We start from the raw sequence: 41,573 nt of genomic DNA on the forward strand, positions 1-41,573 counted from the left end.
AGGGAGCGTCAAGAAGTTTGTGTAAATAAAGAGGTCCTTCTGTAAAACAAATTCATCTTTTTATTGAAGCTTCAAACATCATTTCCAGTTCTGCTTCAGCTTGTTGGAACCCACGGTGACTTCGAGTTAAAAATTTTTGATTATACATATCAAAATTTGAAACTAAAAAGCGATCCATGGATTCTTCGTTTTGAAATTGTTCTTTACGCCGACTGTACTTTTTGATTTGTTTGTTAAAGGATTCAATCAAATTGGTGGAGTACAAGCTCCTTCGGATCGAAACTGGGAAGTTATAAAACGTAAGCAGACTATCATTTTCTAAAATAGATTTGACTATTTTAGAATAACTAGTGCGCCACTTTTGAGAAAACGCACGGCGCGCTTCAATAGCCTTCTCAAGAGAATCTGCTTGGTAGATTGTCTTAAAATCTTCGCATATTTCTTTACGATCCACTACACGTACCTTACTGGCAAGGTTGCGAGAAACATGTACGCAACAGTGTTGATACGCAGCTTGAGGAAACGCCTGGTGGATCGTATCTTTGATACCTTTCAGACCGTCGGTCGCGAACAGAAGAACATCCTTCACACCGCGTGCTGATAGATCCTCTAGTAATTCCTTCCAAGTGACTGTGGATTCATTAGGGGCAATAGCATAACCGAGTACTTCCTTGGATCCATCTGGGCGTATTCCTACGGCAATATGAACGGCTTCTTTATCAACCGTTTTACGCTTTAAAGGAATATACGTTGCGTCCAAATAAATAACAGCGTAACGCTCGTTTAGTGAACGTTTTTTAAAAGCTAAAACTTCTTCAGAAAACACCTTAGTCATATTAGATAATGTCTGTGGTGTATAGTGATGACCATACATTTTCTCGATCAAATCCGCGATTTCGGACATGGTGATTCCTTTTCGAAAAAGATGAATAATTGTTTCTTCAAGCGTACCGTTGGTTCGCCTATAAGGAGGGATAGTCTGTTGTTTAAATACTCCATTGCGATCGCGAGGTATCTGTATTTGAAGTTCTCCATACTCTGTCTTGACCGTACGGTCATAAGTGCCGTTGCGAGAATTCCCTGAATGGAATCCGATTCGATCATATTTTTCATAATCTAAAAAAGCAGTTAATTCTGTCTTTAAGAGTGTATTTACAGCTAACTCCAAGTGAGAACGAAATAATTCATTCAAATCACCTTTTGTAGCTAGAGTCTGCAAGATATCTGTAGTAAAATTGTTCATAGGGAAGTCCTCTTTTCTGTGAATGTAGTGTGGTAACTCTATTCTACAGAAGGGACTTCCTTTTTTCTATTTACACAAGATATTTTACACTCTCACTAATTAAGATATCAAAAATATGATAGATATGACGAAAAATAAGAAAATAATATAAAGGTCGTTCAATCTAGATTTTGGGTTGAACGACCTTTATATTAATTAAAGATTGTGAGCTCTTTTATTCAATGGTATAGTTTTATTAAAGTTAAACAGTACATATTTAACTATGGATAATCCGTTTAGGCTTCGAATAGAATGTGCATATTATACGAAATTCCATCAATAGTAATAAAGCTAATCACAAAAAAAGAGGAGAAATCGATACAATGAAGTTATTCGGAAAAGAATTGAAAAGCCCAGTAAACATACTATTGGCAGCTATCGGTGCCATCTTATTGACTGGTTTTATTTTAAATTATCCAAAAATTTTTCAAACGATCTATGATACAGGTCGAGATTTCGGAAGAAGCCTTGTTAATCTGTTTATGTCTTAAAACCCAGAACTTCTTATTTACATAATGGAAAGATATATTAAGGAGGTAAAAAAAGATGAAACCAAAAGGTTTGAAAAAAGGAGATAAAGTTGCGATTGTCAGTCTTTCTAGTGGTATTTTAGGAGAATCATTTGCAGCACATCAATTAGCCTTAGGAAAAGAACGTCTTGAAGCATTTGGGCTAGAGCCAGTGGTGATGCCACATGCGTTAGAAGGTATTGAAGCGTTGGAAAACCATCCGGAGTGGCGTGCAGAGGATTTGAAATCTGCTTTTCAGGATACTTCAATCAAAGGAATCATTTGTGCGATTGGTGGAGACGATACATATCGATTACTTCCTTATTTGATGGAAGATCAAACCTTTTTAAAGAACGTAAAAAAGCATCCTAAGGTTTTTACAGGATTTTCAGATACGACAATCAATCACCTGATGTTCTACAAGTTGGGAATGAACTCGTTTTATGGACCCAATTTTCTGAGCGATGTAGCTGAATTAGACAAAGAGCTACTCCCTTATGCAAAGAAAGTGATTTCTGGTTTCTTCGAAGGTAAAGAATTAGAAGGTGTTCTTGAAAGTAGCTGGTGGTATGAAGAAAGAACAGATTTTTCTGTAGAAGCAATTGGCACTAAGCGCATCAGGCATCTGGAGACAAAAGGTATAGAGATCCTTCAAGGAACGAGAAATGTGTCTGGTCCATTATTGGGCGGTTGTTTAGAAAGTTTAGCAGAATGTTTGACCGGCGGACGATATCCAGATCAATTAGATATCATAAACAAGTATAGTATTTTTCCAAACCTAGACGAGTGGAAAGATAAACTACTATTCATTGAAACTAGTGAAGAAAAGCCAACCCCAGAAAGATTTAAAGAGATGATCCTTTCACTAAAAAATTATGGAATTTTCTCAGTAATCAAGGGTGTACTTGTCGGTAAACCTCAAGACGAAGTAGAATATGAAGTGTATAAAGAAATCTTAGTAGAAGTCATAGACAATCAAGATTTACCAATAGCATACAACTTACCTTTCGGACATGCTTATCCAAGATGTATTCTACCTTATGGTGTAGAGGCAGAAATCGTAATCGATGACAGACAAGTTATCTTTAAAGAACCGTATTTCGATAAATGATAGTGAATATTTAAGTAATCGTAACTGAAAAGTTGCATAAAGGTAGAAAACATACTGTGGTATACAGGGTGGTTTCTACCTCTTTTGATTATTTATAAAGACAAGCTAGAAAACGGAGCAATCATACAATAGTAGTATCTAAACAACGATTACGAATCTGTTCACATTTCGGACGAAAAGCGGTTACGTAATTCTTTGCTTTTTTTGCTAAAATAAAGAAAAGATAAAATTGTACTATTTATTTTGATTTTATCATCAAAGGAGTGAGTGGAATGAAACGTTTTAAAAACTGGTTAGATTTAATTTGGCGCTTTTGTCTAGTAATCTATGCTCCTTTCTTTCTTATTTATTATTTACTAGGAATTTTTGATACATATGATTTTTATAGTATTCAAATGTTGAACATGATGGTTTACATCGTGGGCTTTATACTCGCTTTTGTCTCGATTTATCAAACGACTCAACTTAAAGTGGATCTTAAAGATGTAGCTGACTTACATACTAAATTGAAAATGAAGCATTGGAGAGTTGTTAATGAGCAACCTTCTCGAATGATACTTGAACCTAGTTTTGATCGGCCTTTTCGTTGGGTGATTAAAAGCGAAGTAGAGCTGATATTCATTGACGGAAATGCAACGCTCAAAGGTCCTAGAATATATGTACGGACACTAAAAAGACAGCTGAAAAATCAAAAGGTGTTTTGGATAAGAAAACCATTAACGATACTGAGGGACAGTTTATTATTGATAGTGCTAGGGATGACGCTGTTATTCCCCTCTAATTTGGATTGGCAAGCTTTGTGGAGTCAGCGTAAAATCCTTGCGGAACCGTTAGCGCTAACTGAAGTACAAGCAAAACAATTGGGGAATACGAATGAGAATACTCATAATAACGGCTATGCGGTGGAGAACGATGCATTCTTCTTTTACGTAGAATCCAATAACAAAATCGTCAGAACAAATCATGAATTTAAAGAAAAGGAAACAGTGATCAGTGCACCCAATAACTATGGTGGACTGCGTGACTTGAATATTATAGGAGAATGGCTTTACTACACCAAAGATTCTGTCCTTCACCGCGTTCAATTTGACGGTACAAATAAAGAAGTAGTCTATGATTCACCTGATATGTTGGAAATGCATATCGTTGGAAACGAGAGTTACTTTATCATGGAAAACAATAATCGGAATCTATATAAAATCGATCTTAATGAAGGCACATTGACAAAACTGATGGATACTTATGTTACTGATATTTCAATTTATGAGGATTCATTATTTGTTAGTCATCCCGAAGGAAAAGATGGGGAATTTGTCGTAGATCAGCTCAGTTTAGTTGATGGAAAAAAACAGCAAACACTTTTTAAAGAACCTGCTAATCACTTGATTCGTTGGGAAGAGGATTACTATTATTTAGGGAGCGATACGACACTTAAAAAGCTTTCGATTGACAGTTCGTTATCTCAAACATCGCTTACTGAAGAACAACTAGATTATTTCATACCAACAGAAAATGGCATTTACTATACCTATCAACTGAATCCAACAGTAAACGCCAGAGCAGCCTTGCACCATATAAACGTTGATGGATATGAAAATGAATTACTGTTTGAGGCTGATTCGATTCAAGGGTTAGCCCAAATTGGGGATTCACTGCTATTTACTACTGTAGAAGATGAATTGAGCTATACGACTAGAAAAATCGACTTAAAGACCGGTGAAATGGAAGAAATGAATTAAGTAGTGATAGGGAAATCATAAAAAGAAACGTTCTGGGGGAAAGCGTATGTTGAAAAGAAAAGATGAGATTGGCCTCGCTATTAGAGGAATAGTATTGATATTTTTACCAGGATTGGCTTTGGTCTATTTAATTTATGGCATGTTATTTAATGTTGATCTTAACTACTTTACGTTGGGGACAGGATTTGTACTGTATAGTTTTTTGAAATGGTTCAATGATAAGTATATACAGGACGATAGTGTGATCAAGGTAGAGGACAGAAAAGTAGTAGAGACCATACTGCAAGAGGGTAAGTGGGAGGTAATGGATCGCGGACTGGATTGGCTCAAGATTAGACCGAGATTTGATTTTCCCTTCAATTACGTGGTGCGAGACGAAGTGATGATTCATTTTGAAAATCAGTACGCTACGCTAAAAGGCCCTCATTATTACATTGAGACAGTCAAGGATAATCTTGATGGCGATCAATCAATGTGGGAAAAGAAACACCCCTCATTTACGAAAGTCATGCTCTATGGGATTCTTGCTATCCTACCAATTTTGTTGGATGGTGGCTTATATTGGGAAGCGAAAGTGATGTATCACAACGTATTTGCATCGACGAACGAAGTAGTTGAAACCCGAGAAGAAACCACCAAAGGAAACCTAATTGAGAATACGATGAATAGTGGTTATGGTGTTGAAACAAACGAATTCAATTTTTACGTTGAGAATGAAGAAAGAATCATTAGAACGGATAAACAGTTTAAGGAAAAGCAAGAATTGGTAGGCAGAGAGGATCCTTTTGGTATTAGTAACTTGAATCTCGTTGGGGACTGGCTCTATTATGTCGATGGTTCGTCAATAGATAGAATACGATTTGATGGCACAGAAAAAGAAACGATTTATGGGATGGGCTATACGATCGATATGCAAATCATGGGGGACTATATCTACTTTATCAATGAAGAACAAGACTCAAATATCTACCGGATGAATCTAAACGGTGAAAATCTGGAGCGGTTCTTATCTGTTGAAGCAAGTGAGTTTTTAGTACACGACGATCATTTACTGGTTACTTACTTAGAAAACGAAGATGAGTACAACCGAATTACGGAAAGGGTTAGCTTAGATACGCAGAAAAGAACCGAAGTCTTTTCGGAAGATAATGATTCAATCATTGAATGGGAAGGGTATTATTATTATCGAGGCATCAATGCTGAGTTGAAAAGAAGCTTAATAGCAGATCCCACAAAGACAGATATTGTTGTTAATAGTCGGATAAATAACTATACGATCATAGACGATACAGTATACTATAGTCTAGATCAAGACTATCTTAGTCCCATTTACCGATCAAACTTAGACGGAAAAGAAACAGAAAAATTGAATGGACGTTCAAATTATATCAATAACTTTACTAAAGTTGGGGATATCATTCTATTCACATCTAATGATATGAATGACAACTACGAAATGAAGAAAATAGATCCAGAAACAGGATCAGTCAAAAACTTAGAAGAGTAAACAGCGCGTTCAAAAGAAAGAAAGGAGTTAAGGGAATATGAAGATAGTCAAAAATTGGATAGACATTGCCTTGCGGGGAACGCTGCTGATACTAGTACCGGGTTTCTTAATCGTCTACGTGTTGTATCAATTTCTATTTGATGTCTCACTCGATGTTTACTGGTTCGTTTTGTTTATTGTATGGGTCGTCTATACGAAGTGTTTGATCGATACGTATCATGTTGACTCAAAATGTGAGATCATACAAAGCTTCGACGGCATTGAAAAACTGCTCGTCCAAGAAAATTGGGAATTGCTCGATAAAAGTACAACACAATTAATCGTCAGACCAAGGTTCGGTTTTCCTTACAATCTTGTCTTAAATGATAAAGTAACCGTTACGTACCGATCTGGTCAAGTACGTGTAGAAGGACCACTCGAGTATATAAATATTTTTTTAAAAGAAATTCGTGGCGATGAAAAAGTCGAGCAGGAAAAAAAGTGGAAATCATCTAGTGTTGTTTTATCGTTACTTATCTTTTTATTACCTATCTTGCTAGATGGCAGTATTTGGTGGGAAGTGAAGACCTTTTACCATAATGCTTCTGCCGGCACAACTGTTCAAGTTGAGGCAGTAGAACCTATGACCTCTGGAAATCTTGTGGAAAATCTCCATAACGGAGGATTTGTTGTAGAGGATGAAGAAGCTGTCTACTATATTGAACAAGGGAATAGAATCGTTCAAACAACAAAAACCTTTGAAGAAAAAGAAACGTTAATGAAAGAAGAAGGTGCTAGCTACCTCAATCTCAATCTTGTAGGTAACTATTTATACTTAACAGATGCGGGCGTACTCAAAAGATTATCGCTAACGGACGGCAGTCTTGAAGTTGTCTATGATTTCACTTATGTGGATGACATACAGATTCAAGGAAAGTGGATTTATTTCTCGAATTACCAAGATGATTTCAATCTTTACCGTATGGATTTAAACGGAGGAAATCTCAATAGAGTCTTTAAAGGAAATATTCGAGGCTTCAGTACCTACAAAGATCATGTGCTAGTCAATTATATCGAGAGAGATCACTTCAAGGTTAGTCGAATGGATAACGGAGAAGATAGTTGGAGAACAGTTATAGAAGAAGAAGCCAGAGACATGACAGAGAAAAATGGTTATTACTATTACATTAATGAGAACGGACAACTCTACCGCAAAACAGTAGATAATCAAGCAAAACCAGAACGAATCGTGGAAGACTACGTGCACAATTATACGATCACAGACGAAAATATTTACTATTCTGTCTATATTTCAAGTCCTGACGCCACCAATGGTGTCTTCAAAACAGAATTGGATGGGCAGCACTCCACACACATCTATGAAGCAAACACAGCTGTGGAACTTGGTGTGGTAGGAAGTAAAATACTGATGAAGATTGAAAAGGAGCAATCGTCAGATAACATTAGGATATATGATGAAATGAGTAAAGAAGTTAGTGGGTTAGAATAGCATTAAGACAAAAGCGGCTAAGAAAAAACGTGTGATTTTAAGAGTCTATTTAATGGGCATTCTTCAAAGAGCTAGATTGCATGCTGATTAATTAAAATAAAGAAGGTGAATAAACTGTCAAAAAAATTAGGAATATTTGTAGTAATTATTTACCTAATACTCGTATTTTTTTTAAGAAGAAACGAGATCGTTGACAATATCGAAACGGTTATGATGACAACAGTATTTTTAATGATTGTTGTTTTTCTTACTAGTGATAAGAAATCTAAACAAAAGCGATAGATATCAATGTCATTGAAAATATAAAAGAAGCTGTCGCTAATGATTATTAATTAGCGACAGCTTCTTTAGTTAGTTATTAATGATTCTGATAGAAAAAGTTCTTATTTATACTGATACATAAACCGTTCCATATAATAAATCAATGTTTGATTGTAAAAGCCAGGGAAGTAGAAGTCACTGGCGTGTTCACCGTAAGGCATACGCAGAATGGCGATTGATGGGTTGTTATTTTCCACATAGGCATCTTCAAATAACTCTGATACACGCGGGTCCACGATTGTGTCGTGTTGTCCTTGATAGACAAGTGCAGGCGGACTGTCTTCTTCTACAAGCATTGCAGGGTCAACGAGTGCGTCTTCACCCGTGATATTTTGGTATCCTGCTAATCCATTTGCTGGATAAATCGGAATAATACCACTGACGGTCAAGCGTTCATCTAATAGATCTGTATATTGACCACTAGCTAATCCAAGTGCGACAGCGTTAGCTAAATGGCCACCAGCTGAGCCACCTGAAACAAATACAGAATCAAGATTTGCGCCATATTCTTCTTGGTGATCAGCTAAGAAAGTGGTAAAGATTCCTAAATGACGGACCATATCATCGATGGAGAAGTCACCAGCGATTTCATCAGGTACGGTCGCAAATTTCATGAATTGGTCTTGATCATTCAATCCATATTGAACATCGAATACGACGTAACCTTGTGCTGCAAAGTATTTATTTACTTGCGAATAGTTTTCAGCACCTTTATCACCACTGTTCCAACCACCGCCATGAATGCGGATCAAGGTTGCGCCCTCTCCAGGCAATTGTGCTGCATCCGTAGGTGGAGTGTAGGCGTCAAAGCGAAGCGATAGGCCATCGTCGACTCCTTCTGTTCCTTCGTAAAATAAAACATCTTCGGTTACATTGTAAGCGGTAGAAGGTGTACCAAAGAAATAATCAGGAATCGAAATCGGGCTGCTCATAAATAAAGGATCATCTTCACCAATCGTATGCCAGTTTTCACCAAACGCTTCAGTGTAAGTGTCTTCTGATTTATCTAGTACAGAGAAGATTGTCGTCAACGGTAAACTGAAAAAGGCAAATAAAGATAGACCGAATACGGATAAGAGTAGTCCTGGCATTGAAGGTAATTTGATTGTTAACACTTTTATCAACAAGCCCGTAAGACTAAGGAAAATAAAACCATAGAACAAGCTATATTGAGAAATTAAAACTTGTAGTAAACCGACATCTAGGTTTGTTACCATTACGAAGGCAAGAAAAGTACCAAGCAGTAAGCATAAAGAAATAACGGTCGCTAGAATTCCTGTTACTATTTTCTTTGTTTTTTTAGTAGGTGCTTTTCTTAATGAATAGGGTCTATAAGTGGGTCGATCCACTTGTGGTTTTGGTTTCCACGTAATGAACATGCCTAATAGCATCATCACAAAAAGGATACCGATCGACAATAAACTTCTAGAGGTCTCATTGGTAGGCGAAAGGGAAGCAGCGGTGTTCAATAGCATCACTGCAAGTAAGCCTATACTAGAAAGTAGTAAGTAAAGCCAATCTATCTTTCTGAATGGACTCCCAATTGTACTGGCAATGATATTACCAAGCAGTGTGAGGATCAGTAGTATGCCAAAAGCATTTGAAAGTATTGGATTTAACGGTACGAAAAGGTAAACAATACTAAGTAAAAATACAACACTATTCATTGCAAATAAAGATTTAAAGAAAGGTTTCATCATTTCACTCCAAGGTGTGATGATTTAATGAAGTCATCACTGATAGTTTGTGCACAATTCATTGTATGCAATAAATGAAGGAGTTGCAAATGAAGGGGTTTATAAATCTAGTATGATAGCATAGATAAAATTCAAGTTAGTAAATAGCTTTAACCGTGTAATTGCTTAGTAAAATCTTTTTATTGTAGCGGCATAAAGGTACATCTGTTTTAGAAAACAATTTGCATCAATAATAAAATAGGACATTCTAATGAGAGTACAAAAAATAACAGTAGAGTAAAATAAGAGGCAAATCGTTATACTATCTATTTTTGTAAATGGATAAAAAAAAGAGTCTAATGACGAGAGAGAGTTCTTTGGTAAAAGAAGGTTGGACATTTTTTCAACATGCAAAGAAGCTTGGAGATGTTCACTTGTGGGATGGACTAGATGCCTCTTACTTATACAAAGCTTCTGCCACTTTAACAGAGAGTGGGGATCAAGCGAAAAGCCGATTTGGTTGCCGAACTATAGAAATAGATTCAGAAAAAGGCTTTTTTTAAACGGAAGAGCTTATTTACTCAACAGGGTATCTAGACATCAAGATCGCTTGTTACAGGGTAATAGTTAAAATGAAAAATACCCTAGGAAGTATTTTTCGGAGTAACGTTGCACTTTTCTAACAATTCAAGATACAAAAACCCCCAGAAGTTAGAATGTTTACGCTATCTTCTGGGGGCGGCACCTTATCATTTACTAGTGAGCTTTTATTTATAGTTTTTGAAAATAGCTATTGCTCTGTACGGGAAAAGGTGGAAGTCTTCCTCCGTCAGCTGATTCTAATTCTGAAGCTGTTGATAATAGATTAAATAAGGCAATGAACATAAAAGCTCTAAGCAAGGTTTTTTTCAATGTTTTTCACCTCCTTATTCTCAATTTCTTCAATCCTCAAGTTAGCCATTAAGCTAAACTTAGAATTTTCTTGTATTTCAAAAAGAGAGTGGGCTATTTTGTAAGATCTAACTGCTTCTTCGGATTGATTTAACTTATTCAGGATATATCCCTTATGATAATATAAATCAGCTAAACCTATTATGGAATTACTTTTTTTTGAGATATCTATTCCGTGAAAAACTAACTCTAGAGCCTCTTCATTATTATCAAGCCTTTCTAAACATAATGAGTAATTTATTAGTAGTTTTATCTTGGACTTTATTGCAATGCTATCAGAGAACCATTTTTTACTTATTTCAAAATATTTTTTAGCTTTTTCTAAATTATTCATTTCGTAATGGACAATTCCTATACTACAGGTAACATCTACAGCAAAATCGGGTGGTAGTTCACATGTATTTAAGCTGTTAAATTCACTTATTGCTCTATCTGGATTGTCTTCATTATAGTAAAATAGTAAGCCTTTAATCCAACGAAAGTAAAACGCATAACACTTCTGTTTATGATCATTAATGATTTCAGCGTTAGATTTAACAATAAGCTCAATCATTTCGTAATCTCTTTTAGATAGGCTAAGGTCAATCATATTCCTTATTTCTTCAATCTTTTTATCTGCAGTTGCTTTCATACCTTTATCTTTAAAAGAGATGAGGTCAGCACTCAGACGCTCTCCGAGTTTTGTCAAAATGACAGAATTAGGAATGATTTCATCATTCTCAATTTTGCTAATCAAAGTCTGAGCACATATATCCGAGGCGAGTTGTACTTGGGTTAAATTAAGCTCTTTTCTAATTCTCTTTATTTCTTTTCCAAGGCTCATAATTTTTCTACTCCTAATTTTCACTAATATTTCATCTAATTATATTAATATTCTAAAAATTAGTCAATTTATTTTAATAAATATATTGATTTACTAATTTAAATTTAATATAATTGCTTTATTGGATTAATATTACATAATAATTCAAAATAATATTAGGAGGTGCTATTTATGGAAAATCTATTAGAAGTAGAAGTTGTAGAACAAGAAGTTGAAATGTTTAACGACGTTGAGAGCGCAAGTCTACGTAGTAACTACTCTACATGTTCATGTTCTCCTCAACCAACACCTTGTCCAATCAGACCATAATAAAAATAGAGAGGTGTATACATAGAAAAATAGTATACACCTCTTAATTTTTATACATCTATAGTCAAATACTAATTGCGTTAATGCATTATTCCTGGAGGATATGAAATGAAGTTGATAAATGACAACATCCAAACTGGAGATTACATAGTTGAAAGAAAACCATTACTTAATATTAAAAATAAAATTGAAGATACTAACATACTATCTGTTTCACAAGCAGATAGTATAATGAGCTTTTGGGAAAATGAAGATATTAAGAAAGCGATACATAGCTCTAATACTGGATTGTTCTATAGTCTTAATAATTTCAATGATTTAAGTAAAAAAAAGAAAAAAGGCGCTATATTATCTTTAACGAATTATTTACTCCGTATGCACACAAGACCAACTCCATTCGGACTCGCTGCTTCTTTTAATATGCAAAGCCTTAACACAATGGGTAGTACAGAGAAAAGCAAATATGTAAATATTTCCATTAGTAGTCAACTAATGGAAAAAATTGTATCGACCTGTGAAGATGATTCTATGATTGTGGAGGCACTACGGTTGAAGGTCAATCCTTTACATTTGAAGCGTGAAAAAGAAGTAATCTTTTTATATAGAGATACAGATAGTACAACAAGCAGTATTAGTAAATTAAAATCCAATGAACTAATTGAATTACTTATATCTACGTGTCATGAGTTTGTTCACTTTCAAGATATTTTCAAGATGGTGAAGGTACAATTCGAGGAGATAGAAATTCCTACTTTTACTCAATTTGTAAAGAAACTACTACGCAATGATTTTTTAATCTCGAATTGCAGAAGATCTTTATCAGAAGAAAATCCGCTCAGCGAAATATTGACTATTTTAGAGTCAATCAGTCCAAGTAGTGAAAATCTTGTTAAATTAGTTAGCGAGTTGAAAGAAATACGAAGTTACACAAATACTATAAACCATGAAGACTACTTTAAAGTCGTAAACAGTTTCGATACCAACCAAAATAATTTTGCCATAATTAATGAGCCATCTTTTAATAAATGGTTCAATATTGTATTGATAAAGGAAGAAGAAATACTTAATACTAAATTAATTTCTCATTCTATAGAAATCATTGATGAGTACTTATCGTATTTTTCTAACTGGAATACTCATAATCTAATTCCTAAAAGCTTAGTAGAATTCTTTATAGGTCGATTTGGTCATGAATTAGTTTCAGTGAAAACGTTAGTTTATGATTCTGATTTCTACGAGGAACTTATTAAAGAAAAAGAGGTTGATCTGGTAAATGATAACTACTATTTATTAAAAGATAAAATCATAGAGGCTATTTATAATAAAGAAAAAATAGTTTACATTGATGATTCTTTACTCTCTGAGTTAAAAGATCCTAACGAGACTAATGATTATATTAAACCGAATGGCTACGAGTTAATTTGTTATTTGACAGACGAGTTATGTATTCTAGAAAAAGGTATAGGTAGCAATGCTTTAGGAAAGTTAAATGGACGTTTTTTAAATAGTTTGGATACCTTAAAAAAAGACAATTATCAAAAAGAATTAAGTAACTTACTATTTGAAGAATACAATGAGAATTACATTCTTGCTGAAATAACCTGTAGCCCTTACGACTCGAAAATGGGAAATATACTATCGTCCTCGTCAATTTTTAAGTATGAAATTCCACTTAATACTGTGGAAACGAAGGGTAAAATTCCTATTTCACTAGATGACTTATATTTAGGCATTGACAATAACTCATTTTACATATGGTCAAAATCTTTACAAAAAAGAATAATACCCTATCAATCTAATTCTGCAGCACTAAACAGTAAATTACCTAGAATGTATTTATTTTTATCAAAATTGGGTTTAGATATGCAATCATTAATTAGCGATATCAGTACTCTACCTGAACTTCAATTACCATATTTACCAGAAATTAGATATAAGAATGTTGTTGTTCGAAGAGCCGAATGGAAGGTAGATAGTAAAATTATTAAAGCGGCCAAAAACGGCCATAATTTCAAAGAAAGGATGAATTTCTGGAGAAATAGATATAGCGTTCCGCAAATAATCGGACTCTCTAAAGGTGATTCACCCACAGTATATAATTTAGAAAACGACTTGCACCTTGAACTGCTATGTAAGGAACTAAAAAATAGCGAAGCTGAGTCATCATATTATGTTTTTATTGATGTGAAATATCAGTTAAAGCATGGTGCTTTTTCGCAACATATTATAGAAGTTGGAAATGCAACATACTCTCCCAAAAAAATCACCAGTATAGCCTATAGAAAAGAGAAGCAATCTAACGCTATATTGTCAATAAAGGACAATTGGATATATTTAAAGATTTATTTTAATCGTTTTCAAAATTTTGAGGACTCAATTCTTCCTAAACTAATTATAGAAAAATACAAAGTGGATCTTGATCAATGGTTTTTTGTGAGATATAAAGACGAGAAAGATCATATTCGGCTAAGATTCAAAGTGAATGAAGACAAGGATATAGCGTCTATTTTAAGGAAACTTACTATTGATTTAGATAAACTGATTTATGATCATCAAGTTGACAGCTATACTTTAGATCTATTTGAACCTGAGTACTCTAGGTATGGTGGAGAACAAAGATTCAAACTGATGCTGGAATGGTTTCAGGAAGATAGTGAGTGGTTCTTCAGAAAAGGTAAAAACACTAAAGTGCCAGAAGTGGTTTATAGTACTTTTCTAATTTTAAACAAACTAGGTCTAACTAACTATGAGATAAACGAGGTTTTCAAAGTTTACTCCTTGAGTACTAAGAAAGAGTATAGATTGGTTAAGAATTCACTTTACAAACTTGAAAATTCCTATGATGCAGACAATAGAACAAGAAAAGTTGGGGAAAAACTCCTTGAACTAAAAGCAAGTTTATCGTCTATGTATCACGAAGAATCAAGAGAGATTATTTTAAGTTTAGTGCACATGCACATCAATAGACATCTAGGTATTGATCGAGAAAAAGAATTTCAAGTTTATGGCTTAGTATCTAATTTTGCATTATCAATGCATTACTTAAAAGGAGACGCAAAAGATGGTAAGTGAATATAAGGTTATAGGGGATGCAGAGGACTTTGCTGCTCATTATTTGAAAAATAAGCTATACAATACACCTGATAAATTAACCCTAGGGGACGGATTGCCAGGTTTCTGTCTTTTATTATCAGAAATATCTAGTGGTAGTAATTACTTTACTGGAGTTAAGGATGAACTCGTAATCGATATAGTTAGTGAAATGAATAAAACGAAGTTGAATTTGTCGTTATGGAGCGGTCTATGCGGAGTAGCTGTTGGTATATCAGCTCTTAATACCGATGGTAGATACAATAAGATACTAATGAAAATTGAGAAAAGTATTATTGCATCATTGAAGTTATACTTTAAAAATAATGATCTTGATAAAGCCAAATTAGAGAACAACATGTTCAAGTATTACGATTTATTCTCTGGTTTCTCTGGAGTATTAGTATATTTAGTAAATAGTAATGTGCAAATTTTTGAAAAAGAGCGTAAAGACTTGATTGCTAATATATTGAGATACTTCTCATTATTGACAAAATATTCGGTATATAAGGATAATAAAGTTAGAAATTATACAATTCTCGAGAAAAACATGACCGATAGTATGAAAAATGATTTTAATCATAATGTCGTAATCCTTGGTAAATCTCACGGTATTTCAAGTGTTTTATCGTCAGTTAATATGATTCACAAAAGTGATCAGTCTGATTTAAGTGAGAATATAAAAGAAATTCTCGTAGACGAAATAGAAAAAACCTATGATAGAAATTGTATTTTTCCGACCTTTCTATCTAATAATGAATCAATGCAAAAAGAAACGTTTATCAACAATTCTTGGTGTTATGGTAGTTTTCCAATTTTAAATACATTAATGAGCGTGGAAAGTGCTGATATATATTTAAGAAGGCATATCGAATTTTTAGAATCTGATGATTCTTATATATCAGGTTATAACAATGTAGATATATTTTGCCATGGTAAGTCAGGATTGGCATATTTAATCCATAATTATTACCTGAGCACAGGTGAGCCTTTAGCTCTCAAGAAAAGACAACAGCTTATATCAGAATTAAGTGAAGTTGAGACTGGAAAGAGCATTTTGAAGTATAGAGATGAGAAAGATAATAAATCTACGAGGAAAGTTGGTCTTTTAGAAGGACAGATTGGGGTTCATTTAGCGCTAATTAATATATTGAAAGAAAAAAGATTTGATTTGGACTGGATTTTCTTAGTCGATAATCTATAAGAAAGGAGAAATAAAATGAAGGAGTATTTAAAATTTGAAACCCGACTTTTTATTAAAGATCCAAAAGTCATTTTTCTATTTTTAAGTATAGTAGCTTTTTTAATAGGTCTATTGGCTTATATTCCTTATCATAATATCGATAGTATCAATGATAAAACGCAGATAGAGCTAAATTTAGTTAGAGATGCAATTGCTAGTTATCCTATGCACATTGTAGGGGAAAACCCTGATGCTTTTCCGGAATATAATGAAGTTTTGCAAGAATCTCAGCTTTTAGGGAGACAGGAGGTAGCGTTGAATTTTTATGAAGATCTGCAAGCATACTCAGAGATAGGATTGGCGTTAGCTGATAATCGAGTTAATGCTCATGAGATAGGGTATGACGAAATAAGTTCCTCTTATACAGTTCCATATGAGCAAGCAAGAAAAGAAGGCGTATTTTACGAATATTTATTAAGTCAAAACATTGAAATTGAAAGAAATGCAGAAAACACCGTAAGTTATATAGTGATAGCAACTAGTTATTTTAGTAGTGTATTTTTCTTGTTTATTTTATTTTTATCGAATGATATTTTGACCAAGGATGTAGAACATAAAACTTTGTTAAGGTCTTTTCCGATAGATGAGAATCAAAAAACCGTAAGCAAGTTAATAATACATACCGTGGTAACACTAACCTCATTAACTGGCTTATTTCTATTAGGATATACCATCGCATCTTTTGTATTTAGGTCAGGAAATTTAGATTATCCTCAAATCTTATTTACGGGTACGGGATATGAGGGCATAACTACTGTTCAGTATTTAGTAAGAACTCTTTTGCTAGCTGCGGTCCTTCTTGTACACACTATACTGTTATCAGCAGTATTAAATTCTATACTTAATAATAAATATCTAACCATTTTTGCAGGTGGGAGTTTGTATGTCATGAGCTTTCTCTTTTCAAGTTCAATTAGTTTTTTCAAATATACACCCTTAAATTACTTGAATATAACAGATGTCCTAAGTGGCGTATCAGCTGATAAGTTTAATCAGAGCTCCAATACTTTTAGTAGAGCAACGTTCATACTATTGATATGGAGTGTCATTTATATTATTGTTCTATCATTATTTTTCTCTCGAAAAAATAAAATTGAAGCTAAACCTGTAAGGGAGGGAAATTGATATGAAAGTATATTATTTATTTGAAATAAAATCTTTCATCAGAAACAAAAAGAATATAGCAGCATTTATATTGTTATTGTTAGCTACATTGTACTACTCAATTATCTTATCACCTGAGTATGTACCGAATGAAAGAATTAATGAAACTGAAATAAGACAAGATTATGAAGAAATGACTAGTTGGTTAGATAACATGCGAGGAGACGGAATAAGTGAAGGATCTGCATTTGCATTGAGCTACTTTCCGGAGCTGATCGAACTAAACGAAAAACGTCTAGCTTCACTAGAGGAAGAAGATTTTCAAACTTATGCGGAAACCACTTCAGATTGGTACCTTTATCAAGATGATTGGATTTATTCTAGCCCTGAATTTCTATCGTATAACAGAGCTTATTATGGTATTGAACAAGACTATCCTCAACAAGAGGGGCGGTATTGGTATATGGATACCGCTAATAGATACGAAGCATACACTAATATGACGAGAGAAATTAATCCATCAATCTTAGAAGAGAAAACTGGGCTTCAAACTGGTTTTAGAGTCTGGAATACCACATTAGTACCAGTTGTTCTGATAGGATTAGTCGTAATTTATTCAAATGACATAGTTACTAAAGATAAAAAACACCTCTCTCTAGTTAGGAGTTTTCCAATCTCATTTAGCGGTAAACTTTTGGCAAAAACAGCAGTAGTTTTAACAGCGAGTTTGTTTACATCTATATTATTATTTATGTTAGGTATTACGATTGTCAGTTTTAAAAATGGGTTCGGCAGTTTTTCTATACCAGTATCTATCTTTAAAGGTCCGATACTTTCTGTAGCTAACTACGATACTATTACTATTGGAACTTTTTATCTACAAGCTTTTGCATTACTATTAATGATTTCATATGCTTTTACAAGATTCTGTGTCTTGTGCAGTTTATTATTTAAAAATGAATACGTCACGTTACTGATTGGTGGAGCACTCATATTTACTGAGAGACTGTATTATATTCGAGGCGTTGGCTATTTCTCCAATTTAGATTTAATACCTTCTTCATTTTTCTCTATTGGACAGGTACTATCTGGCTATCAGAATCATCTTTATAATTCTTCCTCAATATCTTTTCAAAATGGAATACTTTCTATTTTGGTACTAATATTGGTAATTGAACTATCTCTCTTTATAGTAAATAAGATACCTTTCGTTCGATCATATGTGTAAAGGAGAATTGATATGTTAAAAATAAGTAAAATTTATAAATCTTTTGGAAAAAAAGAAATATTAAAAGAAGTAGATTTTGAAGCAAATAGAGGAGAAATAATTGGACTGGTAGCACCAAATGGAACAGGCAAGTCAACTATTTTAAATATTATTATGAACTTTCTTTCTCCAGACTCAGGCAGCATATCAATATCTGATAAGTATGACTATAGTTCTAAAAAATTAGAAATAAAAATGCATCAACATCTTTCTTTTTTACCAGAATTGAGCGACCTTTATGAAGAACTCAATGGACTTGAACACTTAAGGCTGTATGCAAAAATGTGGAAAAAAGACGTAAGAAGAATAGAAGTAATCATAAGTGATCTTAATATGGAAAGTTACGTAAAAAAACCTGTTAGAACCTATTCTCTTGGAATGAGACAAAGGTTAGCGTTTGCGATGTTACTTGCTGCGGATACAGACATAATGTTAATGGATGAAGTTATGAACGGGCTTGACCCTGACAATGTAACATTAATAACAAATATTTTGATAAAGTTAAAATCTCAAGGGAAAATTATTTTAATAGCTTCACACTTACTGGATAATCTGGACTTATATGCTGACAGGATTCTTTTTTTTAGAAATGGAAATATTCTTTTAGAGACGAGAGAAGAAGATAAAGACAACCTAGATCAAACATATATAAAAATACACTTAAATACAAAAGAATATCAAAGAATAATCAGTAATAAAACTATTCCAAAAGGTAGCCGTTATATTGCCGATAAAATATTAGCAATTCCACTCAAAGAACTATCAAAAGATGAAATAAGCAATTTGATTCAATTTTTCCTTGACCAAAACATATTGAATATAACCATAGGCCAAATTGGAACTGCTGAATGGTACGAGGAATTTTACAATAAGATGGTTTAATAAAGAAAATTGTTGACTGGGAGGACGTTACCGTGAAAGAAAAAGTTAAGCTAGCTAAAATAATCATTCTTGAACTCTACGAATTCCAATCGAACATTTTTCTGATGATTTTAGTCAACATACTATTATTAACGTGTATACCTTTTTTGCAGTTGGTTTTGTCCTCTCAAGTCATTAGCTGGCTAATAAATGGTATTTCTATTGATGTGTATTTAGCAAGACTAATACTTTTTATTGGGCTTATTGGAATTGGACAAGTAGCTCAGTCCTTTTTGAACGTTTACTTTGAGGAGAAAATCAATTATTTCAGAACGCAATCTATGTACAAAATTAAAAAGAAGTACCTTTCGCTTGATTATCCCTTAATCATAGGAAAAGAATCTCAAATAAGATATAACAATGCTAATGAACTTAATTATAGTAATGGATCTTTATTTATTCGAATTATTTCAGAGATTATAAACTTAGGTAACGCAATATTAGGGTTAATCTTGTACATCACCGTTCTTAGTCAACTAGACTCTTTATTTTTGGTGTTAATTTCGATATTTATTATTTCAGCTGCTTTATTAAATTTCCTTCAGGTTAGATTGGATAAGAAACTATTTAATGAAATAGCCGTCAACACACAAAAGCTGAAGTACTTAAGTAAAATTTATGGAGAATCAAAATTACTAAAAGACGTAAGAACATTTAGGATGCAAGAATGGTTTGAAAAAATTGAGAATCAGACAAGAAATTCTTATTACAACACTTTACTTCCAAAGGTCAAGTTAAGTTTAATTGAGAGTTCTATCTTAACTATAGGTGTACTATTAATGTCTGCTTTATCATATTTTCGAAGTGTTAATATGATTATATCTGGTGATATTCCAGTTTCTAGTTTTGTTATTTTTGCAGGTTCAGTGACTATCTTAGCTCAAACAGCAATGGGGTTTATTACTTCCATGGGAGATGCTACTAGAAGTCTTAATGAAATAAAGATATATGATGATTTTATGTCTCAAAAGCAAGTTTTCAATCATAATAAAGGTCAATTAATTCCTAAAGGGCGAATCACAATTGAACTAAGAAATATATCGTATACTTATCCAGATAACTCTGATCCAACGATAAATAATTTATCTCTAATGATACAAAATTTCGAAAAAATAGCTTTAGTTGGGGGGAATGGGTCAGGGAAATCTACTCTAATCAAACTTATTACCGGTCTTTTGAATCCTGATGAAGGGATAATATTGATTAATGGTATTCCAAGAAATCTGTTTAATATTAATGATTACTATTCTTTATTTTCTCCGGTTTTTCAAGAGAAGTATTTATTAACCTATACAATTAAAGAGACAATATTGCAAGGACTAGATTACAAAAAGGAAAAGTATGAAAGAGTATTAAAGATAAGCGGTATGTTAACTGTTGTCAAAAATCTAGATTTAGGAGATGAAACGAAAATAGTTAAGGCTGTTTATAACAATGGGATTAATTTATCTGGAGGACAGTTGCAAAAATTGAAACTTGCCCAAGCACTATACAAAGATTCTCCTATTCTAATACTAGATGAACCTACGGCAGCATTAGATCCGATTGCAGAGCATGAAGTTTATAAAGCATATTTTCGTCTTTCAGATAATAAGATGTCTATATTCATATCACATCGCCTTGCATCTACAAAATTCTGTGATAGAGTGATTTTTTTGAAAAATGGAAAGATTTCTGAGTCAGGAACTCATCAAAGCCTTATGAACAAAAAAAGCGACTATTATGAGCTTTTCGAGGCACAATCGTACTATTATAGGGATGTTAATTAGAGGAGGGGAGCTCAATCAATAATCTTAATCATTTTGTTCGTGCTTTCCTTGATTTGTTTAAAGTAGGAAAAAAGTACTATGGATTCTTAATTATTCATTCTTTTACAACATCAAGTTTACCTTTTCTAGGATATATATATACGACACGTATAGTTGATGCGTTAACTAGAAATAGCATAACTAGAATCCAGAATTATGTAATAGTATACCTTGTGCTTTCAGGTTTACTGCAAATGATCAGTAAAAGTATTGAGCCTTTACTCGAGAATGAAGAAACTTTACTTATAAGAGATCTATTTGCCATCCCTCATAGAAAAATGTTAACTACGAGATACGATATTGCAGAAAAATCTACAACAAGAGAAAAATTAAGTTTAATAGACAGGAACAACTCAAGTAGTCCATCTTCATTAGTATTGATAAGCATTAAACTAAAAAAAATTATACCTTTAACAATTTCAGTATTATGGGTAATGATACTAATACGACCTTTATTTGCTGTCGATACTACCCTTATTGCTAATAGCTATAGCTATAGCTATAGCTGGCTGGAGCCTCATAAAGTAATTGCTGGGTTTATTATTTCTTTATTAGTAATTATTCTATTAACAAATAGTACATCTAGAAAAACTAACGAAAGACTTGAGGATATTTATAAAAAATTTGAAGTTATGAGCGCATTGTTCTCTTATGAAGATGATGTTCTACATGATATACAATCTGGAAAAGAAATAAGAATGTATAAACAAAATGAAAAAATGTTAAAAAACATAGATAAGGACAATGAATTTTCAAAAAAAATTATTTCTGAAAATTATAAAAAAATGCGGCTTGTATCCATAGCGTCATCTGGTTTTTTTCAAACAATTAATTATCTAATATTTGCTTATTTAGGAGTTCTTGTAGTAGTAGGGGCAATGCCAGTTGCGATGATTATTCAACTTTCAAGCGCAATAAGCCAGCTCATAACAGTTTTCCCTCAACTTTTTCAGAATGTTATGTCAGTTTTTTCATCACCAAGTACTTTGAACACATATTATGACTTCATGGATATGCCAGATCAAGAAGATAATGAAAGGCTACGTAAGGTTCTTATCTCTGAGTCGAATCAAGTAGAATTCAAGCAAGTAAGTTTCAGCTACCCCGATACGGAAAAATTAGTACTAAAGAATATTGATGCAACTTTTAATTTTGGTAAAAGGTACGCCATAGTCGGTGAGAACGGCAGTGGGAAATCAACCTTTATTAAACTATTAACTAGACTATATGAACCCACCAGTGGAGTTATTGAAATTAATAAAGAGGATATAAACAAGTTTGAAGTTGGTACATACTTGGATCAGTTAGGTGTCGTTTTCCAAGACTTTCAATTGCCTAATTTTCCTCTTGGCCAAAACTTATCTACTGATATAACTTATGATCGAAATAAAGCCAATTCACTACTAGAAAGAGTTAACTCAAAAACTTTCGTTGAAACCCTGCCACATAGTACAGATACAGTTCTAGGGAAAGAATATGATGCTTCTGGTATTAATATGTCTGGAGGCCAAGAGCAGAGATTAGCAATAGCACGTTCATTATATAAGGGTGCTAAATTATTGATATTAGATGAACCTACTGCAGCTTTGGATCCACTAACCGAGATAGAGATATTTGAAAACTTTGATAGTATTGCTGCTGGAAACACAGCTGTTTATATTTCTCATAGATTATCTAGTACTAAGTTTTCAGATGAGATTTTAGTTTTTGATAAAGGGGAGATTGTTCAAAGAGGTTCGCATGAAGAACTTTCTAAAATAGACGGTAAATATAAAGAATTGTGGAATGCACAGGCGCAGCATTATATTTAAATTTCATTAGTTACAAAATTGACTTTATTGAATTTATTTTAATTGAAATGAAAAGGAAAACCTTTTAAATATTAACTTGTTTAAATTATCGACTTGAGACTATTCTTCAATCTTATTGTATTATGGAGGAAAAATGATAATCCTTATTGTTAATGAATGAGGGTATCATTTTGCGACACAAGGAGTTTCTAAATAAGGTTAATTATTAATAAATTTAATAGCCTACTTTTTTACTAGTCATCTAGAAACAGGTGACTTTTTAAAGAAGTAGGGTTTTAATATTGATAAGATAGGAGTCGAATAATTCAAACAGGATATTTGACATATATTATACCAGTTTCAAAAAAGGTTAAGGAAAATGTTGAAAAGTTATTTTTAAACGAAAAAAGTAAGATTGATAGAAGTTAAGAAAAAACGAGAAACATTACTGCAATATCTAAACAAGTGTGCTTGCCAAATATAATAAAGGATAATGAATTAGATATAATTGTGTGGCCTGTTAGATTTAAAGCGACGGATATGAATGTAACTTAGCTAGAGTACGAACAGGTAAAAGACGGTGAACAATACTTTGATCGAGTCAAGCTACTGAATATCACTAAATGTCAGAAGGTTATAGAAGATACAATTCGCGAAAATCAATTGAAAGTTTTGCAATAGATTAAATACAAAAATCAACTAATAAAAGATGTTCGAACAAAAGTCCTATCCTCATCTATTCTTTGCAGTAATAGTTTGTCATTCTGTTGTAGTATCGAAGTTTTACTCTATAAATTGCGATATGTATGATATGCTAGTAAAAGGTGTTTTTAACAGAACGATGAAGGAGGGATACAGTGATTCAAAGAGGTACTGCCTTTATTATGGAGAGGGGAAACCCGTTTAAATGGGTGAGATTCTCTATTTTAACGCATACTTTGTTTGCGATCGGCAAAATTCTAATGAGTATATTGAGTTTCTCTGTTTTTCTTTTTATTCACTCTTTTTATAACGTATTGATTGTGAGAACCAAATACTTAGTGTTTCATACACATCGAGATAAGAACCAGCAATACTCAGATGCTGAGAAAGTCTATAAGATGATCGGTTATTCGATTATCATCATCAGTTTTATTTTTGCGTTTTATTGCATGCGACTCTTTCATCCGGAATACAATATGATCGCTTATCCTAAAATCGTTGGGATTTCAGTACTGATTTTTACGTTGATTGAATTGGTTATTTCTCTTTCTGGTATTGTAAGTGCTAGGATGGAACAGAATGTATTGGCAGAGGCATTAAAGTTTATCAATATGACCTCGGCGCTAGTCTCGATTCATTTATCACAACTAACGCTGGTTTCTTTTACAAATGCGGACTACCGAGTTTCCATTCATATCGGGATCACGGGTAATATAATTGGTTTAGCTATTTTAGGCATGGGGCTTTTTATGATTAAAAGAGCGTCTGTGATGTCATTGAATAAGAATAGAATACTTTAGAAGCGGTTCGTCTTAAATCGACTGACAAGCTTCTGATAAGCAGCGGGATCTTAGGATCACTGCTGCTTTTGTTATCAGTAAGCAAAATAAGCAAATACTCGTCTATCGGTATCTGCTTATTAGTATTTATCTATTCAATTTGAGAAAACATAATGTATCTTTAAAAAAGAGAAATGACTCGATCATTGAAATAATTAGTTGTTTGAGGTTTATCTTTGTACATAAGCAATACATCTTCATCAATACCCAACAATGATTCTAAGAAAGCTGAATGAATTGCATAGGTGTCTAGAAAATCATCTAAACTCAATAGATTATTTTCTAGAACAAGTGTCAGTAATGCACGTAACTTTCCAGGGCGTACGATAGGAATATCTTCGTCTAAAGGTTCTAATTTTCTATATTTCAAACGATTTAAAGCGGAATAAAAGTAACGATTTTCTTCAAAAGTGAGTAATCCTAGCTTATAAGCGCGATATTCTAAAGCTTGAATAGATACGTGGTAGTTCATTTTAAGCTCAATATAAGACTCAGGATTGGATTTTTTAGTAAGCGAATGGAAGCTTTCTATAAATTCATCTTCAGGTAGTAAGAAGTATGAGGCAAAATCATTCGCTTCCTTTTCAATTTGTTGACGTTCCTTTTTATCCAAACTATCCATATCGATATGATGATGCATGAGTAAGTGTCCTAATTCGTGTGCGAGATCAAAATTACGACGGACAGAGGATTTTTTCTCAGTACCAAGAATGATAAAAGGGATATCTTTCTTAGTCCAAGTACTGTAAGCATCTATTCGTGAGCCCATATTCTTTTCTAGTATATAAATTCCTGACAGTTCAAGCCTGTACAGTAGTTCTTTATTCTCAATGATACCCAGTTTTTTTCTAGCGATAGAAGCAACGTGCTCAATCGTATTTTTCTCAATCGAAGAAGAACGATACAGATATGTTTCGACATTTTTTCTTAGAGAAAAAATAGTTTGAGTAGGCAAAGCCACTGTCTTTTCAAACTTAGAAATAAAATGATTTACAAAATTGATATAAGTCATTTCCATTTTAGCTTTTTTCCTAGAATCACGATCTTCAGCGCTATAAGCTATGCGCTCGATATCAGCGACGTTTTCTATGAATGATTCTGTGTAAAAGAATTGAGGCTTGACAGAGAAAATCTTTTTTAATTCATTGATAATTTCAAGTTTAGGAATAGTGTATTGATTTTCAAATTGCCACACAGCTTGTTCTGTTACCTTGATCATTTCTGCAAGTTCTTTTCGGGAGAGACCGTTCAATTCGCGCAAGTCTTTCAATTTTTCTCCGTAAAACATGTTCAACACTTCCTAACTAAATTCATTAGTTGACCTTTTGATTTGGTCTCTTCGTCTGGAGTCATATTAAAAAAATTGTTCGTATGTACATTTCATAATTTACCATTCTTCAAAAAGTATAAACATTAAAATTTGATTTTTTTTAAAGTGAAAGATGATTAGTGCAACTTAGTGAATCTATAGTGCAAGAGAGCTTAATAAGATTGAAATACATTATTTGGGTAGGTAAACTTAATCTATCGTTATGAAAGGAGGAGCATATGAAGCTGAAGTTGGTTGAAGATAAAAGCTTAAAAGAAGCACTTGTTAGTATTGCATATGGGGTTTATGACAAACATATTCAGAGAGTAATTGATGTGGTGGAAGAAAGCCGTTTGCAATTGAAAGGCATTGTAGACGATTGCGAGCATCCAGTTAAGATTGGTGATATTTATTACGTAGAAACGGTAGAGAATAAAACTTTTCTTTATACAGAATCAAAGGTGCTTGAGAATAAAGAGAAATTGTATAAATTAGAAAAGCTATTGCAAGAGACTTCTTTTGTGCGTATCAGCAAGAGTGTTTTATTGAATATGAATTATCTGGAAAGCGTGCGTCCAATGCACAATTACCGATTAGAAGCGCATTTGAAAAATGGTGAAAAACAGGTGATCAATCGTCATTATATTCAACGTGTAAAAACGTATCTGGATCTATAAGAGAGGAGAGCATACGATGGGTAAACAATTTTTTTCAGACTATTTTGATACGATGACATTTATTTTTACAACGATTGTTTTTATAGCATCTTTGTTACATGTTTTTAACTTAATAAGCGTTGGAGATATGAGTAACTTTGTTTTAATTACTGCGGTTTTGACATTTGTTTTATCGTTGATTCCGTATCTGATGTCTCAATTAACTTTTAAATCTTGGTATATGTTTCATATATTAAACGCGACGGTTCAACTAATAGGACTATTTTCCTTAGGCATATTTTTGAGAGGAGGACTACCAACTTTAGGGAGTGCGCTGATCAGTATGGTGATTTTCTTTAGTCTTTATCTATTAAGTATGGCAAAAAAAATACATGAGCTTAAGCAATTGGCCGATATGATGAATGAACGACTTTGAGAATCATTTTCGGGCTGTGCATGTGTAGTTGGGACGCAATATGAAAAAAAGTGGAAAGAATCGAGTAGTGAGCTAGTTTTTGTGGAACACTACTCGAAGGTACATAGGTATAGAATGTTATAAAAACCCGATAGAATAACGTAGCGTATGTGGAAGGGGCTGCTAAGGTTGTGTTAAACTGATAGCAAGAAACGCTTTTCTTGCGGAGGTGTGACGAATGAGTAGAAAACTATTCTGGAGTTTAGCGATTGCTTATGCTTTGATAACCTTTTTATTGCATTTTGTCTTTCAGACAGTTATCGGAGGAATCTTAATGGCGTTAAGCTATCTGGCAATAGTCGTAACTATACTATATTGGATTTTTAATATTATTCGATTTGCGATTAGACAAGAGGTTTACAATCGTAAAGAAGATCAGGATAAAGAGAACTAACTGACGGATCTTTAAAAGATAAAAAGATGCTTTTTGTAATTGGGTTCAATTCGCCCTTGTATCTATCCGTTGGTTATTGGGGTATTTGTGTAGTATCTTTTATCGCATTAGTGAAACTGAAGTACAGAAATTACGACTAAAAGTTTATATTAGAAATTTTAATTTTTCTAGCGGTTGAAAATTTTTAAAGGAATATAAAATAGCGCTAATGATGGTGTGAATAAACCATCATTAGCGCTATTTTACGATACTCTTTTGGTACTAAAAGTAATTAGATAACAGTTGCTCCCAACGTATTCTCGAAGTGTCTCAGTGCCCACTCATGACCAGGCTGATCAAAACTCGCAACGGCTGCTTGATGAACAACGATGGAGAAACCTTTGTTATAAGCGTCCACTGCTGTATGCAAGACACAAATATCTGTACATACACCGATCAAGTGGACTTCTGTGATATTACGTTCTCTTAGTTTTGTTTCTAAGTCAGTACCATTGAATGCACTGTAGCGCCTTTTGTCTGTGTAATAAACAGTTTTAGCGGTTTTAATTTGTTGGTAATAAGCTTCCAAATCACCATAAAGCAGCCGTCCATCTGTTCCTTCGATATTGTGGGGAGGAAACAACTTCGTTTCTGGATGGTAAGGATCTTGTTCTGTGTGTTTGTCGATTGCGAAGGCAACAAAGTCATCAGCTTCATAGAATTCTTTAGTCAATGCCAACACTTTGTCGTGTATAGCTTGACCAGGCTCACCGCAAGTCAACGCACCATCCGTCGCAACAAAGTCATTCGTATAATCAATATTAATCAATGCTTTCATGTATCATTATCCTTTCTGATAGTAGTTTTGACTTTAGAGTATCAAATGTTGGAGATAAAGCAAGTCTTTGTTGGATAATAAATAAGCGTTGCGAAAATGATTGTGATGAAGGAAAGTGTTTGATATCATATGAAAGATATAACATGTTTAACAGTGAATTGAGTTACGACCGCTTTAATTAAAAAGCATAGGGGAGATTGCATGTTTATAGATAGAAAACAAATGAGAAAGACTGCGGATGAGTTAGTTAAAAATAATGCAAAAGTGGCATACGGTATTATGGTTGTTCCATTCATCATTATCATTTTGGTTAGAATAGTTATTTCCTTATTGGACATCTATTACTTAGTAGATGTTATCAACCTACTATATATAGTCGGCGTGCCATTCTTAATTTCTATTACGCTTTTTAAAGTTATTAAAAGCGAAGAAATTTCTTTTAAGAAAAGTTTGAGTATGGAGAACAAAGATAATTTACTGAGATACTATTTGGGGGCTTTACTACTCAATGTGTATGCATTCCTTTGGACATTACTTTTCATCATACCAGGCTTAATAAAGAGTTTTTCTTACTCGATGACACCATTTATTATGAAGGAAGATCCTTCACTTAACGCTAATCAGGCAATTACGCGTAGTCGAGAAATGATGGATGGCTATAAGAAAGATATATTTTTTATTTATTTTCGCTATTATATTTTGCCTGTTGTTCTAATGACTATTGGCGTTGCGGCTTATTCGGTGAGTTTTGTTGCACTTTTATTTGGTATTGAGGTGGTAGGCGCCTATATACTAAGTTTGTTAGTTTTAGGTATTATTAGTCCAATCATTGCTATCGTTCTTTTCATTAGAAATTGTGCTCGATATTATGCAGCTACAGCTATATTTTATGAAAAACTGACTAGGGAAAACACGATGAAAGATGTATTCTAAATCATCAGTAACTAAATAAAAAAGTTAAGTTGACAACCTTTTTATTCATTGATAAGATTATGAAAATCAATTGACTAGAAAAGGGTTTAGGATTATAAAAATTGAAGTTCGCTGAGTGTTAGATGATTAGACTTGTTGTCCAGAATAGGTCAAAGTGTCAGTAAATTCTTAGGTTACGTACACTGGTTAAGTTAGTTACTATAAAGAATTTTAAATCAAGGTAACAAAACGAGAAGTTTTTTTATTTTTCCGTCCTTGCACAAGTCTAGTTGTGCAAGGACGGATTTTTAATATCATTAGGGGGAGAAAGCTGAAATGTCATTAATTGTTAGAACGGGACCGCAAGAATATGAGTGTCGAACTGGTGTGTTGGAGACACTGACACACCGAGTGCATCAATATAAAAAGGTTGTATTGATACATGGTACAACCTCTTGGGATAGCGCTAAACCCTATTTAAAAGGGCTTATAGAAAGCGACGTAGAATACCAATTGAGTCCATTTAACGGAGAATGTACCTACGCAGAAGTAGATCGTATCGTAGCACTTGCTGAGGAGAGTAAGGCAGATGTGATTATCGGTGTGGGCGGTGGGAAACTCTGTGATGCAGTGAAATACGCGGCTGTTAAAGTAGCTGGTTTACAGTCCATTTTGGTGCCAACATTAGCCAGCAATTGTGCGCCGTGGACGCCGTTGAGTGTAATGTATGATGAAGAAGGAATATGTCTTGGTTTTGATATTCATAATGAGCAAGTAGGGATGTTGTTGATTGAACCAGCGCTGATTATGAATTCTCCGGTGAATTACTTTATTGCAGGGATAGCGGATACCTTGGCGAAATGGTATGAATCAGATGTCATTTTATCGCAACCAGCGCATCAAACAAACGCTTTCTTGCAAATGGCTCGCGCGGCAGCACAACAGTGTCGAGATGATATCGTTCAACATGGACTTCAAGCAGTCTCTGATATGCGCGCACAAACCTTGACGCCAGTATTCACACAGATTATAGAGACGATTATTGCAATCAGCGGACTAGTTGGTGGTTTAGGAGACAGCTATGCTAGAACCACGATTGGACATGCTGTACACGATAAAATAACGATTTTTCCAGAATCTCATGCGTTCTTGCATGGCGAAAAAGTAGCTTATGGTGTCATGGTTCAACTTGCATTCGAAGATAACTGGAGTGAGATTGACAAATTGAGCAATGTTTACGATGAATTGGCTTTACCCAAATCACTAAAGGATCTCGAACTAGGGCAGTTGTCTGAAAAACAAATCAAAGCTTTTGCTGATGAAATCGTTCAAGATGAAATACTCGTTAGTACTGGCTATCCGGTCACGCATGAAAGTCTCTATCAATCAATGATTGCTTTAGAAGTCTATATGAAATCAACATGATAAAGCATCAGGTTACTAGAGATTGAAAAGTATGTTTGAATAATAAATGATTTCTCAAAAAATCCTCCAAAGGTTGCGTAATGACGCCACTTTTGGAGGATTTGTATTTACTTGAAAAAGATCACTCGATTTAATGTATGAAATCATTTTTTAAAAGGTAGTATTCGTTCATATCTCTATATTGATCATGTAAAACCATATCTTGTAGCTTTGTACCAACTAATTTAAAGCCCGTTTTTAAGGCGACTTTATTGCTGGGGATATTTTCGACATCAGCAAAAATAACTAACTTGTTTAGCTTGAGAATCTCAAAACTATACGTACAGATTTCTTTAACTACTTTAGAAATAATATTTTGACCAGCATAACTTGAATGGATCCAATAACCAATTTCTGCTTTTCCATTAGTGAAATCCATATTGTGTAAATCGATACAGCCTATGATTTTATCGTCTTTAAAGATAAAGAACAATTTATCGGTTCCATTTGCGGCACCGTTCATTTTCATTTTGATGTAATCTTTTTGAGTGCTTGAATCGACAGAACTGTCCACAAAAGTCAAAAAAGCTCTCAAGTGTTCTCTGTCGGAATCGACCAATTTAAAAAGTTCATCAGCCATAAGTAGTTCTGGATGAATCAAATCCAAATTTTGTTCAACATTTAACCCCATATATTGTGCCATACCATTCTCCTTCTAATACTGTACTTCTCAATGTAGTATAAATCTCTTGATAAATACATTTAAGCTTATAAAAGGGGGAAATGCAAATCCTACTGATTGATCAATTTAGTGATGCTTTTCTCAATGCGCCAATGATTAGAGAGAATCAACAAAATTTCTTTTACAAAAGGAGGCAATGAGTCAGAAAAATCATGAAGTAAAAAGAGAATTAACAGCTGAAAAATCTGAAAATACTTTTTTTATATGTAAACGTAATCTTCTGATTTTTCGAAAAAAAGCGCAACAACAGTCATCTATATTATGGTATTATTATTAATTATAAATTAGATTAACACTAAAGGAGTTTAGGGATGGAAGGGTTTATGGAGCAAGTCATGAAAGTCAATGAATTTGTGAATGATATCGTTTGGGGCTGGCCATTATTATTATTGATTTTCGGAACAGGTATTTTTTTAACAGCGTATACTGGGTTTGTATCATTTAGAAAATTTGGCTATATTATCAGACAGACATTCTTCAAAATGTTCAATAAGAATCAAGTTGGTGAAGGTGAAATAACGGCTTTTCAAGCTGTTTCAACAGCCTTGGCAGCAACAGTCGGAACGGGAAATATCGCTGGTGTGGGGACAGCGATTGCCATTGGTGGACCGGGTGCGGTTTTCTGGATGTGGGTAGCCGCATTATTTGGAATGACGACAAAGTACGGAGAAGTGGTGTTATCCATCAAATACCGTGAAAAAACGGCAGATGGACGTTTTGTTGGGGGACCGATGTACTACTTAACAAAAGGGGCCAATATGAAATGGCTTGCGATCGTCTTTGCAGCATTTGGAACACTCGCAACATTTGGTATCGGAAATATGGTGCAATCGAATTCCGTTGCGGATTCGTTAAATGCGACTTTTGGAATTGATCCATTGATTACTGGTATTGTTCTAGCAGTTCTAGTGGCACTGGTGATTCTAGGTGGGATTCAATCGATTGGAAAGGTCACTGAAATTATTGTACCTTTCATGGCAGCTATCTATATTATTGGTGGTGTAACCATCATAGTGCTGAATATTACATTGATACCAGAAGCATTTAGAGTCATTTTTCATGATGCATTTACAGGAACGGCTGCGACAGGTGGATTTGTTGGCTCTTCAATTATGTTGTCTATTCGCTATGGGGTTGCTAGAGGTGTCTTCACAAATGAGGCCGGACTTGGTAGTGCACCCATTGCACACGCCGCAGCGACAACGGATCATCCTGTTAGACAAGGGTTATGGGGTGTCTTTGAAGTCTTTGCAGATACGATTGTGCTATGTACGATTACTGCACTTGTCATCGTCATGACAGGTGCTTATGATACAGGGCTAGATGGTGCGCCTTTGACAACAGCCGCCTTTGAAGAAGGACTAGCTTATGGTGGTTACGTTGTTACATTTGGTTTGATTTTCTTTGCCTTTTCTACATTGCTCGGTTGGTCATATTATGGGGAACGGTGTATGGAATTTTTATTCGGTCCTAAATCAATTATGATTTATCGTTTAGTCTATTTACCATTGATTGTTGTTGGATCAGTGGGTGGTCTCCGCGCTGTATGGGCTTTGGCTGATACATTGAATGGGCTTATGGCCTTACCAAATCTGATTGGACTTCTTTTACTGAGCCCGATGATCGTGAAGCTCACGAAAGAGTATTTTGGTAAAGACGGAATCTATGAAATCGAAGAGAAGAAAAAATAAATTTTTAGAGCCTCTATTGTAGAGGCTCTTTTTTTGAAGAGGATGTACAAGAGGGGAAATCGTAAATATTAAACAAATGAGAGGGAAATAATTGCATTTTTACAGCAAATAAGTGATAATATCCTAGTGACAAATGACTATTGGATTAAAATCGTTGTTTGTTAAAATAAATGAGGAGTGAAACATTATCGATACAAAAATAATCAGAAGCAAGGCAAATGAAATTGTTAAAAAGAACAGGTTGATTACATATGGTTCCATTTTTGTGCCACCTATTCTAATCTATGTAATAATGCTCGCTGCTCTTATTATCCCCATCATGAATGAAAGTATCTTTTGGGCGATTACGCTCGTATTGATTATTAGTTTGGTAGCTGGTATTATCCCTTTCTTGATAGCGAGTATCCACTTGAAGCTAGCACGAAATAAAGCATTAAACTTTAAAGAAAATGTGACGGGTGAAATCAGAAATAATGGTATCCGTTATTTCTTGGGTAGTTTATTAATGCAAATCTACATCTTTTTGTGGGCGCTACTATTTACGATTCCAGGTATGATTAAGCAGTACTCCTACTCAATGACTCCCTATATAATGAAAGATGATGAGGCAATCAGTCCTAATAATGCAATTACAGCAAGTCGCAAAATGATGGATGGACATAAGGTATCTCTGTTCTTATTACATTTAAGATATGTATTACCACCGTTTTTACTATATCTATCGTCATTGATTATTATCGTTATCGTCCTAAGTTTATTTCCAGAGAGTACTTTTGATGGTGGCGCAGGAGTCGGTTTAGTAATAATTACTGGATTGTTATTCGCTATTGCCATAATAGCTTCAATTATTATAGCGATAAGAAATATGCCTCGCTTAAATGTCGCAAATGCACTTTTCTATGAAGACATTCGTGGGGAGAGTCACTACGCTGTCGATGAATCCTTACCTGAATGGGAAGAAGAATTTTAATAAATAGAACATACAAAAAGGAAGGATCGCTTAAAATAGCGTTTCTTCCTTTTACTATTTGTTGTAAAGATGAATCTTGAAAATGTAAGCGCTATTGATTTCGAATGATAACGTATGCTATACTGTATTTACATAAGCAAGGAATGTTACCCGTACGGGGCATAACCTAAATTCATCTTGAGAATTTCTCGAGATGAGTTTAGGTTATTTTTTTTAAAAGGAGGAAAAGGGTATGTTGAAAGGATCAGTTAAAATAGGTATGGGGTTTGCGTTAGCTGGATTAGTATTAGGCGGATGTTCAAATAATGAGGAAATGAGAACGGATGCAGATTCAGTAGAAGAAAGTGCCCAAAATGAAGATACAAAAAAGGATAATGATCAAACGATTCGGGATACGCAATTTGGTCAAGTAAAAGGTGTTAATGAAGCGGGGGTCTACAAGTGGTTAGGTGTACCATATGGTGGAGACACGTCTGGAGAGAATCGCTGGAAAGCACCGGCAAATCCTGAGCCTTGGTCAGATGTGTTCGATGCATCGGCACCTGGAGATGTTGCACTACAGTTAGGTGCGGAAGGTGTAGATGGATCTGAACAAGCGTTGAATCTAGACATCTACCGCCCTGAAAATGAAAAAGAAGCATTACCAGTACTTGTTTACATCCATGGTGGAAATAACCAGACAGGCTTAGCACAAGAAATCTCAGGTGCGTCCTTTGCACGTAATCAAGATGCCATCGTCGTTTCTGTAAACTATCGGTTAGGGGCTATGGGCTTTAATCCCTTACCTGCGTTGAAGACAGGGACGTCAGAAGAAAATTCCGGAAACTATACTATGCTGGATTTAGTAAAATCACTTGACTGGATAAAAGAAAATATCGAATCATTCGGTGGAGATAGTGAAAATGTCACAGTTTCAGGATTCTCGGCTGGAGGACGAGATGTAATGGCGATGTTGATTTCACCGTTATTTGAAGACAAATTCGATAAAGCCGTTTCTTTCAGCGGCGGAATGACGATTGCAGATGAAGAGAATAGTCAGGGCGTATTTGCCGAGGCAATTGCGCCACTTGTGGTAGAAGATGGTATAAAAGAAACAGCAGAAGCAGCGAAAGCATGGTTGTTAACTGATGATGTGGCTGTTAAAGAATATTTAATTGAACTTGAAGGGGATCGCTTAGTCAGTTTTATGGGGGATGCCGGTATCCGAATGAATGTCTTTCCACATCTTTACAATGACGGAACGGTCATTCCTAAAGAAGGATTTGATACTGAGCAGTACAATGAAGTCCCTTTGCTGATGCTAACTGGTGGAAATGAATTTTCATTGTTTGGAAGGTTTGATCCTTTCTTTGGCGAATACGTAGCGGATGGAACAATTGATTCGGATGAAGCGATTTCTGCACAGTATGATTTTATCAATCAATATGGTGGACAGTTATATAGTCTATTTAATGTAACAGAATCGGCTGAAAAAATGAAAGAGCAGTATGATGCATCCATTTATGGAATGGAGATCAACTTTGGAGAAGATCCGGCGGTTGTGGGAGAAGATATGGCTAAACTCGGTTCTTTCCATGGTGTTTTTGTACCGCTACTTGATACAGATAATCAGAACTATGCTACTTTAGTGGGTGATGCATATGAGACAGCAGGCGCAAAAGCGCTCGGAGAAACGTTCCAACGTTACCTTTACCAATTTATGGAGAATGGCGATCCCAATGGTGAATCGTTGACTGAATGGACAGAATGGACAGCAGAAAATAAAGAGATATTATTTTTAAATGCAGATCAGTCAGACGCTACTGCAGAAATGGGACAAAAAGATTATACGTACGAAGATGTGTTAACCGCTATTAAAGCGGACAAAACAGTTAGTGACGAAGAAAAAGAAGTATTGATCTCTGAAGTATTGAACAACCGTTGGTTCAGCGGTAGATTAGACGAGGAATACGGGAATGTCGCTGATTTTGACAAATAACCATTAAATCATTGGACGATTTCGATAGCTATCGAAGTCGTCTTTTTTCATTAAACTACATCATTAATCAAATAGACGTCCGGTAGAAAACAAGCTGCTTAAACATTTGCTTGTTTTCTTGATCCGTTACTTATAAGATTAGTTAAACCGCATTGCTTCAGCACTAAGTGAGAGGCTTAATAGACAGTCATAGGAGTGATAACGATGAAAAAAGAAAGCTCGAATGGTCATCGTCTCTATTTGACGATCGGATTGATACTAGCTACCATTGGCCTTATTTATATCGGTGCCTATGTGCTTTATCTCAAAGCGTATAGTGCAAGAACGTTCACACTGACCTACTCATTGATTTACTTCCAGTTGGCCCGTCCAGTTTTTTTCATCTTTTCTTTCGCAGTACTCACTAGACTACTCCTAGCAAGTCCAGTGGTCACATTACCTCAAAGCTATAGTCGTTATGCAAGATACATACTTGCTTTACTTATTTCACTATATGCAGTGCTGATGATCATATTGTATTTCCCTGTTTTTCTATCTGTACCCTTTGAAATCGTGTATTACCTACTATTACAAAGTCCATTATTATTTATATTGATCGGTATTTTCTTGAGTCTGAGTATATCGATAAAGCGTGATGAAAATTAAAATGAAATAGAGTAGGGAACTGGAAAAGGATAGCGTTAACGAAATGGCTGAATGATATTCGAATATGGCGACGAAGAGATGATTAATTTGCTTTAAGAGAGTATAAAGGAGGAAGAATATGAAAAAAGAATTTAGAACATTGACATATGGTGCCGAAATGACCGATGGCGCAATGAGATTAAAAGTTGAAACACAAAAAGAAGGGTTATTCGCGGATGGCGTCGAGGTCAAAGCAAATGTAGATATGGAAACAGGCGAAGTCAAATTTTTCATTGATCCTTCAGATTTAGAAGCAATACAGGATTAAAAAGCATTCAAAGTATAAATAAAAGCCAGAAGTGAGCAGTTACGCTGACTTCTGGCTTTTTATTTTAGTTTTTATTGATCCGTTTTTAAAGCATCTTTTTCTTTGTCGCTAACAGTGACTGAAGAATCAGTTGATTTTGATCGTTCTTCTTCAGCTAGTTTTTCAGCAACAGCTTCTACAAGTGCTTCGTCTTGTACTCTTGTCTGAATAACTTCACCAATGATATGATCATCTGTAACTTTTTGCAATTTCTGTTTAACAGCTCGTTCGATCAGGAATTCCTGTCTTAGACCCAAATAAAGTGAATAGATCATTGCGAGTAAGATAAACGTGAAAGGCAATCCTGTAATGACAGATGCCGTTTGTAATGCAGATAATCCACCACCAACAAGTAATGTCGCAGCGATGACACCTTCAATCGCAGTCCAGAAAATACGTTGTGGAATTGGAGAATCAAGTTTACCACCTGAAGTTAAATGATCAACAACAAGTGAACCAGAGTCAGCAGAAGTAACGAAGAACACGACAACCAATATGATACCCACAAATGATAAGATGGATGATAAAGGCAATCCTTCAACCATTGCGAACAAGGCAAGTGACTCGTCGATACCTACAGCAGCAGCTAAGTCAGTAATACCATTCATTTCTTGGAAGATGGCTGTTCCGCCGAATACGCTCATCCAGATGAATGAAATGGCTGTTGGAATCAAGACAACGCCGATAATGAATTCTTTAACGGTACGTCCTTTTGAAACACGCGCGATAAACATACCAACGAATGGTGACCATGAAATCCACCAAGCCCAGTAAAAGATCGTCCAAGTACTTTGCCAGTTTGTATCCCGGAAAGTTTCGGTCCATGTACTCATTTCAATAAAGTGAGATGCGAAATAACCGACATTTTGAGTGAACCCACTTAAAATGTAAACAGTGGGACCAGTAATCAATACAAATAGTAAGAATACACCAGCTAAGACCATGTTGATCTCGCTTAGTCGTTTAACACCGCCATCTAGTCCCATGACAACGGAGATAGTAGCAAATCCAGTAATGACGATGATCAAGATAACTTGTACAGTCGTACTAACGCTGATACCAAATAAATTATTCAGCCCAGCATTAACTTGCGAAACACCGAGACCAAGAGAGGTTGCTAGTCCCATCAGTGTAGCAAGTACAGAGAGAATATCAATGATATTTCCCCAAAATCCGTAGATTTTGTTACCGATTAATGGATAGAACAATGATCGAATCGTCAGTGGCAAGCCTTTGTTATAAGAGAAGAAAGCTAGACCAAGTCCAACGATTGCATATATTGCCCAAGGGTGAATACCCCAGTGGAAGAACGTCGAAGCCATAGCTGACTGAGCAGCACCGGGTGAATTCGGTGAAACGGAATCAAACATTGGAGAAGGGTTACCCAAATGATTAATGGGTTCCGCGACACTCCAGAACAATAGACCGATTCCCATTCCGGCACTTAATAGCATGGCATACCAGGCAAATCTAGAAAACTCCGGTTTGGCTGTTTTACCGCCGATAACGATTGAACCATAGCGGCTAAAGGCAAAATAGAGTCCGGCAACAATAAAAATGTTAGCCGCGAAAATCATGAACCAACCAGTAGAACTCGAAATAATATCGAGGGTTCTGATAAAGAATTGTTCGGCTTGTTCTGGGAATACCAATGTGATTGCGATAAAAATCGCTAATATGATAAATGCGGGAATGGTTACTTCGGGATGGATATCAAATCCGAACCCTTTCCAGTTTCTTTCGCCTACTTCTTCTTTGCCTTCTTCATCGAATAAGGATACAGTTGGTCTGATTTGAAGTCCTTTGAATCGTTCTCTTTGCTTGATCGCTTCTTTTCGAGCTTCTACTTCTTCTTTACGAAGTTTTTTAGCTAAGAGTCGTTCTGATTCGAGCCTTTTCTCAAACTCAGTCTGCTCTCTAGGTGGTCGTTTCTTTTTCTCGGGTTTCTTTTTCTCAGGTTTCTTTCTTTCCAGTTTCTTTTTCTTGTCTTTCTCGTTATCCATATCTTACCGTTCCTTTCTTGAATTGTGGTGAGAGGAGATTGATCGAATCAAACGTTACAAAAAGCAACCGCTGACTGACAATGATTCAACTCTCGTCGTAAGTAATGTCCTATAAATATGCATCTTACCTATATTAACATGCTGAACGTTATCTTTCATCAAAGAATCACTCGGTTTTTCTAATAAAACACTTACATACTGAAAATAGTAGGAATCGGTTCTGTAATAATGTTATTACCTTATAAAATTGAGGAAGATGACCAATGGTGATCATCTAAATAGTTACAAAAACGATTAATTCAATTGTGCTTCGAATGCTTCTTCCGAAAAAAACGTTTCTCCTTGCCAGATCCACGATGGGTCAGTTTGAGGTGAAGGGATATAGTGATTGTCGTGAAAAGATACACTCGGTTTTTCTGCTATCATATGACTGATAAATAAGCCGCTAGCGGAATTAGTCAATTCATTCTGGATAACCTCCGTTGACTCAACGTGATGCTGGAACAGAAGTTGTCCGCCTTCTAGATCAGCAGTATCATTCTTTTGTAAAGTATTTCCTTCTATTAAAGTGTTCGTCGTACCGCCTCGTTCTGAATCATAACCACCTAATGAGATACCGGTGTAAGTGTTCTCGTAAACCTCGTTCTGCCGTATAAAGATTTTATCTGCAGTTTTCCCAAAGTGTTCAGAAGTTGCTTCAATGCCGATATCATTTTGATAAACCGTATTCTTTTCGATAGTGATCTGTTGTCCGCCATCTACATAGATTCCCCCAGCACTATATTCGTTATAGCTCGGATTGTTATAGCTAGAGTTATGGTGAACGATATTTTCGCTAATCACACCGTCTCTAGCACGATCCAGTTTAGCCTGACGAGCTATGCCTTCATAGCCAATTACATCGATTGCGATATTATCAGTATGATGTATAAGGTTTTTACTGATTGAAAAATCACTAACGTTCCCGTTTACTACAAGAGCTTCACTCAATCCTAACTTCAGATCCGTCAATGTATTTTGATGGATATCAATTGCCTCGATTGAATCGTCTCCATATACAGCAATCCCATGTGCGTTCCCGTTTTGTACACGAGTTTCGATAGATTGAATCAAGTTATTGGATAATGTGATATGTGAACTATCTCCGGTTACGAGCATACCGATAACAGTTTTGTCGACTAATTCAGTAGAGAGGTTCTCAAGGGTTAGACCATCAATCGTTAGATAATTACATCCTTCAATCATCACGAGCGCTTGGTCTTCTTGCGTATCTTCGAATCCTTGTCCGCTAATGATCGCTGATTCATTTTCATATGCCTGAAAGCGAATCGGCGCTTCAGCTGTCCCACTATGCTGGATGACCAGTGGTTCTGTATAAGTTCCTTCTCGAATATTGACAACTGTTCCAGGAACAGCTCTTTCAGTAGCTTCTTCTAGACTGGCTAATGGGGATTCGATTGAACCAGTGTTTTCGTCATTTCCTTTTGGAGAAACAAAGAGTGTACTTGGTTCGTAAGCGTTAGTCTGGATCTGTTGTTGCCAAGTCCAAATGCCTCCAACAACTAGGGTAATTAAAAAAAGCATTCCTATTATTTTTTTCATTTAATAAACCTCACTTTTAACCTTGAATGATCTATCGTTAGACTAGTATAGCTTATTGAAAGGCGATATAGCATGGAATAAACGTGAATTGTAAAATTAAGCTAGACAAATAAAAAAGCCATTCGTGGTACACTCAAAATGTATTTTCCGACCAAAGAAAACATTAGGAGTGATCACGAATGACCTATTCCCATATTACCACGGACGAGCTTGTATTGATAGAATCGTATTACCATAATAATGTATCAACCGCTAGAATCGCTCAATTGATTAATCGTTCAAGGCAAACTATCCATAACGTCGTTACGGCTTTAAAGCAAGGTGTTACAATTCTTGACTATTATCGACAATACAAATTGAATAAAAAACGTTGCGGACGAAAGAAAATCATTCTTCCTATTAAACAACAGGACTATATCAAGGATCAAGTTGCTAAAGGCTGGACGCCCGATGTCATTATTGGTAGATCGGAACAGCCTATTGGATGCTCGGTCCGAACGCTTTATCGTCGATTCAATGAACACCTATTCGACGAAGCTTTACTTCCCATGAAGGGAAAAAGAAAGCCCAATGGTCATAAAGAACGTCGAGGAAAACAAGCATTTAAAAGAACGATTGAAGAAAGAACAACCGATTATCCTTTATTTAAGGAAGAGTTTGGACATTTGGAAGGAGACACCATTGTTGGTGTACACCACAAAAGCGCCATTATAACGTTAGTCGAAAGACTTTCGAAAGTCATCATCACGTTAAAACCAGAAGGACGTAAAGCAGTTGATATAGAAACCACCTTGAACCAATGGTTCAGTTCTATTCCCAAATGTCTATTTAAGTCCATTACTTTTGATTGTGGTAAAGAGTTCTCAAACTGGAAGTCAATCTGCAACCAACATGATGTGTCCATTTATTTTGCAGATCCAGGTACGCCTTCACAAAGGGCTTTGAACGAAAATTCAAATGGTTTACTGCGACGAAATGGCCTACCTAAAGAAATGGATTTTAATTTAGTAGATCAGAATTTTGTATCAGGCGTAGCCGATAGACGAAACCGAATCCCTAGAAAATCACTAAATTATCAAACACCCTTAGAAGTATTTTTGAGTTATATTGATGGGTCGTATTTGTCTAGCTTATATTGACAATTCAGA

At 34.9% G+C, this 41,573-nt stretch carries 34 protein-coding genes; 26 read left to right on the forward strand and 8 right to left on the reverse strand.

Going from position 1 to position 41,573, the window contains the following annotated elements:
* Positions 1–52: 52 nt before the first annotated feature.
* Positions 53–1,243: an IS256 family transposase gene (locus tag J5J05_RS09555; RefSeq protein WP_208559633.1), complete on the reverse strand. Its 1,191-nt coding sequence runs from the start codon at positions 1,241–1,243 to the stop codon at positions 53–55.
* A 362-nt stretch (positions 1,244–1,605) separates the two neighbouring features.
* Between J5J05_RS09555 and J5J05_RS09560 the strand changes: the two genes are divergently transcribed.
* The 5 genes from J5J05_RS09560 (at position 1,606) to J5J05_RS09580 (ending at position 7,637) form a co-directional block, all read left to right on the forward strand.
* On the forward strand, positions 1,606–1,773 hold the full coding sequence (locus tag J5J05_RS09560) for a bacteriocin (protein ID WP_208560462.1): 168 nt from the start codon (positions 1,606–1,608) through the stop codon (positions 1,771–1,773).
* 55 nt (positions 1,774–1,828) lie between these two features.
* Positions 1,829–2,902, forward strand: coding sequence for a S66 family peptidase (locus tag J5J05_RS09565; RefSeq protein ID WP_208560463.1), 1,074 nt, complete (start codon positions 1,829–1,831; stop codon positions 2,900–2,902).
* A gap of 272 nt (positions 2,903–3,174) precedes the next feature.
* Complete coding sequence (locus tag J5J05_RS09570; RefSeq protein ID WP_208560464.1) at positions 3,175–4,641, forward strand: DUF5050 domain-containing protein; 1,467 nt, start codon at positions 3,175–3,177, stop codon at positions 4,639–4,641.
* Positions 4,642–4,687: 46 nt separating this feature from the next.
* Positions 4,688–6,148 (forward strand): DUF5050 domain-containing protein, encoded by a 1,461-nt coding sequence (locus J5J05_RS09575; RefSeq protein WP_208560465.1) that lies wholly within the window; start codon positions 4,688–4,690, stop codon positions 6,146–6,148.
* A gap of 37 nt (positions 6,149–6,185) precedes the next feature.
* Positions 6,186–7,637, forward strand: coding sequence for a DUF5050 domain-containing protein (locus J5J05_RS09580; protein WP_208560466.1), 1,452 nt, complete (start codon positions 6,186–6,188; stop codon positions 7,635–7,637).
* A 383-nt stretch (positions 7,638–8,020) separates the two neighbouring features.
* Here J5J05_RS09580 and J5J05_RS09585 read toward each other — a convergent pair whose 3' ends face one another.
* The gene (locus J5J05_RS09585) at positions 8,021–9,655 is read right to left on the reverse strand and encodes an alpha/beta hydrolase (RefSeq protein WP_208560467.1); all 1,635 of its coding nucleotides are present in this window, start codon (positions 9,653–9,655) and stop codon (positions 8,021–8,023) included.
* Positions 9,656–10,011: 356 nt separating this feature from the next.
* Here J5J05_RS09585 and J5J05_RS09590 point away from each other — a divergent pair, with 356 nt between their 5' ends.
* Positions 10,012–10,197, forward strand: a complete 186-nt coding sequence (locus J5J05_RS09590) for a hypothetical protein (RefSeq protein WP_208560468.1) — start codon at positions 10,012–10,014, stop codon at positions 10,195–10,197.
* Positions 10,198–10,526: 329 nt separating this feature from the next.
* Here J5J05_RS09590 and J5J05_RS09595 read toward each other — a convergent pair whose 3' ends face one another.
* Positions 10,527–11,408 (reverse strand): helix-turn-helix domain-containing protein, encoded by an 882-nt coding sequence (locus J5J05_RS09595; RefSeq protein ID WP_208560469.1) that lies wholly within the window; start codon positions 11,406–11,408, stop codon positions 10,527–10,529.
* 171 nt (positions 11,409–11,579) lie between these two features.
* On the opposite strand from J5J05_RS09595, the gene J5J05_RS09600 reads away from it, so the two are divergent.
* The 9 genes from J5J05_RS09600 to J5J05_RS09640 all read left to right on the forward strand — a co-directional run bounded on the left by J5J05_RS09600 (position 11,580) and on the right by J5J05_RS09640 (position 24,442).
* A complete protein-coding gene (locus J5J05_RS09600; RefSeq protein ID WP_208560470.1) occupies positions 11,580–11,717 on the forward strand; it encodes a hypothetical protein in 138 nt (45 codons plus the stop codon).
* 108 nt (positions 11,718–11,825) lie between these two features.
* Complete coding sequence (locus tag J5J05_RS09605) at positions 11,826–14,789, forward strand: thiopeptide-type bacteriocin biosynthesis protein (RefSeq protein ID WP_208560471.1); 2,964 nt, start codon at positions 11,826–11,828, stop codon at positions 14,787–14,789.
* Positions 14,779–16,011, forward strand: coding sequence for a lanthionine synthetase LanC family protein (locus J5J05_RS09610; protein WP_208560472.1), 1,233 nt, complete (start codon positions 14,779–14,781; stop codon positions 16,009–16,011). Before J5J05_RS09605 ends, J5J05_RS09610 begins: the two co-directional genes overlap by 11 nt.
* Positions 16,012–16,026: 15 nt before the next feature.
* Positions 16,027–17,175, forward strand: a complete 1,149-nt coding sequence (locus tag J5J05_RS09615; protein ID WP_208560473.1) for a hypothetical protein — start codon at positions 16,027–16,029, stop codon at positions 17,173–17,175.
* Between the two features lies 1 nt (position 17,176).
* Positions 17,177–18,382 (forward strand): hypothetical protein, encoded by a 1,206-nt coding sequence (locus tag J5J05_RS09620; protein WP_208560474.1) that lies wholly within the window; start codon positions 17,177–17,179, stop codon positions 18,380–18,382.
* A gap of 12 nt (positions 18,383–18,394) precedes the next feature.
* Positions 18,395–19,303 (forward strand): ABC transporter ATP-binding protein, encoded by a 909-nt coding sequence (locus tag J5J05_RS09625; RefSeq protein ID WP_208560475.1) that lies wholly within the window; start codon positions 18,395–18,397, stop codon positions 19,301–19,303.
* A 32-nt stretch (positions 19,304–19,335) separates the two neighbouring features.
* On the forward strand, positions 19,336–21,111 hold the full coding sequence (locus tag J5J05_RS12970) for an ABC transporter ATP-binding protein (protein WP_208560476.1): 1,776 nt from the start codon (positions 19,336–19,338) through the stop codon (positions 21,109–21,111).
* A 233-nt stretch (positions 21,112–21,344) separates the two neighbouring features.
* Entirely contained in the window at positions 21,345–22,961 is a 1,617-nt protein-coding gene (locus J5J05_RS09635) for an ABC transporter ATP-binding protein (RefSeq protein ID WP_208560477.1), read from the forward strand.
* 836 nt (positions 22,962–23,797) lie between these two features.
* A complete protein-coding gene (locus J5J05_RS09640) occupies positions 23,798–24,442 on the forward strand; it encodes a hypothetical protein (protein ID WP_208560478.1) in 645 nt (214 codons plus the stop codon).
* Positions 24,443–24,602: 160 nt separating this feature from the next.
* Here the strand turns inward: J5J05_RS09640 and J5J05_RS09645 are convergent, their stop codons facing one another.
* Complete coding sequence (locus J5J05_RS09645) at positions 24,603–25,769, reverse strand: spr1629 family repressor/antitoxin (protein WP_208560479.1); 1,167 nt, start codon at positions 25,767–25,769, stop codon at positions 24,603–24,605.
* A 260-nt stretch (positions 25,770–26,029) separates the two neighbouring features.
* Between J5J05_RS09645 and J5J05_RS09650 the strand changes: the two genes are divergently transcribed.
* From J5J05_RS09650 to J5J05_RS09660, 3 genes are all read left to right on the forward strand, one after another.
* The gene (locus J5J05_RS09650; protein ID WP_208560480.1) at positions 26,030–26,467 is read left to right on the forward strand and encodes a LytTR family DNA-binding domain-containing protein; all 438 of its coding nucleotides are present in this window, start codon (positions 26,030–26,032) and stop codon (positions 26,465–26,467) included.
* Positions 26,468–26,483: 16 nt separating this feature from the next.
* Complete coding sequence (locus J5J05_RS09655) at positions 26,484–26,882, forward strand: hypothetical protein (protein WP_208560481.1); 399 nt, start codon at positions 26,484–26,486, stop codon at positions 26,880–26,882.
* A 217-nt stretch (positions 26,883–27,099) separates the two neighbouring features.
* Entirely contained in the window at positions 27,100–27,315 is a 216-nt protein-coding gene (locus tag J5J05_RS09660; RefSeq protein ID WP_208560482.1) for a hypothetical protein, read from the forward strand.
* Between the two features lie 271 nt (positions 27,316–27,586).
* Here J5J05_RS09660 and J5J05_RS09665 read toward each other — a convergent pair whose 3' ends face one another.
* Positions 27,587–28,132, reverse strand: coding sequence for a cysteine hydrolase family protein (locus J5J05_RS09665; RefSeq protein ID WP_208560483.1), 546 nt, complete (start codon positions 28,130–28,132; stop codon positions 27,587–27,589).
* 201 nt (positions 28,133–28,333) lie between these two features.
* Here J5J05_RS09665 and J5J05_RS09670 point away from each other — a divergent pair, with 201 nt between their 5' ends.
* Entirely contained in the window at positions 28,334–29,065 is a 732-nt protein-coding gene (locus J5J05_RS09670; RefSeq protein ID WP_208560484.1) for a DUF975 family protein, read from the forward strand.
* Positions 29,066–29,380: 315 nt separating this feature from the next.
* Positions 29,381–30,469 carry an iron-containing alcohol dehydrogenase family protein gene (locus J5J05_RS09675; protein ID WP_208560485.1) on the forward strand — a complete coding sequence of 363 codons (1,089 nt, stop codon included), beginning with the start codon at positions 29,381–29,383 and terminating at the stop codon, positions 30,467–30,469.
* A 130-nt stretch (positions 30,470–30,599) separates the two neighbouring features.
* Here the strand turns inward: J5J05_RS09675 and J5J05_RS09680 are convergent, their stop codons facing one another.
* Entirely contained in the window at positions 30,600–31,151 is a 552-nt protein-coding gene (locus tag J5J05_RS09680) for a GNAT family N-acetyltransferase (protein ID WP_208560486.1), read from the reverse strand.
* 350 nt (positions 31,152–31,501) lie between these two features.
* On the opposite strand from J5J05_RS09680, the gene J5J05_RS09685 reads away from it, so the two are divergent.
* The 5 genes from J5J05_RS09685 (at position 31,502) to J5J05_RS09705 (ending at position 36,781) form a co-directional block, all read left to right on the forward strand.
* Positions 31,502–32,881 carry an alanine/glycine:cation symporter family protein gene (locus J5J05_RS09685; RefSeq protein ID WP_208560487.1) on the forward strand — a complete coding sequence of 460 codons (1,380 nt, stop codon included), beginning with the start codon at positions 31,502–31,504 and terminating at the stop codon, positions 32,879–32,881.
* Between the two features lie 265 nt (positions 32,882–33,146).
* Positions 33,147–33,851 carry a DUF975 family protein gene (locus J5J05_RS12975; RefSeq protein ID WP_208560488.1) on the forward strand — a complete coding sequence of 235 codons (705 nt, stop codon included), beginning with the start codon at positions 33,147–33,149 and terminating at the stop codon, positions 33,849–33,851.
* A 232-nt stretch (positions 33,852–34,083) separates the two neighbouring features.
* On the forward strand, positions 34,084–35,829 hold the full coding sequence (locus J5J05_RS09695) for a carboxylesterase family protein (protein WP_208560489.1): 1,746 nt from the start codon (positions 34,084–34,086) through the stop codon (positions 35,827–35,829).
* 204 nt (positions 35,830–36,033) lie between these two features.
* Positions 36,034–36,474 carry a hypothetical protein gene (locus tag J5J05_RS09700; RefSeq protein WP_208560490.1) on the forward strand — a complete coding sequence of 147 codons (441 nt, stop codon included), beginning with the start codon at positions 36,034–36,036 and terminating at the stop codon, positions 36,472–36,474.
* A 118-nt stretch (positions 36,475–36,592) separates the two neighbouring features.
* Complete coding sequence (locus J5J05_RS09705; RefSeq protein ID WP_208560491.1) at positions 36,593–36,781, forward strand: hypothetical protein; 189 nt, start codon at positions 36,593–36,595, stop codon at positions 36,779–36,781.
* Positions 36,782–36,852: 71 nt separating this feature from the next.
* Here J5J05_RS09705 and J5J05_RS09710 read toward each other — a convergent pair whose 3' ends face one another.
* Positions 36,853–38,823, reverse strand: a complete 1,971-nt coding sequence (locus J5J05_RS09710; RefSeq protein ID WP_208560492.1) for a BCCT family transporter — start codon at positions 38,821–38,823, stop codon at positions 36,853–36,855.
* 294 nt (positions 38,824–39,117) lie between these two features.
* On the reverse strand, positions 39,118–40,425 hold the full coding sequence (locus J5J05_RS09715) for a right-handed parallel beta-helix repeat-containing protein (protein ID WP_208560493.1): 1,308 nt from the start codon (positions 40,423–40,425) through the stop codon (positions 39,118–39,120).
* Between the two features lie 179 nt (positions 40,426–40,604).
* On the opposite strand from J5J05_RS09715, the gene J5J05_RS09720 reads away from it, so the two are divergent.
* Positions 40,605–41,564 carry an IS30 family transposase gene (locus J5J05_RS09720; protein WP_208559100.1) on the forward strand — a complete coding sequence of 320 codons (960 nt, stop codon included), beginning with the start codon at positions 40,605–40,607 and terminating at the stop codon, positions 41,562–41,564.
* Positions 41,565–41,573: the final 9 nt, after the last annotated feature.

Source organism: Marinilactibacillus kalidii (assembly GCF_017599325.1).
GTDB classification, from domain to species: Bacteria; Bacillota; Bacilli; order Lactobacillales; family Carnobacteriaceae_A; genus Marinilactibacillus; species Marinilactibacillus kalidii.

What these genes read in the sequence shown, in the direction of transcription:
- J5J05_RS09555 (WP_208559633.1), bottom strand. Translation starts at nt 1,243, where the DNA reads ATGAACAATTTTACTACAGATATCTTGCAGACTCTAGCTACAAAAGGT.
- J5J05_RS09560 (WP_208560462.1), top strand. Translation starts at nt 1,606, where the DNA reads ATGAAGTTATTCGGAAAAGAATTGAAAAGCCCAGTAAACATACTATTG.
- J5J05_RS09565 (WP_208560463.1), top strand. Translation starts at nt 1,829, where the DNA reads ATGAAACCAAAAGGTTTGAAAAAAGGAGATAAAGTTGCGATTGTCAGT.
- J5J05_RS09570 (WP_208560464.1), top strand. Translation starts at nt 3,175, where the DNA reads ATGAAACGTTTTAAAAACTGGTTAGATTTAATTTGGCGCTTTTGTCTA.
- J5J05_RS09575 (WP_208560465.1), top strand. Translation starts at nt 4,688, where the DNA reads ATGTTGAAAAGAAAAGATGAGATTGGCCTCGCTATTAGAGGAATAGTA.
- J5J05_RS09580 (WP_208560466.1), top strand. Translation starts at nt 6,186, where the DNA reads ATGAAGATAGTCAAAAATTGGATAGACATTGCCTTGCGGGGAACGCTG.
- J5J05_RS09585 (WP_208560467.1), bottom strand. Translation starts at nt 9,655, where the DNA reads ATGAAACCTTTCTTTAAATCTTTATTTGCAATGAATAGTGTTGTATTT.
- J5J05_RS09595 (WP_208560469.1), bottom strand. Translation starts at nt 11,408, where the DNA reads ATGAGCCTTGGAAAAGAAATAAAGAGAATTAGAAAAGAGCTTAATTTA.
- J5J05_RS09600 (WP_208560470.1), top strand. Translation starts at nt 11,580, where the DNA reads ATGGAAAATCTATTAGAAGTAGAAGTTGTAGAACAAGAAGTTGAAATG.
- J5J05_RS09605 (WP_208560471.1), top strand. Translation starts at nt 11,826, where the DNA reads ATGAAGTTGATAAATGACAACATCCAAACTGGAGATTACATAGTTGAA.
- J5J05_RS09610 (WP_208560472.1), top strand. Translation starts at nt 14,779, where the DNA reads ATGGTAAGTGAATATAAGGTTATAGGGGATGCAGAGGACTTTGCTGCT.
- J5J05_RS09615 (WP_208560473.1), top strand. Translation starts at nt 16,027, where the DNA reads ATGAAGGAGTATTTAAAATTTGAAACCCGACTTTTTATTAAAGATCCA.
- J5J05_RS09620 (WP_208560474.1), top strand. Translation starts at nt 17,177, where the DNA reads ATGAAAGTATATTATTTATTTGAAATAAAATCTTTCATCAGAAACAAA.
- J5J05_RS09625 (WP_208560475.1), top strand. Translation starts at nt 18,395, where the DNA reads ATGTTAAAAATAAGTAAAATTTATAAATCTTTTGGAAAAAAAGAAATA.
- J5J05_RS09635 (WP_208560477.1), top strand. Translation starts at nt 21,345, where the DNA reads ATGATCAGTAAAAGTATTGAGCCTTTACTCGAGAATGAAGAAACTTTA.
- J5J05_RS09645 (WP_208560479.1), bottom strand. Translation starts at nt 25,769, where the DNA reads ATGTTTTACGGAGAAAAATTGAAAGACTTGCGCGAATTGAACGGTCTC.
- J5J05_RS09650 (WP_208560480.1), top strand. Translation starts at nt 26,030, where the DNA reads ATGAAGCTGAAGTTGGTTGAAGATAAAAGCTTAAAAGAAGCACTTGTT.
- J5J05_RS09655 (WP_208560481.1), top strand. Translation starts at nt 26,484, where the DNA reads ATGGGTAAACAATTTTTTTCAGACTATTTTGATACGATGACATTTATT.
- J5J05_RS09660 (WP_208560482.1), top strand. Translation starts at nt 27,100, where the DNA reads ATGAGTAGAAAACTATTCTGGAGTTTAGCGATTGCTTATGCTTTGATA.
- J5J05_RS09665 (WP_208560483.1), bottom strand. Translation starts at nt 28,132, where the DNA reads ATGAAAGCATTGATTAATATTGATTATACGAATGACTTTGTTGCGACG.
- J5J05_RS09670 (WP_208560484.1), top strand. Translation starts at nt 28,334, where the DNA reads ATGTTTATAGATAGAAAACAAATGAGAAAGACTGCGGATGAGTTAGTT.
- J5J05_RS09675 (WP_208560485.1), top strand. Translation starts at nt 29,381, where the DNA reads ATGTCATTAATTGTTAGAACGGGACCGCAAGAATATGAGTGTCGAACT.
- J5J05_RS09680 (WP_208560486.1), bottom strand. Translation starts at nt 31,151, where the DNA reads ATGGCACAATATATGGGGTTAAATGTTGAACAAAATTTGGATTTGATT.
- J5J05_RS09685 (WP_208560487.1), top strand. Translation starts at nt 31,502, where the DNA reads ATGGAAGGGTTTATGGAGCAAGTCATGAAAGTCAATGAATTTGTGAAT.
- J5J05_RS09695 (WP_208560489.1), top strand. Translation starts at nt 34,084, where the DNA reads ATGTTGAAAGGATCAGTTAAAATAGGTATGGGGTTTGCGTTAGCTGGA.
- J5J05_RS09700 (WP_208560490.1), top strand. Translation starts at nt 36,034, where the DNA reads ATGAAAAAAGAAAGCTCGAATGGTCATCGTCTCTATTTGACGATCGGA.
- J5J05_RS09705 (WP_208560491.1), top strand. Translation starts at nt 36,593, where the DNA reads ATGAAAAAAGAATTTAGAACATTGACATATGGTGCCGAAATGACCGAT.
- J5J05_RS09710 (WP_208560492.1), bottom strand. Translation starts at nt 38,823, where the DNA reads ATGGATAACGAGAAAGACAAGAAAAAGAAACTGGAAAGAAAGAAACCT.
- J5J05_RS09715 (WP_208560493.1), bottom strand. Translation starts at nt 40,425, where the DNA reads ATGAAAAAAATAATAGGAATGCTTTTTTTAATTACCCTAGTTGTTGGA.
- J5J05_RS09720 (WP_208559100.1), top strand. Translation starts at nt 40,605, where the DNA reads ATGACCTATTCCCATATTACCACGGACGAGCTTGTATTGATAGAATCG.